The 57,671-nt window shown below is 46.4% G+C and carries 53 protein-coding genes and 8 tRNA genes (2 of these 61 cut by a window edge); 17 read left to right on the top strand and 44 right to left on the bottom strand.

Annotated elements, in window-relative coordinates; genetic code table 11:
- From rpsG to fkpA, 7 genes are all read right to left on the bottom strand, one after another.
- Positions 1 to 361 carry the 5' portion of a 30S ribosomal protein S7 gene (rpsG, locus tag NL647_RS24315; protein WP_005438390.1) on the bottom strand. Its footprint begins 110 nt before the window's first position, so only the first 361 of its 471 coding nucleotides appear in the window; its start codon is at positions 359 to 361; its stop codon lies beyond the left edge, outside the window.
- Between the two features lie 100 nt (positions 362 to 461).
- Entirely contained in the window at positions 462 to 836 is a 375-nt protein-coding gene (gene rpsL / locus NL647_RS24310; protein WP_004399892.1) for a 30S ribosomal protein S12, read from the bottom strand.
- A gap of 178 nt (positions 837 to 1,014) precedes the next feature.
- The gene (gene tusB / locus NL647_RS24305; protein ID WP_029789491.1) at positions 1,015 to 1,290 is read right to left on the bottom strand and encodes a sulfurtransferase complex subunit TusB; all 276 of its coding nucleotides are present in this window, start codon (positions 1,288 to 1,290) and stop codon (positions 1,015 to 1,017) included.
- A 7-nt stretch (positions 1,291 to 1,297) separates the two neighbouring features.
- On the bottom strand, positions 1,298 to 1,654 hold the full coding sequence (gene tusC, locus NL647_RS24300) for a sulfurtransferase complex subunit TusC (RefSeq protein WP_005451467.1): 357 nt from the start codon (positions 1,652 to 1,654) through the stop codon (positions 1,298 to 1,300).
- A complete protein-coding gene (gene tusD / locus NL647_RS24295; RefSeq protein WP_005438379.1) occupies positions 1,651 to 2,046 on the bottom strand; it encodes a sulfurtransferase complex subunit TusD in 396 nt (131 codons plus the stop codon). Before tusD ends, tusC begins: the two co-directional genes overlap by 4 nt.
- Before the next feature lie 2 nt (positions 2,047 to 2,048).
- Positions 2,049 to 2,765, bottom strand: a complete 717-nt coding sequence (locus NL647_RS24290; protein ID WP_005438378.1) for a transcriptional regulator — start codon at positions 2,763 to 2,765, stop codon at positions 2,049 to 2,051.
- 144 nt (positions 2,766 to 2,909) lie between these two features.
- The gene (gene fkpA, locus NL647_RS24285) at positions 2,910 to 3,692 is read right to left on the bottom strand and encodes an FKBP-type peptidyl-prolyl cis-trans isomerase (protein WP_005451465.1); all 783 of its coding nucleotides are present in this window, start codon (positions 3,690 to 3,692) and stop codon (positions 2,910 to 2,912) included.
- A gap of 128 nt (positions 3,693 to 3,820) precedes the next feature.
- Between fkpA and NL647_RS24280 the strand changes: the two genes are divergently transcribed.
- A complete protein-coding gene (locus tag NL647_RS24280; protein WP_253650746.1) occupies positions 3,821 to 4,807 on the top strand; it encodes a WD40 repeat domain-containing protein in 987 nt (328 codons plus the stop codon).
- Complete coding sequence (locus tag NL647_RS24275; protein WP_005451463.1) at positions 4,804 to 5,031, top strand: SlyX family protein; 228 nt, start codon at positions 4,804 to 4,806, stop codon at positions 5,029 to 5,031. Before NL647_RS24280 ends, NL647_RS24275 begins: the two co-directional genes overlap by 4 nt.
- A gap of 93 nt (positions 5,032 to 5,124) precedes the next feature.
- Here NL647_RS24275 and NL647_RS24270 read toward each other — a convergent pair whose 3' ends face one another.
- The 5 genes from NL647_RS24270 to kefG form a co-directional block, all read right to left on the bottom strand.
- On the bottom strand, positions 5,125 to 6,066 hold the full coding sequence (locus NL647_RS24270; protein WP_199451246.1) for an isoaspartyl peptidase/L-asparaginase family protein: 942 nt from the start codon (positions 6,064 to 6,066) through the stop codon (positions 5,125 to 5,127).
- Between the two features lie 130 nt (positions 6,067 to 6,196).
- Positions 6,197 to 6,772: a peptidylprolyl isomerase gene (slyD, locus tag NL647_RS24265; RefSeq protein ID WP_005432768.1), complete on the bottom strand. Its 576-nt coding sequence runs from the start codon at positions 6,770 to 6,772 to the stop codon at positions 6,197 to 6,199.
- An 88-nt stretch (positions 6,773 to 6,860) separates the two neighbouring features.
- Complete coding sequence (locus tag NL647_RS24260; RefSeq protein WP_005432753.1) at positions 6,861 to 7,061, bottom strand: YheV family putative zinc ribbon protein; 201 nt, start codon at positions 7,059 to 7,061, stop codon at positions 6,861 to 6,863.
- A gap of 35 nt (positions 7,062 to 7,096) precedes the next feature.
- Positions 7,097 to 8,893, bottom strand: a complete 1,797-nt coding sequence (gene kefB / locus NL647_RS24255; protein WP_038897874.1) for a glutathione-regulated potassium-efflux system protein KefB — start codon at positions 8,891 to 8,893, stop codon at positions 7,097 to 7,099.
- Complete coding sequence (gene kefG, locus NL647_RS24250; RefSeq protein WP_005451460.1) at positions 8,877 to 9,464, bottom strand: glutathione-regulated potassium-efflux system ancillary protein KefG; 588 nt, start codon at positions 9,462 to 9,464, stop codon at positions 8,877 to 8,879. The genes kefB and kefG overlap by 17 nt, the downstream gene beginning before the upstream one ends.
- A gap of 177 nt (positions 9,465 to 9,641) precedes the next feature.
- Here kefG and NL647_RS24245 point away from each other — a divergent pair, with 177 nt between their 5' ends.
- The 6 genes from NL647_RS24245 to crp all read left to right on the top strand — a co-directional run bounded on the left by NL647_RS24245 (position 9,642) and on the right by crp (position 15,294).
- On the top strand, positions 9,642 to 11,561 hold the full coding sequence (locus NL647_RS24245; protein ID WP_253650745.1) for an ABC transporter ATP-binding protein: 1,920 nt from the start codon (positions 9,642 to 9,644) through the stop codon (positions 11,559 to 11,561).
- Positions 11,558 to 12,037: a TIGR02444 family protein gene (locus tag NL647_RS24240; RefSeq protein WP_005451456.1), complete on the top strand. Its 480-nt coding sequence runs from the start codon at positions 11,558 to 11,560 to the stop codon at positions 12,035 to 12,037. Before NL647_RS24245 ends, NL647_RS24240 begins: the two co-directional genes overlap by 4 nt.
- Positions 12,038 to 12,137: 100 nt before the next feature.
- Positions 12,138 to 13,145 carry a hydrolase gene (locus tag NL647_RS24235; protein ID WP_005451453.1) on the top strand — a complete coding sequence of 336 codons (1,008 nt, stop codon included), beginning with the start codon at positions 12,138 to 12,140 and terminating at the stop codon, positions 13,143 to 13,145.
- A 70-nt stretch (positions 13,146 to 13,215) separates the two neighbouring features.
- Complete coding sequence (locus NL647_RS24230; RefSeq protein ID WP_005451451.1) at positions 13,216 to 13,428, top strand: YheU family protein; 213 nt, start codon at positions 13,216 to 13,218, stop codon at positions 13,426 to 13,428.
- A 124-nt stretch (positions 13,429 to 13,552) separates the two neighbouring features.
- Positions 13,553 to 14,422: a phosphoribulokinase gene (locus NL647_RS24225; protein WP_005438358.1), complete on the top strand. Its 870-nt coding sequence runs from the start codon at positions 13,553 to 13,555 to the stop codon at positions 14,420 to 14,422.
- A 239-nt stretch (positions 14,423 to 14,661) separates the two neighbouring features.
- Positions 14,662 to 15,294, top strand: coding sequence for a cAMP-activated global transcriptional regulator CRP (gene crp / locus NL647_RS24220; protein ID WP_005381432.1), 633 nt, complete (start codon positions 14,662 to 14,664; stop codon positions 15,292 to 15,294).
- 187 nt (positions 15,295 to 15,481) lie between these two features.
- On the opposite strand, the gene NL647_RS24215 is transcribed toward crp, so the two are convergent.
- The 7 genes from NL647_RS24215 to NL647_RS24185 form a co-directional block, all read right to left on the bottom strand.
- Positions 15,482 to 16,273, bottom strand: coding sequence for a DUF1338 domain-containing protein (locus NL647_RS24215; RefSeq protein WP_154203376.1), 792 nt, complete (start codon positions 16,271 to 16,273; stop codon positions 15,482 to 15,484).
- Between the two features lie 264 nt (positions 16,274 to 16,537).
- Positions 16,538 to 17,995 (bottom strand): succinylglutamate-semialdehyde dehydrogenase, encoded by a 1,458-nt coding sequence (gene astD / locus NL647_RS24210; RefSeq protein WP_253650744.1) that lies wholly within the window; start codon positions 17,993 to 17,995, stop codon positions 16,538 to 16,540.
- A gap of 28 nt (positions 17,996 to 18,023) precedes the next feature.
- Positions 18,024 to 19,043 carry an arginine N-succinyltransferase gene (astA, locus tag NL647_RS24205; RefSeq protein WP_005438349.1) on the bottom strand — a complete coding sequence of 340 codons (1,020 nt, stop codon included), beginning with the start codon at positions 19,041 to 19,043 and terminating at the stop codon, positions 18,024 to 18,026.
- Between the two features lie 108 nt (positions 19,044 to 19,151).
- Complete coding sequence (locus NL647_RS24200) at positions 19,152 to 20,363, bottom strand: aspartate aminotransferase family protein (RefSeq protein ID WP_005438347.1); 1,212 nt, start codon at positions 20,361 to 20,363, stop codon at positions 19,152 to 19,154.
- A gap of 361 nt (positions 20,364 to 20,724) precedes the next feature.
- Entirely contained in the window at positions 20,725 to 21,312 is a 588-nt protein-coding gene (locus tag NL647_RS24195) for an aminodeoxychorismate/anthranilate synthase component II (protein ID WP_050922681.1), read from the bottom strand.
- A 189-nt stretch (positions 21,313 to 21,501) separates the two neighbouring features.
- Positions 21,502 to 24,672: an ExeM/NucH family extracellular endonuclease gene (locus tag NL647_RS24190; RefSeq protein WP_253650743.1), complete on the bottom strand. Its 3,171-nt coding sequence runs from the start codon at positions 24,670 to 24,672 to the stop codon at positions 21,502 to 21,504.
- A gap of 21 nt (positions 24,673 to 24,693) precedes the next feature.
- Complete coding sequence (locus NL647_RS24185; protein ID WP_009699971.1) at positions 24,694 to 25,770, bottom strand: porin; 1,077 nt, start codon at positions 25,768 to 25,770, stop codon at positions 24,694 to 24,696.
- A gap of 624 nt (positions 25,771 to 26,394) precedes the next feature.
- Between NL647_RS24185 and NL647_RS24180 the strand changes: the two genes are divergently transcribed.
- Entirely contained in the window at positions 26,395 to 26,790 is a 396-nt protein-coding gene (locus tag NL647_RS24180) for a hypothetical protein (protein WP_005451435.1), read from the top strand.
- Between the two features lie 51 nt (positions 26,791 to 26,841).
- On the opposite strand, the gene trpS is transcribed toward NL647_RS24180, so the two are convergent.
- The 5 genes from trpS to nsrR form a co-directional block, all read right to left on the bottom strand.
- Positions 26,842 to 27,879, bottom strand: coding sequence for a tryptophan--tRNA ligase (gene trpS, locus NL647_RS24175; RefSeq protein ID WP_005432761.1), 1,038 nt, complete (start codon positions 27,877 to 27,879; stop codon positions 26,842 to 26,844).
- A gap of 116 nt (positions 27,880 to 27,995) precedes the next feature.
- Positions 27,996 to 28,682, bottom strand: coding sequence for a phosphoglycolate phosphatase (locus NL647_RS24170; protein ID WP_017190936.1), 687 nt, complete (start codon positions 28,680 to 28,682; stop codon positions 27,996 to 27,998).
- 125 nt (positions 28,683 to 28,807) lie between these two features.
- Positions 28,808 to 29,551 carry a 23S rRNA (guanosine(2251)-2'-O)-methyltransferase RlmB gene (rlmB, locus tag NL647_RS24165; protein WP_005451431.1) on the bottom strand — a complete coding sequence of 248 codons (744 nt, stop codon included), beginning with the start codon at positions 29,549 to 29,551 and terminating at the stop codon, positions 28,808 to 28,810.
- 76 nt (positions 29,552 to 29,627) lie between these two features.
- Positions 29,628 to 32,114, bottom strand: a complete 2,487-nt coding sequence (rnr, locus tag NL647_RS24160) for a ribonuclease R (protein ID WP_005451428.1) — start codon at positions 32,112 to 32,114, stop codon at positions 29,628 to 29,630.
- A 117-nt stretch (positions 32,115 to 32,231) separates the two neighbouring features.
- A complete protein-coding gene (gene nsrR / locus NL647_RS24155) occupies positions 32,232 to 32,657 on the bottom strand; it encodes a nitric oxide-sensing transcriptional repressor NsrR (protein ID WP_005451426.1) in 426 nt (141 codons plus the stop codon).
- A gap of 111 nt (positions 32,658 to 32,768) precedes the next feature.
- Here nsrR and hmpA point away from each other — a divergent pair, with 111 nt between their 5' ends.
- Positions 32,769 to 33,953, top strand: coding sequence for an NO-inducible flavohemoprotein (hmpA, locus tag NL647_RS24150; protein ID WP_005451424.1), 1,185 nt, complete (start codon positions 32,769 to 32,771; stop codon positions 33,951 to 33,953).
- A gap of 106 nt (positions 33,954 to 34,059) precedes the next feature.
- Here hmpA and NL647_RS24145 read toward each other — a convergent pair whose 3' ends face one another.
- Both NL647_RS24145 and NL647_RS24140 read right to left on the bottom strand, forming a co-directional pair.
- Positions 34,060 to 34,695, bottom strand: coding sequence for a tetratricopeptide repeat protein (locus tag NL647_RS24145; RefSeq protein WP_005451422.1), 636 nt, complete (start codon positions 34,693 to 34,695; stop codon positions 34,060 to 34,062).
- A 230-nt stretch (positions 34,696 to 34,925) separates the two neighbouring features.
- Positions 34,926 to 36,242, bottom strand: a complete 1,317-nt coding sequence (locus tag NL647_RS24140) for an adenylosuccinate synthase (RefSeq protein ID WP_005451418.1) — start codon at positions 36,240 to 36,242, stop codon at positions 34,926 to 34,928.
- Positions 36,243 to 36,415: 173 nt separating this feature from the next.
- On the opposite strand from NL647_RS24140, the gene NL647_RS24135 reads away from it, so the two are divergent.
- Positions 36,416 to 36,601: a DUF2065 domain-containing protein gene (locus NL647_RS24135; protein ID WP_005451416.1), complete on the top strand. Its 186-nt coding sequence runs from the start codon at positions 36,416 to 36,418 to the stop codon at positions 36,599 to 36,601.
- A 108-nt stretch (positions 36,602 to 36,709) separates the two neighbouring features.
- Here NL647_RS24135 and hflC read toward each other — a convergent pair whose 3' ends face one another.
- From hflC to tsaE, 8 genes are all read right to left on the bottom strand, one after another.
- Positions 36,710 to 37,690, bottom strand: coding sequence for a protease modulator HflC (hflC, locus tag NL647_RS24130; RefSeq protein WP_253650742.1), 981 nt, complete (start codon positions 37,688 to 37,690; stop codon positions 36,710 to 36,712).
- Positions 37,691 to 37,692: 2 nt separating this feature from the next.
- On the bottom strand, positions 37,693 to 38,895 hold the full coding sequence (hflK, locus tag NL647_RS24125; RefSeq protein ID WP_005451415.1) for an FtsH protease activity modulator HflK: 1,203 nt from the start codon (positions 38,893 to 38,895) through the stop codon (positions 37,693 to 37,695).
- A gap of 45 nt (positions 38,896 to 38,940) precedes the next feature.
- Positions 38,941 to 40,230: a ribosome rescue GTPase HflX gene (hflX, locus tag NL647_RS24120; RefSeq protein WP_005451407.1), complete on the bottom strand. Its 1,290-nt coding sequence runs from the start codon at positions 40,228 to 40,230 to the stop codon at positions 38,941 to 38,943.
- Positions 40,231 to 40,268: 38 nt separating this feature from the next.
- The gene (gene hfq, locus NL647_RS24115) at positions 40,269 to 40,532 is read right to left on the bottom strand and encodes an RNA chaperone Hfq (RefSeq protein ID WP_005451405.1); all 264 of its coding nucleotides are present in this window, start codon (positions 40,530 to 40,532) and stop codon (positions 40,269 to 40,271) included.
- A 194-nt stretch (positions 40,533 to 40,726) separates the two neighbouring features.
- Entirely contained in the window at positions 40,727 to 41,659 is a 933-nt protein-coding gene (miaA, locus tag NL647_RS24110) for a tRNA (adenosine(37)-N6)-dimethylallyltransferase MiaA (RefSeq protein ID WP_005451402.1), read from the bottom strand.
- The gene (mutL, locus tag NL647_RS24105; protein ID WP_253650741.1) at positions 41,656 to 43,719 is read right to left on the bottom strand and encodes a DNA mismatch repair endonuclease MutL; all 2,064 of its coding nucleotides are present in this window, start codon (positions 43,717 to 43,719) and stop codon (positions 41,656 to 41,658) included. Before mutL ends, miaA begins: the two co-directional genes overlap by 4 nt.
- Positions 43,720 to 43,737: 18 nt before the next feature.
- Positions 43,738 to 45,468 (bottom strand): LysM peptidoglycan-binding domain-containing protein, encoded by a 1,731-nt coding sequence (locus NL647_RS24100; protein WP_005451397.1) that lies wholly within the window; start codon positions 45,466 to 45,468, stop codon positions 43,738 to 43,740.
- On the bottom strand, positions 45,462 to 45,926 hold the full coding sequence (gene tsaE / locus NL647_RS24095) for a tRNA (adenosine(37)-N6)-threonylcarbamoyltransferase complex ATPase subunit type 1 TsaE (protein ID WP_005438321.1): 465 nt from the start codon (positions 45,924 to 45,926) through the stop codon (positions 45,462 to 45,464). Before tsaE ends, NL647_RS24100 begins: the two co-directional genes overlap by 7 nt.
- Before the next feature lie 297 nt (positions 45,927 to 46,223).
- Between tsaE and queG the strand changes: the two genes are divergently transcribed.
- Positions 46,224 to 47,351 (top strand): tRNA epoxyqueuosine(34) reductase QueG, encoded by a 1,128-nt coding sequence (queG, locus tag NL647_RS24090; RefSeq protein WP_005451394.1) that lies wholly within the window; start codon positions 46,224 to 46,226, stop codon positions 47,349 to 47,351.
- A 528-nt stretch (positions 47,352 to 47,879) separates the two neighbouring features.
- Here queG and NL647_RS24085 read toward each other — a convergent pair.
- The 9 genes from NL647_RS24085 to orn form a co-directional block, all read right to left on the bottom strand.
- Positions 47,880 to 47,956 (bottom strand) — tRNA-Met (locus NL647_RS24085).
- Positions 47,957 to 48,113: 157 nt separating this feature from the next.
- A tRNA-Gly gene (locus NL647_RS24080) sits at positions 48,114 to 48,189 on the bottom strand.
- Between the two features lie 35 nt (positions 48,190 to 48,224).
- Positions 48,225 to 48,300: transfer RNA gene (locus NL647_RS24075), tRNA-Gly, on the bottom strand.
- 35 nt (positions 48,301 to 48,335) lie between these two features.
- Positions 48,336 to 48,411, bottom strand: a tRNA-Gly gene (locus NL647_RS24070).
- An 18-nt stretch (positions 48,412 to 48,429) separates the two neighbouring features.
- Positions 48,430 to 48,506: transfer RNA gene (locus NL647_RS24065), tRNA-Met, on the bottom strand.
- Positions 48,507 to 48,545: 39 nt separating this feature from the next.
- A tRNA-Gly gene (locus tag NL647_RS24060) sits at positions 48,546 to 48,621 on the bottom strand.
- 18 nt (positions 48,622 to 48,639) lie between these two features.
- Positions 48,640 to 48,716, bottom strand: a tRNA-Met gene (locus NL647_RS24055).
- Positions 48,717 to 48,771: 55 nt separating this feature from the next.
- Positions 48,772 to 48,847 (bottom strand) — tRNA-Gly (locus tag NL647_RS24050).
- 156 nt (positions 48,848 to 49,003) lie between these two features.
- On the bottom strand, positions 49,004 to 49,549 hold the full coding sequence (gene orn, locus NL647_RS24045) for an oligoribonuclease (protein WP_005448335.1): 546 nt from the start codon (positions 49,547 to 49,549) through the stop codon (positions 49,004 to 49,006).
- A gap of 129 nt (positions 49,550 to 49,678) precedes the next feature.
- Here orn and rsgA point away from each other — a divergent pair, with 129 nt between their 5' ends.
- From rsgA to NL647_RS24020, 5 genes are all read left to right on the top strand, one after another.
- On the top strand, positions 49,679 to 50,743 hold the full coding sequence (gene rsgA, locus NL647_RS24040) for a small ribosomal subunit biogenesis GTPase RsgA (RefSeq protein WP_005448333.1): 1,065 nt from the start codon (positions 49,679 to 49,681) through the stop codon (positions 50,741 to 50,743).
- Between the two features lie 116 nt (positions 50,744 to 50,859).
- A complete protein-coding gene (gene asd / locus NL647_RS24035; protein WP_009698885.1) occupies positions 50,860 to 51,717 on the top strand; it encodes an archaetidylserine decarboxylase in 858 nt (285 codons plus the stop codon).
- A gap of 174 nt (positions 51,718 to 51,891) precedes the next feature.
- Entirely contained in the window at positions 51,892 to 53,307 is a 1,416-nt protein-coding gene (locus NL647_RS24030) for a DASS family sodium-coupled anion symporter (RefSeq protein ID WP_005448329.1), read from the top strand.
- A gap of 278 nt (positions 53,308 to 53,585) precedes the next feature.
- The gene (locus NL647_RS24025; protein WP_253650740.1) at positions 53,586 to 55,466 is read left to right on the top strand and encodes a methyl-accepting chemotaxis protein; all 1,881 of its coding nucleotides are present in this window, start codon (positions 53,586 to 53,588) and stop codon (positions 55,464 to 55,466) included.
- Positions 55,467 to 55,589: 123 nt separating this feature from the next.
- Positions 55,590 to 56,477: a DMT family transporter gene (locus tag NL647_RS24020; RefSeq protein WP_253650739.1), complete on the top strand. Its 888-nt coding sequence runs from the start codon at positions 55,590 to 55,592 to the stop codon at positions 56,475 to 56,477.
- A gap of 119 nt (positions 56,478 to 56,596) precedes the next feature.
- On the opposite strand, the gene gpmM is transcribed toward NL647_RS24020, so the two are convergent.
- Positions 56,597 to 57,671, bottom strand: partial view of a 2,3-bisphosphoglycerate-independent phosphoglycerate mutase gene (gpmM, locus tag NL647_RS24015; protein WP_005448323.1) — the 3' portion only. It continues 458 nt past the right edge of the window; the window shows 1,075 of its 1,533 coding nt (coding positions 459-1,533); the start codon falls outside the window, past its right edge; the stop codon is at positions 56,597 to 56,599.

Here is a 57,671-nt window from a genome sequence, read left to right as displayed (position 1 = left end):
CTAGGCGTTGAGCCATAGATTTTTCACCACGCTTACGCGCAGCTTCAACCAACCAACGCATAGCAAGTGCGTTACGGCGAACCGGACGTACTTCTACAGGTACTTGGTAAGTTGAACCACCTACACGGCGAGATTTAACTTCTACCGCTGGGCGAACATTTTCAAGAGCTTCTTCAAAAATAGCTAAGTGGTCTTTACCAGACTTTTCAGCCATAGAATCTAGTGCAGTGTAAACGATTTTTTCTGCAGTAGATTTTTTACCGTCAACCATTAGGATGTTAACGAATTTTGCCAGCAGTTCAGATTTGAACTTTGGATCTGGAAGGATCTTACGCTGACCAATGACGCGACGACGTGGCATGGATTTTCTCCGTTGTCTTCTTCAGGTTTTATCCAAAACTTTTCAGTTTTTTCAAAAAATTAAAAATAATTTAGTGTTTGGCCTTACTTAACGGAATCCATTAAGACTTAGGACGCTTCACACCGTACTTAGAACGACCTTGTTTACGGTCGTTAACGCCAGCACAGTCAAGTGCACCGCGAACAGTGTGGTAACGTACACCCGGAAGGTCTTTTACACGACCGCCACGGATTAGTACAACACTGTGCTCTTGAAGGTTGTGACCTTCACCGCCGATGTACGATGTAACTTCGAAGCCGTTTGTCAGACGTACACGACAAACTTTACGAAGTGCTGAGTTAGGTTTTTTAGGTGTAGTAGTGTAAACACGAGTACATACACCACGTTTTTGTGGGCACGCTTCTAGTGCAGGCACGTTGCTTTTAACAACTTGCTTTGCACGTGGCTTACGTACCAACTGGTTAATAGTTGCCATTAACTAGCTCCTGATTTACTTGAAAGTAAGCTTTGTGAAAAATCTATCCCTAACAGCGGTTGGCAGTTAGGGACGCAAAATTCTATGCAGCAGTGAGAGGTGTGTCAAGAAATATACGGATCTTTTTTGTTCAATTAGGGCAATTAATCCGTAAAGCTCAATCGACAGGAAAGAAGGGTTAATCCCAAGTCAGAGATTTGGCTTGTTTTGCTGTTAGTTCAACAAAGCCAGCATAGCCAATCACCTCAATAGATGGGCTGATACGATTGCTCATGCCGCGGGCTTCAATATCGCTTTGCAGCGCAAACATTGATGGACCTTTTACCTTGCTGAATGCCTTATGCTGAGGGTTCGCAGCGTACACGGCATCTTCAATCAATAAGACATCATCTTGCTCACTGTACAGTGCCATTGCATCGTCTAATGCAGCTACGGATTTGATGATATGTAACATGGCTTCCTCAGAATGACAGCAGTTTGCCCGCTTGTTGCAGTTGAGCTTTTAGTTGCTCTGTATTTAGCGCCTCTGCATCAATGACTAAATCGGCTTGAGCCAAGCCACGCTCGGCAAGCGAATCGGCACAAACAAACACTTGCTCAATGTCGTACAAGTCGAACAACTTCAACATTGGAGCGTAGTCTTTGCTTAATATGCCTTTAGGCTCTTGTCCAAGCAGTAACTGATACACACCATCCCCAACAAATAGAACGGTGATGTCTTCACAGTACGCAGACGCTGCTAACAGCGCATCCACACCTTCACGCCCTGCATTGTTACCATGAGGCGCGCTACGAAATAGGTAAGTTAACTGACTCAAAACTGCACCACTCTATCTTGCGTTAACATGGCTTCAGCTAAGCTCCCCAAACCGGCTTGCTCGAACCCTGTCGCTAGGTTGTTCTGCTCAAGACCATGTTGATTCGCCTCATCTTCGCTGATGATGCCGCGACGCAAAGCGGCTGCAACGCAGGTTTCCAGACGAACATCGTGTTGCTGTGCGAGTGATTGCCATGCTTTGGTTAGGTCAAACTCGTCGTTGGCAGGCACGCTCAAAGCCGTACCATTAGTGACGCCATCTTGGTAAAAGAACACACTCACCAGAGTATGTCCTTGTTCAATTACCGCTTGTGCGAATTGATATGCGCTGCGCGCCGATTGACTGCCGTAAACCGGCCCGTTCACTACCAGCGTGTAAGTTAATCCACTCACGCTTATTCGTCCTCAGTCTTACGCTGACGAATGTATAGGTAAACGGTGTGTTTAGAGATATTCAGGCGATCTGCGACACGGTTGATAGCGTCTTTGATATCGAAAATACCTTTGTCGTACAGTTCCATCACTATCTGACGGTTTTTGGTGTTGTTCGAGACGGATTTGTCGGCGTTGATCTCTTCAATCGTACGCTCAACCGTTTGGTCTACGAGTTCTTCAACATCACTTGCGAAGTTAACGGATGACGCCGCTTCTTTCGCTTCTTGCGTTGGCATGAAAGATTGCAGCACTTGAGAGAAAGGCGCATCAAGGTTGACGTTGATACAAAGCAAACCAATCACACGGTTTTCGCCGTTACGAATAGCAACGGTGATCGACTTCATTAATACGCCGCCTTTAGCGCGGGTGAAGTACGAACGTGAGAAGTTACGCTCAGAACCTTCGATGTCTTTCAGCATCTTAAGTGCTAAGTCAGTGATAGGAGAACCTACCTGACGACCGGTGTTCTCACCGTTAGCGATTTTGATTGCAGAGGTATTGAGGTCTTCCAGTGAGTGAAGAACGATCTCACAGAACGGACCAATAAGACTGGCAATGCCGTCCACGACCGCTTCGTAAGATCTCAAGATGATTTTATCGTGCTCGGTAAATGGCATCACGTTGACAGATTCCATTTCGAGCAACATTTCCGCATTTATTGTTTCTGTAGTTGTCATAAGCCTTCGAGCGAAAAATCAACAAATTGGTGTAAGTTTATCAGAAAATTTGAAAGGCAACCTAGCAAACTCACCAACTAGTGACCTAGAACAAAAAAGGCCCGTAAAACGGACCTTTTTTCATCGAGTTATCGCTAAGGATAATTATTGAGCAGCGTTGTCGTTCTCAATTTTTAGTAGCTCAACTTCGAATACTAGCGTTGAGTTAGCAGGAATGCTCGGTGTGTCTTGGTCACCGTATGCTAGCTCTGGCGGGATAACGAATTTGAACTTAGAACCTACAGGCATTAGCTGAACACCTTCAGTCCAACCTGGGATTACGCGGTTTAGTGGGAACGTTGCTGGTTCGCCACGATCGTAAGAGCTGTCGAATTGAGTACCGTCGATCAGAGTACCTTTGTAGTGTACTTGAACTGTGTCGGTGTCTTTTGGCTTCTCGCCTTCAGCCGGTGTTTCAACTTTGTATAGAAGACCAGATTCTGTCTTCACTACGCCTTCTTGCTTCTCGAATTCCGCACGGAAGTCATCACCAGCTTTCTTCGCTTCAGCTGCTTTCTCAGCCGCTTGCTTTTGCATAGTTTCTGCAACACGCTTGTCTAGAGATTCTAGAGCGGCACGAGTTTCTTCTTCGTTTAGCGCTGCTTTATCTTTAAATACGTCTTCGATACCTTTAAGAACTAGGTCTTTGTTTAGGTTGATGCCAATTTCGCTTGGTTTTTCAATGCTAGTGCTTAGGTAGTTAGCAAATGAAACACCGATCGCGTAAGCCGCTTTGTCATCGTCTGTTTTAAAGTGAACTGCTTTACCAGTTTCTGCTTGAACTTGTTCTGCTTGAGGTGCTGCTTCTGGTTTTGTTTCTTCTTTTTGACAACCTACCGCTAGCATTACTGTTGCAGCAAGTAGCGACACTTTTAAAACTGATTTCATTAAATTCTCCCAATAATGGCTTAGCCACTGGTTGTTGTGCACAAATCTTCTATGAGACTAGTGAAGACAATCGTTATACCAATATACTAGCTATATGTCTTAAGACACAAACCGGATTATTAGATGTGATGCAAAGAATTTCTCATTTATTCCTATATTTAATTGTCATCACCACGTTAAATGGATGCTTTTTTACCGATCGTGATGTTCAACGTTGGTCACTCGAACCACAAGGTTCCACCAGCTTTGCGCTCAGCCGAGATGGTCGATTTGCGCTGCTGTACTCCAAAGAGCACCAATTGGTTCTTTGGGATTTGGAGCAAAACAAACAACTCGCAAAGCTGGGTGAACTCGATCAAGCCGCCAACGTGGTCTCCCATATTCGCATTTCAGACAATGGTCGTTATGCAGTCACAGCAAGCCAAATGAACTTCGCTGTGTGGGATCTCGGATGGACTCAAGCTGAAGGGCTGTGGTCTATCGATGACGCGCTGATTCGAGACGTTGATATCACCAGTAACGGTGAACAGGTATTACTTGGACTGTCCAACGGTAAAGCGATTTACGTCAACTTAGTCACTGGTCGTCGGCTAGAGTTCCTTGCGCACCAAGAAAAAGTCAATTCTGTCGCTATCTCGCCCAACGGTCGCTTCGCTCTCACAGGTGGCAACGACTACAAAGCGTATCTGTGGGATACCGAAACAGGGCTGGTATTACGTACCTTTGAGCACGACCAACGCGTAGTCAGAGTCGCTTTACAGAGAGATGGCAAACTGGCCATGACCTCAGGCGGTGGCAACCAAGCCATCATCTGGAATTTAGAGACGGGTGAAGAAGTCACGCAACTGAGCAGTTGGTCTCGTCAGTTAATCTTTTCGACGGCGCGCTTCTCCGATGATGGCAGCTTGTTAGTAACTGGCACACCTTCAGGTCGTGTGATGGTGTGGGATACCCAGACCGGTAAACGCGTCGATGGATTTGAAGTTGAGCCGAAAAAAGATACTCGCCCTCCCCGCGCGGTCGTGTATGATGCAGCCTTTGATTCCAAGCAACGTGTAATTACTGCCACTTCTGCGGGCATTGCCCAAGCTTGGCAGCTAGAGAACGGATCATGACAGATAAAATCATTCAGCAATTGGAAGCACGCATCAATGACTTAGAATGTCAGCTTGCGTTCCAAGAACAGACTATTGAAGATCTGAACGGCGCCTTGTCGCAGCAACAACTGCAAATTACCAAGATGCTCGATCAGATGAAATATGTGGTAGGTAAAGTGAAAAATATGGACTCGTCGAATTTAGCCGATCCGTCAGAAGAAACCCCACCACCGCATTATTAAAATGCAGGCTCAAATAGCATAAGCCCAGAACGTGTTCTGGGCTTTGTTGTATTCGCAACTTAAAAATGTTGCTTAGGAATGAGCGGGACGAAATTATTCGTCTGCGTAGATTTTAACGATCAGCTCGCCTTGTGTATTGATGCCAGCTCGGTACATGCCAGAACTGTTCATCGCAAAGTGCAGCTCACCTTTAGCATCAATTGCAATCAAACCACCTTCGCCGCCCATTGCTTTTAAATCACCCTGAATAATGTGTTCGCACGCCGTATGAACGTCTTCTTGCAAATAACGCATGCGTGCTGCAACGTCTTCCGCAACACGTTTACGAATAAAGAACTCACCGACGCCCGTAGTGGAAACCGCGACGACACCATTCTCTGCCACCGTACCACAACCAATCAGAGCGGAGTCTCCCACTCGACCGTATTTCTTGTTGGTCACGCCACCAGTACTGGTGGCAGCGGCTAAGTTGCCTTGTTGGTCCAATGCCACTGCACCAACCGTACCGTGCTTACGATCATCTGGGTAACGAGATTCCGACAGAGCAAACAGTCCTTTCTCACGCATAGACAGCAACTGCTCATAGCGGCGATCGGTAAAGAAGTAATCCTGCTCGGTGTACTCATGACCTTGTTCAAAAGCAAACTTCTCTGCGCCCTCGCCCACCAACAATACATGGTTGCTGTTTCGCATCACGTCACGAGCGAGTTCAATGGGGTTTCTGATATGACGCACCCCAGCGACTGCCCCTGCGGCTTGATGTCGACCATCCATCACAGAGGCATCCATTTCGACCATCTCGTTATGGGTCAGTACCGAGCCTTTACCCGCATTAAAATTAGGAGAGTCTTCCAGCACTTTCACTGCCGCCACGACCGCATCTATGGCTTCACCACCTGTTGCTAGGATTTGATGCCCCGCTTTTACCGCAGCTTCTAAATCCGCCAAGATGGATTGTTGCAGTTCGTCACTCATCTGTTCACGCAAGATAGTGCCTGCACCGCCATGAATGGCAATCGAGAAAGGTTTCGTCATCGCTTTGTCCAACTGTTATTCCTTGTATGATTGGCACTACACCCCAGATAGACAAAAAGCGCAAGTTGAAACCTCAACTTGCGCTTTTTAAAGCTTTGCTAGATAGCGTTATCTAGTGAAGAGCGTGCGATTAGTGAGAACCGCAACCGCCGCCGCCACAACATTCGTGGTCGTCAGCTTTTTCTTCGCCACCGCAGCAGCCGCCTTCGTGATCGTGGTCGTGACCGCCACAACAGCCACCACCTTGGTGGATGTGACCGTGTTCGATCTCTTCAGCTGTCGCTTCACGAGTAGCCATAACTTCTACTTCGAAAGTTAGTGTTTGACCAGCTAGCATGTGGTTGCCGTCTACAACAACTTCGTCGCCGTCTACTTCAGTTACTTCTACAGGGATTGGACCTTGGTCAGTATCTGCTAGAAAACGCATGCCAACTTCGATTTGGTCAACGCCTTGGAATACGTCTGCAGGAACACGTTGCACTAGTGCATCGTTGTGGTCGCCGTACGCATCTTCAGGAGCTACTGTTACTGAGAACTTGTCGCCAGCCACTTTACCTTCTAGTTCTTTCTCAAGACCAGTGATTAGGTTGTTGTGACCGTGAAGGTAATCAAGAGGTGCTTCAGAAGTTGATTGATCAACAACAACACCGTCTTCCAACATTACTTTGTATGCAAGGCTTGCAACAACGTTCTTTTCAATTTTCATACTAACTCCAGGGAGATTAATTGACCTAACCAGAATGGGGTTAAGTACCGAGATGATAGTATTATGGGGATCAATTAACGAAGTTCAATTACTCAGGCTTAAAAATCCCGATCATTTCTTGTTCTGAGTGTTTATTTTTTTCTACAGATTGCGGTTTACGCTGCTCGGTATAATCGCAGTCGACACACTCAACCAGCTCAATGTTGTTATCAATCCACCAGCGCAGAGTATCTTGCTGACTGCATTGCGGGCAGCTTGCACCCGCGATAAAACGTTTCTTGGCTTTCACTTTTGTTCCTTTTCCCGCCTAATGCTGCGCGGGTACTACTTCCAATGATTTGGCGACTGTTGGTCGCTTTCCATTTCACGACCGAAGATTTCTTCTAGTTCTTTACGTGCTTCTTTCGAGCGTTGAGCGAGCTCTTTATCCTCATTATGCTGAGGCAATAAGTCTTTGAGCATAGCATTATCTAGCTTGCGAAAATGTGCTTCTGCCCGCTTTGCTTGATACGGGTGCATGCCTAATTCTACGAGCGCTTGGCGACCTAGATCTAATGCGCCTAAAAAGGTTTCTCGCGAGTAATTTTGCACGCCGTGGTTCATTAACTGGTAGGCTTCTACGCGGCTGCGAGCACGGGCAAGGATCTTCAACTTCGGAAAGTGCGCACGGCAAATGTCGACAATCGCCATCACCTCATCTGGTGAGTCGGTACAGATCACTAAGGCTTCTGCTTTATCCGCTCCCGCGGCGCGTAACAAATCAATCTGAGTCGCATCACCATAAAACACCTTATAACCGTATTTACGCAGCAAGTGGATTTGGCTCGCGTCACTTTCTAGTACTGTTACTTTGATCTTGTTGGCGTACATCAGGCGTCCAACAATCTGACCAAAACGACCAAAGCCTGCGATGATCACTCGTGGTCGACGATCCACCACATTGGTCGTGACGCTCTCTTCTTCTTGGTTAAGCGTGTGCGCAAACCATTTTTTCTGTCCCATGAGCAGCAGCGGCGTGGTCACCATCGACAAGCTCACCACCACCAACAAAAAGGCAACTTGCTCCTTGGTTAAGATACCTTCTTGGCTTGCCGCGGTGAAAATCACAAACGCAAACTCACCACCTTGGCTCAAAATCGCTGCCATACGACTGCGCGACTTCGCACGAACTCGAGCAGTGCGAGCCAAAACATACAGAACCAAACCTTTGACCACCACAAGAGCAATCACGGCACCAATAATTGCGAACGGCTGCAAGGCTAATAAACCAAGATTCACTGCCATACCCACAGCAATAAAGAACAAGCCAAGCAGCAGACCTTTAAACGGTTCAATCGCGATTTCTAGTTCATGACGGTATTCACTTTCTGCCAGTAACACACCCGCTAAGAAAGTACCGAGTGCCATCGACAGCCCCAGCTTTTGCATCGCAACAGAAATGCCAAGTACGACTAGGAGGGCGGCAACGGTGAAGAGTTCTCGCACACCACTCATCACCACAAAACGGAACAGAGGACGTAAGAGGAAATGACCGCCAACTAATAACGCAACCACACTGCCTAACACCCAAATAGCATCTAACCAATCACCGCCGCTTTGACCACCGGCGAGTAATGGCAGCATGGCGAGCATCGGGATGACGGCAATATCTTGGAACAGCAACACAGCAAAACCAGATTGTCCGGTTTCCGTGCCGGCTTGCCCCTGTTCTTCGATCACTTTTAGTGCAATCGCGGTGGACGAGAGTGCCAAGCCCATACCGATCACTAAGCTCACTTGCATGCTCAATCCAAACAGGCTGACGATGCTGCCTATCACCGCCGTGGTGACAATAACTTGAGCGCCACCCAGACCGAGGATTGGTCCGCGCATCTGCCATAACTTTTTAGGGTTGAGTTCCAAACCAATTAAGAACAGCAGCAACACCACCCCGAGTTCGGCGAAGTGGAGAATCGCGTCCACATCACTGATTAACCCCAGCCCCCAAGGACCAATTAGAACGCCTGCAATCAGGTAGCCAAGCACAGAGCCCAGACCAAGTCGCTGGGCAATCGGCACTGCAATAACGGCAGCAGAAAGGAATACCACACTACTTTGAAGAAACTCACTGGTTATCGCCATGGTAACCTCCTTGCTCATCCCACTCTCTCAGAGGGTTGTTCAGCCATTGACGATATTGTTCAGCATGCTGATAACGTTCGATGTCCGATACATTGCGCGACCAGTACAGCACTAAAGGCTCAATCCAATGCATCTGACATAAAGCGGCAGTCAGTTCAAACGGTTGTAGAATTTGCTCAAGTGGGTATTTGTTGTAACCCATCGGGCTGAACGCATCCTCTTTACCGCCAGTAGTGATCACACTGCGCCAGTACTTACCCGCTAATGCGCTACCATCACCGAACGCAAAACCTTTGCCCAACACACGATCCATCCATTCTTTCAACAGTGCAGGACAGGAATACATATAGAGAGGATGATGAAAAACGATCACATCATGCGACATCAGTAGATCGTGTTCGTAGTTCACATCAATAAAGAAATCAGGGTACGCACCATAAAGATCGTGCACGGTGACATGCCCCAGTGATTCGATTTTTTTAATCATCACTTGGTTGGCAATGGAGTTTTGCGGTTCTGGGTGAGCATAAATAACCAGAACCCTCGGAGGAATGGGCGTAGCAACAGCCAAATGGTCGTCCTTGTGTTGATTTCTCAGGGAAAATTATCGTTATCAGTTTGTTATACTTTTTTGTATAGCATAATGCAATTAAAGCGCAGAGATCGACTTTTCCCGCCAATACCCCTACTATTCACCGCGAGATCAACGACCAAGAAACGCGCACTGCGCAAAGTGAATTAAAACTCTATGATTACCTTCTCTGATATTCAGTTACTGCGTGGCGGTAAACCTCTTTTAGACCAAGCATCTGCAACCATTCACCCGGGCGACAAAGTGGGTCTGGTTGGTAAAAACGGCTGTGGTAAATCAACTCTGTTTGCCCTACTAAAAGATGAACTGTCGATTGATGCAGGCTCATTTAGCCAACCTCAACATTGGGAATTGGCTTGGGTTGCACAGGAAACGCCTGCACTCGACCGTAGCGCACTGGAATACGTCATTGATGGTGATCGTGAGTTCCGCGATCTTGAAGCTCAACTGGCGATCGCCGAAGAGAAAGACAACGGCACCCTAGTTGCGGAGATCCACGGCAAAATTGAAACCATTGGCGGTTACAGCATTCGCGCACGTGCTGCCGAACTGCTTGATGGTCTGGGCTTTAGCCAAGAGCAAATGAGTTGGAACCTGACTCAGTTCTCGGGTGGTTGGCGCATGCGCCTTAACTTGGCTCAAGCGCTATTGTGTCGTTCTGATCTACTGTTACTCGACGAACCAACCAACCACTTGGATTTGGACGCGGTCATGTGGCTAGAGCGCTGGTTACAAAACTACCCTGGTACACTGATTCTGATCTCGCACGACCGTGACTTCTTGGACCCGATCGTTGGTCGCATCATTCACATCGAGAACCAGCAGTTGAACGAATACACGGGTAACTACTCGTCATTCGAAAACCAACGCGCACAAAAGATGGTGCTGCAACAAGCGATGTTTGAGAAGCAACAGAAACAGATGTCGCACATGCAAAGCTACATTGACCGCTTCCGTTACAAAGCATCCAAAGCGCGCCAAGCACAAAGCCGAATTAAAGCGCTGGAGCGTATGGAGAAGGTACTGCCAGCGCAGTTCGATAACCCATTTAGTTTCCAGTTCCGCGATCCTGCAGCCCTACCAAACCCAATCATGATGATGGATGAAGTGTCGGCAGGCTACGGTGACAACCTGATCCTAGAGAAGATCCGCCTTAACCTAGTACCGGGCAGCCGCATTGGTCTACTTGGTCGTAACGGCGCGGGTAAATCAACCTTGATCAAATTGCTGTCTGGTGAGCTAAAAGCGCAAAGCGGCGATCTGACTTACTCGCAAGGCGTGAAGATCGGTTACTTCGCTCAGCACCAACTAGAAACACTACACCCAGAAGAAACACCGTTGCAGCACATGATGCAAATCGCACCGGATCAAACCGAGCAGCAGCTACGTGATTACCTAGGTAGCTTTGGTTTCCCAGGTGATAAAGCGCTTGAGAAAGTTGCACCGTTTTCAGGTGGTGAAAAAGCGCGTTTAGTATTGGCATTGATTGTGTGGCAGAAACCAAACCTATTGCTACTCGATGAGCCAACCAACCACTTGGACTTGGACATGCGCCAAGCACTAACGATGGCACTGCAAACATTCGAAGGTGCGATGGTGATTGTTTCGCACGATCGCTACCTATTGCGTGCAACCACAGATGATTTGTACCTTGTGCACGATCGCCAAGTCGCACCATTCGACGGTGACTTGAACGATTACTACAAGTGGTTGACCGAGCAACAAAAAGCCGAGCGTAAAGAAGCACAAGCTGCTCAACCAGTTAAAGATAACGCCAACAGTGCAGCGGCGAAAAAAGAGCAAAAGCGACGCGAAGCAGAATTTCGTAAGCAGACCGCACCAATTCGCAAAACGCTGACACAGTTAGAAAACAAAATGGATAAGTTAGGTGAAGCTCTAGCGAAAGCAGAAGAGCAATTAGCGGATAACTCGCTGTATGAAGCCGAAAACAAGGCTAAACTTAACGAAGTGTTGGCGCTTCAAGCTTCTAGCAAAGCAGATCTTGAAGAAGTAGAAATGGAATGGATGTCTGCCCAAGAAACACTCGAGCAGATGGAACTAGAGTTTAATCAATGACAAACGAGCACGCAGAATACACTCTTACCCTAGAACACCTTTGGCAGTTCAGTCTGCAATTTTATGGTGTGCGAGAAGTGAAGGAAGCGTGCTTATCATTGCAAAACAACTACCACGGCAACGTGAACCTATTACTGCTGCTCAGATGGCTCGATGAGCAGCAGGTAATTTTCCAAGAGCAAGACTGGCACATGGTGCAAGGCTGCCTTGGTCGAAGTGAAACCCTGCTCCACTCTTACCGTGAACTTCGTCGCCACCTCAAATCACAAGTTAATGACGCGCTTTATCGCGAAGCATTACAGTTCGAATTGCAGCTCGAAAAACAGCAACAGTCCGACCTCGTCGACTGCGTCAACTCACTCAGATTAGTCAAGAATGATGGCGAACCACTGACGCTGAGATACTGTCGCCAGTTAGGTGGAGAGCATCTGCAACAGGCATTCTCCATTCCAGTTCCAAACATTCAATATCCATAAATCAGTCATAAACCAGTAAAATATCTATACTAAAGCTATAAAGGATTATATTAATAAGTTCTTCAGCGAACATTGAAGGACCATATAAGAGCAGTTAGGTATGACACAATTTTTCGCAGCCGCCGGGATTAAGAACCCGCATCTTCAGACGCTATTGCCACGCTTTATCCGCAAGAAAGCGTTGTTTACGCCTATTTGGCAAACACTCGATACACCGGATGGTGACTTCTTAGATTTGGCGTGGTCACAACAACCAGATTCTGAAGCCGCTCACAACAAACCAATCTTCGTCCTCTTTCATGGCTTAGAAGGCTGCTTCTATAGTCCGTATGCGAACGGTTTGATGAACGCCTTCTCTAAATCGGGTTGGCTGTCAGTGATGATGCACTTTCGTGGTTGCAGCGGTAAGCCAAACAAGAAAGCCCGCGCCTATCATTCTGGCGAAGTAACGGATGCTCGTTTCTTTCTTGAGCAACTCAATCAGCAATTCCCTAACAACCCTAAAGTTGCGGTAGGCATTTCCCTTGGCGGTAACATGCTGGCGAACTACTTGGCTGAGTATAAAGACGACCCAATATTAAGTGCCGCAACCATTGTCTCTGCACCACTGGACTTGGCAGCATGTGCCAATCGTATTGAGCAGGGCTTCTCGAAAGTTTACCGACGTTACTTGCTCTCTTCACTCAAACGCAATGCACTGCAAAAGCACGACTTAATCCAAGGTGAACTCGCCTTGTCGTATAACTCGATCAAACGCGTGACTCGCTTGTATGAATTTGATGACTTGATCACCGCGCCTCTGCATGGTTTTAAAGACGCGCAAGATTATTACGATCAATGTTCAGGCTTAAGCAAGTTGCAACAGATCACCTTGCCAACCTTGATCATCCACGCCAAAGACGATCCGTTTATGACCGAAGAGGTGATCCCAAAATTCGTATTGCCAGACAACATTGATTATCGGCTTTATGAACATGGTGGACACGTTGGCTTCCTGACGGGCACGGCATTAAAACCTAAATTCTGGTTAGAAGAAGCATTACCGGCTTATTACGAAAGTATCGCCGCTGAGTACCTTTCTGCTGTATCAGTGCCACGAACACAGTAAACTATCTAGGCGCGCCAGACATCAATAACCTAAGAGGCGCGCTTAAACATCATAAAAGTTTGAGGTATTTATGATCATTCCATGGCAAGACATTTCGCCAGAGACACTAGAAAACCTGATCCGCGAATTCGTGCTACGTGAAGGCACCGACTACGGCTCAGTCGAAGTTTCACTGCAGAGTAAAATCGATCAGGTCAAAACCCAATTAGAGAAAGGCGAAGCGGTCATCGTATTTTCTGAGCTTCATGAAACGGTTGATATCCAACTAAAAGCAAAGTTTTAGACCCTTCACATTTTACCGTATCCCACTCGATGACAAGGGCTTGTTACGTGCTATAGTGGGTTATCGACCGTGCAGCATACGTGTGCTGCACTTTACAGGTAAGTAATTTTCGACAAGGTTTGTCATGTCAGCGAAACACCCAATCATTGCGGTTACTGGTTCGTCCGGTGCCGGCACTACCACCACTTCTGAAGCCTTCCGCAAGATGTTCAATATGATGAACGTCAAACCAGCGTGGGTTGAAGGTGACAGCTTCCACCGCTTTACACGTCCAGAGATGGATGTCGAAATCCGCAAAGCGCGTGAGCAAGGCAAACACATCAGCTACTTTGGTCCACAAGCCAATGACTTTCCGGGGCTAGAAGAGTTCTTCCGTAAGTTCGGTGAAGATGGCACTGGCAGCGTGCGCCGCTATCTGCACACTTTTGATGAAGCCGTTCCATACAACCAAATGCCGGGCACCTTTACGCCTTGGCAAGATCTGCCAGAAAACAGCGATGTGCTGTTCTACGAAGGTTTACACGGTGGCGTGGTAGATGGTGATGTCAATGTGGCGCGTCACGTCGACTTTCTAATTGGCATGGTGCCGATTGTGAACTTGGAATGGATTCAAAAGTTCGTTCGTGACACGCGCGATCGTGGTCATTCAAGAGAAGCGGTGATGGATTCGATCGTGCGCTCGATGGACGATTACCTGAACTACATTACCCCGCAATTTTCTCGCACACATATCAACTTCCAACGCGTACCAACCGTCGATACTTCTAACCCACTTAACGCTAAAGGCATCCCTAGCTTGGATGAAAGCTTCGTGGTGATCCGCCTGCGCGGTATCAAGAATGTCGACTTCCCGTATTTGTTGGCGATGATTGATGGCTCCTTCATGTCTCGCCATAACACCATTGTGGTTCCTGGCGGTAAGATGAGCTTTGCAATGGAGCTCATAGTGAGACCGATTCTGCAGCAACTCATCGAAACCGGAAAAATTGGCTAAAAACCTCGTTAATTGAGTGTTTACTTTTCATACCGTGATCATGTGCACAGTTTTGCTTACAAAATCTCAATCATGGCACGATTAAAATCAAGAAATCGTTTCCGAAAAAGGATACTATTTCTAACCGAAACACAAGAGAGCTTGCAGCATATAAAAAGTGCTCTTATTCTAGTAAGCCAATTCAGGCTTAGCTAAAATATGGATAGCGCAAGCGTACCCTGCAGAGGAAGTGAGATATTATGGTTCTAGGTAAACCTCAAACCGACCCAACATTAGAGTGGTTTCTTTCACACTGTCATATTCATAAGTACCCATCAAAGAGCACGCTAATTCACGCGGGCGAAAAAGCAGAGACTTTGTACTACATCGTTAAAGGTTCTGTTGCGGTTCTTATCAAAGACGAAGAAGGTAAGGAAATGATCCTTTCTTACCTAAACCAAGGCGACTTCATTGGTGAGCTTGGTCTATTCGAAGAAGACCAAGAGCGTACAGCTTGGGTTCGCGCTAAATCTCCTTGTGAAGTGGCAGAGATTTCTTTCAAGAAATTCCGTCAACTTATCCAAGTTAACCCAGACATCCTAATGCGTCTTTCGGCGCAAATGGCTCGTCGTCTACAAGTTACTAGCCAAAAAGTGGGTGACCTAGCGTTCCTAGACGTAACTGGTCGTATCGCTCAGACTCTTCTGAACCTTGCTAAACAACCAGATGCGATGACGCACCCAGACGGCATGCAAATCAAGATCACTCGTCAAGAAATCGGTCAAATTGTTGGCTGTTCTCGTGAGACAGTAGGTCGTATCTTGAAGATGCTAGAAGAGCAGAACCTAATTTCTGCGCACGGTAAGACTATCGTTGTTTACGGGACTCGTTAATCTCGATTAACGTTTAAAAAATTTAAAAGCCACCAAATGCAAGTTTGGTGGCTTTTTCTTTTTTGGGAGTTAGACATTGAGAGTCGAGAGCGCTGCACTTCACAACGGACTTCATCCTTTGAGATGGAGCCCTCTCAGATTCCAAGTAAAAACCCTCTCGAAGCGAAGCATTCTCGCCTTGTATCTATTAACCGTTGGTACTCTCGAAGATCTTATCTGCCGATGCAGCTACAAACCCTGGGTACAACTCACCGTTATCCATTGGGTAGCGCTTAGCAAACTCGTAGAAGCCTCCAGGAATCACCTCAACGCCTTCAGTGAAGGTCACTGGCACTTTGTCTGCCATGGTCGATGATTGCTCTAGTAACACCTCTGGCGTGCCTTTTACTTCACCGCCATTCTCGTTGATGATAAAGCCTACGGTGCGTAGGTGGTCGTTCACTTGCTTCACTTCTTCATGCTGATTGAGTTGATTCACACTCACCGTGAAGTGGTTCGCTCCATAACCGTGCGCAGCAAGCCAAGAAGCGTACTCACTCTCTTTCGCTAAGATTTGGAAGTCAGCATAGCTAAGGTCCCACAAACGTCCGCCGTACAAGAAGTCACTGCAGGTCAATTTAGAAGCATCAACCTGCTCTACCAGTTTATGAACGATGGCTTGTAGCTCTGGTGAGCACTCATCCACTTTCAATTCACTGATGAAGACTTTTGGCTGTTTCGGATCTGGGTGCTCAAAATGTTTTGCCACCAGCTTTTTGCTTTCAAATACGTAGTCACCACAGGCTTTGTAACCCACCGCTAGGAATGGCTTCGCTAACGTTTCAATGCCTAGGGGAGCGACATTAAACGTACGTAGCGCAATATGGTCATTAATCAGAGGCTCATCTTCTTGAAGAAGCTGATGAACTTTAGCAGCAGAAGGGCAAAGACGTTGAATGTAGTCTTGCCATAGCGATTCAAATAACACATCGGGCGTCATAACGACTCCTTGTTATGAAATGTAGAGTTAGGGGTAAGAGGAAGTTGACCGCTCGTTCACAGCCCGTGGGCTGTCCAGAATCACGAACGAGCGGTCATCAACCTGTGACGGTATGTGTGGCATAAGTGCCAGTCAGTCAACACGCTCTGGAGAGTCTTAAGCTCGCCTTTGGCGTTTGCCAGCGCGCTTACCAGAATCCTAACTTGGTAAATAGCTCCGGCAGAGAGAAGCGGCGATACTTTGTCACCACTTCGTGTTTCTCTATTACAGGCTTACACCCGGGCTCAATGTGGCAGGTAAGACCGTCTCTTGTCCTTCCATTGATGCCATTGGGTACGCACAGTAGTCTGCTGCGTAGTAAGCACTAGGGCGTAGGTTACCCGACGCACCCGGACCACCAAATGGCGCATCACCACTTGCGCCCGTCAGCTGACGGTTGCGGTTCACGATGCCAGCACGAATGTGGTCCACGAAGTATTCCCATTCTTGGTCATCGGTTGAAACCAGACCTGCAGATAGACCAAAGCGCGTATCGTTCGCCAGCTCTACTGCTTTCTCTAGCCCTTCATAGCGCACCACTTGCAGAAGTGGGCCGAAGTACTCTTCATCTGGCAACTCGGCAATGTTCGTCACATCGATGATGCCCGGAGAAACAAACGCCGCTTCGCCTGCTTTTGCTTCAATCAAGCTCTCGCCACCCAGTGATTGCAAGTTCGCTTGTGCATCGAGAATGAACTTGGCCGCCGCTACCGAAATTTGCGGTCCCATGAAAGGCGCAGGCTCTGCAAATGGTTGGTCTACACGAATATTGCGTGTCGCTTCCACCAGCTTAGTAATGACTGCATCACCCTTGTCGCCAAATGGAATGTATAGTCGACGAGCACAGGTACAGCGTTGCCCTGCACTGATGAAGGCAGATTGGATGATGGTGTAAACCGTTGCGTCTAAGTCACCGTAGTTATCCGAGATAACCATCGGGTTGTTGCCACCCATTTCAAGCGCCAGCATTTTGCCCGGCTGACCAGCAAACTGACGATGTAGAACATGACCTGTGTTTGCACTCCCAGTAAACAGCACGCCATCGATACCTTTCGCATCCGCCAGCGCAATACCGGTTTCTTTCGCGCCTTGGACTAGGTTAATCACACCTTTTGGTAGACCAACCTCTTCCCACAGCTTCATAGCGAGTTCACCCGTCCATGGCGTTTGCTCAGACGGTTTGAAGACCACGGTGTTACCAGCCAATAGTGCTGGCACGATGTGACCATTTGGCAAGTGACCTGGGAAGTTATAAGGACCAAACACCGCCATCACACCTAGTGGGCGATGACGCAATACAATTTGGTTGCCTGCGGCTTCACGTGTCGCTTCGCCCGTACGGTCGTGGTAAGCACGAATAGAAATCGCGATTTTACCTGCCATTGCAGCCGCTTCGGTGCGTGTTTCCCAGGTTGGCTTGCCGGTTTCTTTAGCAATCACTTCAGCGATTTTTTCGCTGTTCTCTTTTACTTTCTCAGCAAAAGCCAACACGATCGCTTCGCGCTCTGCAAATGGACGCTTCTTCCAATCAACAAACGCTTCACGCGCCGCAGATACCGCTTGGTTAACCTGCTCTGCTGTTGCGCCGTTGCCTTGCCAGATCACTTCTTGGTTGTAAGGCGACAGAGACGTAAATGCTTCACCCTGACCTTGTACCCATTCACCTGCAATCCAATGTGTCATTGTTTCTATCCTTAAATTCTGTCGTCAGTTACTGCGGAAGAAGGCGAACAAAATCCCCTTCCTCAACCAAGAGTGCATCCGCCAATTCTGGGGCTAGCACTACGCTTTGCGTTTCTGCGTCATACGCTGCTTTTGCTGCGGCTGCACGGAAGTTCTCGAATGACGAATTACACATCAAGAAGTCTTGTGTGCTGGTGTGCTCCGAGATTTTGACTTGCGCGCGGAATGAGTGGCGTACCGATTCGATATTTCGTAGGTCACATTCTACTGTTGGACCACCATCGAAAATGTCGACGTATCCACGATTGGTAAAGCCTTCACGTTCAAGCAGTTTCAATGCTGGACGTGTGTTGTCGTGTACTTTACCAATCACAGCTTGTGCTTCTGGGCTCAGTAGGTTGATGTAGATTGGCAACTTCGGCATCAAGTCGGCGATAAAGCCCTTCTTGCCGATACCGGTAAGGTAATCCGCAAGCGTAAAATCGATAGAGAAGAAATGCTCTTGAAGCCACTGCCAGAATGGCGAGTTACCGTTCTCGTCTGATACGCCGCGCATTTCAGCAAAGATGGTTTCTGAGAAACGTTCTGGGTGCTCTGCCATCATTAAGAAACGGCACTTGGACATCAGACGCCCGTTCAAGCCACCACGGAATTTCTCACGTAGGAACAAGGTACAGATTTCACTGTTACCCGTGTAGTTATTACCAAACGTCAGCAGCTTCACCACGTTGTTTACGCCAAGCTTTGGTGATGAGTGCACCACTTTGCTGATGTGGTAAGAATAAAAAGGCACATCCCAGCCGATCGAAGCTTCAATACCTGTGGTACCTGCCACTTCACCAGTTTCAGATTCAAAACCCACCATTAGGTAGCCTTCATCACCGGCTTCCTTAACGTCAGGTTTGCCAAAACTGTATTCTGAGTGTTTGATTCGATTGGTTAACAGTTCTTCGTTAACCGGTAGAGATGTAAATCCATGACCTGACTCAACCGCACAGGTGTGCAGCGCGTCATAATCCGACATTGCGATAGGGCGAACTACTAGCATCAATACTCCCTCCAGATGCAAGAAGATCCTAACTATATTGTAGGAACAATACCCCCATCAGAGATCCTTGATGGGGGTGTCTAGGTTGACGATAAGCGGAGATCGCGCTTAAACCAGCGTTGCGATCGCTTTATCCAGCTTCGCCAAACCTTCTTCGATTTCTTGTTGTGTGATAACGAGTGATGGTGTGAAACGTACGACATTGGCACCCGCAACCAATACCATGAGACCTTGTTTACCTGCAGCAACCAGTACATCACGCGCACGACCTTGCCACTCTTCATTCAGTGCTGCACCAAGCAGTAGACCTTTACCGCGCACTTCAGAGAAGATGTTGTATTTCGCGTTAATCTTCTCCAGACCTTCACGGAACATGGCTTCACGCTCTAATACGCCAGCCAGTACTTCTGGTTTTGTCACTTCTTCAACAACTGCTTCTGCAACTGCACACGCTAGTGGGTTACCACCGTAAGTTGAACCGTGCGTGCCCACTTTCATGTGCTCAGCCAGTTTTGCCGTCGTTAGCATGGCACCGATAGGGAAACCGCCACCCAGTGATTTCGCTGTGCTTAGAATGTCTGGCGTAATGCCTAGACCTTGGTATGCGTAAAAGTGACCCGTACGACCGTTACCAGTTTGCACTTCATCGAAGATCAACAGTGCGTTGTGCTTGTCACACAGTTCACGAACTGCTTGAGCGAACTCAGGTGTTGGTGGAATGATGCCGCCCTCACCTTGCAGAGGCTCCATCATTACGGCACAAGTGCGATCCGACATGTGTGCTTGAAGTGCTTCGATATCGTTGTAAGGAAGGTGTGTCACATCGCCAGGTTTAGGACCAAAACCGTCTGAGTAAGCCGCTTGACCGCCTACTGTTACCGTGAAGAAAGTACGACCGTGGAAACCTTGTTTGAATGCGATGATTTCAGATTTCTCTGTACCATGAACGTCTGCTGCGTAACGACGTGCTAGCTTTAGTGCCGCTTCGTTTGCTTCTGCGCCAGAGTTAGCGAAGAACACGCGCTCAGCAAAGCTGACTTCTGTTAACTTCTTCGCCAATCGCAGTGCTGGCTCGTTAGTCATAACATTACTTAGGTGCCAAAGCTTGTTACCTTGCTCAGTCAATGCGTTCACCATAACTGGGTGACAATGACCAAGACAGCTCACCGCAATACCACCAGCAAAGTCGATGTATTCATTTCCGTTCTGATCCCAAATGCGTGAACCTTCACCTTTTACAGGGATCATTTCCATCGGGTTATAGCAAGGTACCATTACCTCATCGAATAAACCGCGCTCTACTTTGTTTTCCGTTGTCATTGCACATTCCTTCTTGATACCGCATGCCTAGCAGATAAGCGAATTTAACCGGCACTCTTTGCCAGCAAATAATGTTTTGCATTTAAGCTATTGCGGCATTGTATTTACATTTAATTAACCATTTCAATAGTGATTTATTCTTTTCGCTTCCGAGCGCGACTACCCATACTCACTATCTATGATTATTTATGCACCAAGAAACGCAAATAGAGAAGCGATTTTTTATAAAAGTTATGTATAGCAAGGTTTAGAAAGAAAGGAGAAAAATGAATAGCCGCCACCAAATAGACAGAACGCATAGTTTTGCATTCCCATTCTCAGGCGAAAAACATGAAGAATTTGTTAAGAAAGGTGATCGCGATCAGATCGCTTTGCGCGCAAGAAAGTTCGCAAGCAGTTCGTGACCTTGTTCTGTCTTAATCGACTCAGGATGGAACTGTACCGCGTCAATTGGCAGGGTTTTATGCTGATAACCCATGATTTCGTCCATGGCTCCGTCAGGCAGTTCAGTCCAAGCGGTCAATTCAAACACATCAGGTAATGTGCCGTTTTTCACCACGAGAGAGTGGTAGCGGGTTACCGTAAGTGGGTTATTAAGGTTTTTAAACACACTGCGACCGTTGTGACGAATTGGTGATGTCTTGCCGTGCATCACTTGTCGAGCACGTACCACTTCCCCTCCAAACACCTGCGCAATCGCCTGATGACCAAGGCAAACGCCTAAGATTGGTAACTTACCAGCAAAGCATTCGATAGCTTGTAGAGAGATACCCGCTTCGTTAGGGGTACAGGGACCTGGAGAGATCACCAAATGAGTTGGGTTGAGCGCCTCAATGCCTTGGATGTCGATTTCATCGTTACGCACCACCTTTACGTCTGCACCAAGTTCGCAGAAGTATTGGTAAAGGTTGTAGGTAAAAGAGTCGTAGTTATCGATGATCAACAACATAAAAGGTCGGTTGCTCCAATCCGTTTTGGCAATGCTTAAGTGGTGAATCGCCACGTTCGTGACAATCAAGGGCGGTATTTTGCTATACCAAGCAAGAAAGGCAAGTTTTTGCTGAATAAAAAGGCCAGCATAGGCTGGCCTTTGGTTTTTACAGCTATTTAGGAACTGTTTGTCAGGAAATAAATTCGCTTAGCGACGACGGCGTAGGAAGCCTAGACCTAGCATCGCAAGTAGCGCGCCAAAGCCAAATGAACCACCAGAACCATCTTTTTCTGGGTGAACAGGTTTCACATTGCTTGAATCACGTTTAATAAACTCCACATCCGTCACTTTCTGGTTAACAACACCTGAAGTTTCGTTGTTCAGAGTCATCGTCAGCTCATACTTACCAACTGGTAGTTTTGCTGAATCAAACATCACCATTTGCGCACCATCTTTATCCAGTGTCACTTTTGGTAGTGCTGGAGCATCAGCCGGAACAGGAGAAATAGACAAGGTTGCTACATCACCCTTTTGAGCCGTCGCTGGAACTGCGTAACCGATATCTGCGCGACCGCTCTTCGTTGTGATTGTCACAAGTCGCTCACCAGCCTCACCGTACTTGTAGCCTAGTGTAACGAGAGCAGAATCGTGGTCAGACGAACGGTATGGGTCTTGTGAGTAGAATGGGTTTGGTTCATTCGTATCACCGCCCTTGTACTTGCTGTTGTAATCGTACAGTGACGACTCTGGCGCATTAATGTGCCAATCAACAGCATCAATTAAGCGCTTCTCTAGTGAACCAGAGATCAATAGGTGATCCAACGAGCCCACTTCATCATTGTATGAGTAACTCCAAGCCGTTTCGCCTGCAGGCATCATTCGATCAACCGCGTTGATGTAACCGTAAGTCTTAGTAATGACTTTGCCTTCTGGACCAAATTGAGGCAGTTTACCAATGAAGGTGTAACCCGCTGCAGTCAGAGTTTTACCTGTTGGGTTAGACGTTAGAACCAGCATTGGATCTTCGTGTGCGTAAGAGTTCATGTCACCAAGAACTACTTTGTCACCTTCGATCTTCGCCATCTCTTCACCTAGGTGGTAAGCCGCAGCAACACGGAAGTTCTCACAAGAACCCTGGAAGTCACCATCGCTCTTCACATTATCTTTTGAAGGATCGAATTTTTCCCATGTTTCCCAACCTTTCCAATCTTCGTAACAAGTCGAACCTTTAGATTTCAAGTGGTTTACCGAAACCGTTAGACGCTTACCTGTGTTCAAGACTTGGAAAGTAGCCGCTACCGTATTACGTTGGTAGTTATCACCGCTCTCACGGATTTCACCTTTGCTGTCTGTGATTGGAGCACCGTTTTCATCGACGATCATTGGTGCATGTTGACTTGGCATCGGGATAACTTGACCAGAGATCACAGAGACTTTTGATGGGCGGTAAATAATACCTGTAGTAATCGCATCAGAGCCGACCGTATCTTGGTCATCCAGAATGGTGTCGCCGTTTTTATCAAAACCAACGAACACGTAACGGTTGTGGATAGAGTTTGACTTATTACGGTCACCGTAATCTTCATCGTCGTACTTCGCATTGATTGCGGCAAGCAATTCATTGATTGCACCAAAGTCACCGAAACCGTTGTTCTCGATTTCCATCAAACCAACGATATCCGCATCTAGACCGTAAATTGCTTCTACAATCTTGGCTTGTTGACGATCAAAGTCCAGCTGTGATTCAGCACCACGGTTGTCACCAAAGCTGTTATCAGAACCGCCATATGGTGAGTTGAAGTAGTTCAGTACGTTTTGTGTTGCGATACGAATGTTGAATGAATCAGCCTCAGAGTACGCATCGTTTGTTTCCTTGATCGAAGGCGCTTTAGTTCGATCGGTATTGTGGATGAACGCTTTGCTATCAACCGTATTCGTTGGGATCAAACGGAACTCGTTGTACGAGTAATGCAGAACACCTTCTAAACCAACGACAGAGTCGTTGATGCGGATGTAGTTTTTCTTTGGATCAGCAAAGAAATCTGGGTAGTAAGGAATTTGACCATTTGGTGCTTTAGCATCGGTATCAACATAAACACGGAAGTCTTTGTTTTCTGCTTTTTGTGCCAGAGATTCTGCGCTGCCTGCTACATGATCTTGGTTTGGCTGTGGGTTTGGACGCTTGTATGCCAATACCATGTTGTTACGGAAGCTACCAAAATCAAAGCTGAACGAACGAGAAACACGCATGTTCTGCTCGCCATCTTCGGTTGCATCCATATCTTTCACCAATCGAACAGGCATGCCTTCTAGACGTTCCAGTGTCGAACGGAAGTTTTCATCATCGCTATCGATACGAACCATATCAACTGGCGTTGGTGGTACCTGAGAAGCGTTTTCTACTTCCCAAATGTCATTCGTTGGAATCAGTGTTGTTACACCATAGTTCTCTTTTACTTTGGCACGAACACAGATTTGTTGACCAACCATGTCTTGAGACAGCTCGCCTTTCGTCTGAACGAACACACCGTCTGATGTCTTAACATTACCATCAGCATTATTGTCGTAAAGGAAGAAACCCTTCACTAGATTCGTAGTTACCGCACTCACAACACCTGTCACTAAGTACTCGTCTGCCGACTCGTAACCAGACTCAATCAGAGGCGATGAATAACCTTCACCTTGCACTTCACCAATGGTTTTGTAAGAAAGGCTGCCTGCAGCATCAGCACATGGCGTGTTTTCTGGTGGTGTAATTGGATCGTTATTTACTGCAGTAGGATCACCAAGACCACCGAAGTCGTCTTTTGCAAACTTGTCCCACTGAGATTCATCATATGTCGTCGCTTGTGTTGAACCTGCTTTACGGCGCATGCTTCGGTCATCCCAAAGCTTATCGCCCTTGTAACCGTAAGTACCAAAGATATCCTTAATGTCCGCTTCCGCTGAGCTTGTACCCAACCACACTGCGTCATCACCGTTGAAGTTCATTGCTGAGTGTTTTACTTCATCGTAAGTACCAGCAACAACTGTCACATCCTTACCGCCCAAACGTTCAATGAACGCTCGCATTTCAGCACCCGCGTCACCATTAATAACAACGATGCTCTTACCAGGTTGTAAAGTTCTACCGTCCTTACCTTTCAGTACGTTGTTACCATCTTTATCTTTAATCTGGTTTTTGTAAGACGAGTAGTACAGCGACAGTGTACCGTCAAAGGTATGTGCTGCAGAGCCTATGTTGGTAATTTCGACGGCTTTATTTGATGCCGAGCCTTCAACATACTCAGAAATAATGATGTCGTTAATATCCGCAAATGCTGCGCCACTTAGCACACTACTAATCGCACCCGCGAGTAGGGTCATTTTTTTATTCATGGGAAATCTCTCTATCGTGGGTTAGAAGTAAACGCGCGCATAAGCGTAAGCGTCTTGAGCAGCATCACCAGCGTTCATTTCAAGCGCAATAATGCTTGAGCTGGTTGGTTTGTAGTTCACGCCTAGCGTGCCCCATGTGCGGCTTGTACCCCAGCTGTATCGCTTACCATCCCAAACATCACTGCTTGGATCCCACGCTTCATATTCTTCGTAGTTGTAAGAGCCCACTAGCTCCCACTGCTTGGTGAAAATGTATTTCGCAGAAACCAAAGCACCTTGGTTTTCTTGGGTCTGGTAATCATTGAAGATGCTTTGCTTGTTCTCTTTATCGGTGTTATCGACAACCGTTTCTTTGCGAGCAATATCTTCTTCTTCGTAGAACGCGTTGAAGCCTAAGTGAATGGTGTCGTTAACTGCGTAACGCATACCAAAACCAACCAAACGTTGTTCACCGTACTTCGACTTACCATCAGAACCACCGCGACCTTCTAAACCAACAACAGCTGAGAAGCTATCGCCAAAGTAGCCAATGTAGCCGTTCACAATGTCACCCAGCTCAGAACCAGATGAAGACTTACCACCGTAAGTGTATGAAGCACCGACTTTTACATCATCAAAGTAACGACCTTCGTATTTGATTGTTACGTCTTGGTCACCAGCTTCACCAGTTTCTACAGTTGTATCAAAAGTGAAGTCACCCCACTTATCGTAATCATCAAATGCTGTATCCGTCAGACCGGCTTCAATGTACTGGTTTTCCCACACATCGTAGCCAACAAATAATTTATCGATGGTTAGAACTAGATCGCCAGAACCGTACTTCCAGTTCTCACGTTCATAATCTAGCTCTAGACGGTAGTGCATTTTGTCTCGCTTACCTTTGACGCCTAACGTAGCGAAAGAGTCATCGATGTAGCTTTTTTCATCAGTGTAAAATTCACCGTATTCGTAGTTTGCGCCAACATGTCCGCCAACACCCACTTCGCCATACAGTTTTAGAAAGTCTCCGTTGTCATCTTCATATATGGTCGCAGCATTGACCGCTGTCGCCATAAATAGCGAAGAGATCGCTATAGCCACTGCATTTCTTTTCAGCATGCCTATTTCCTTGTTGTATTTAATTTCAAATGGAATTTCGTTCTATATGTCAAACTGGGCTCTGGCGTTTATTTAACCAATACTATTGAGTGTTTAATCGGTAAGTTTTGAGCGCGAAAAGTCTCCTGACCTATTCCTTGTGAGGAAGATCACAGTTCAACTTGATTCATTTATTAACTAGATAAATCTCTCTTTTTTATGCAAAAAGAAAAGTAAAAGGCATGCTAATTGAGAAATGTTTCACAAATATTTAGTTATTATTATGAGGTGTTTTATACATTCAACAGATTTTGTTGTTAACAGAATTAACAATAACTTTAAATATGTAAAATTAGATCAATTACTCAGTTTTATATTTCCCATAATGTTAAGCAAAATATTAATAATGGTTTTAACAAGGCTGTTTCGTATATTACTTAGGTCATTTTTCGAGCAATAAACATCAACACTTGCTAATTTAGTGGTTCATTTTCTTTATTTTATTGCGAATCATTCTCCTTTTAATGGCTGATTTTATAAATTAATCATTATTTTCGACACTAACACCTAGTCAATTTGATAATCAGGGGTTATAACAACGCAGCAGGATATCCATAAAAACTCATATTACAAACAGGACAGAAAATGAGACGATTTCAACCAGTTGCGCTAACTCTCGCTTGCTCGGTATTTCTTGCTGGATGCCAAGCCATCCCAGACGAACTCAAGACAAGCCAACCATTAAAGCCGAACACAACCCAACACTTAATTGAGAACGCTAAAGCCGAGCTTAACCAGTATGAACACTTTGATGTAAGTGATGAGGGGATGATTACTTTCACCGCTCAGTTGCCGCGATTCTCGCGTTACGCTTGGGATCCAGTTTCGATTACCGAATCAAGCTATCAAATCGCATGCGAGGATCTGCGTTACTTCACGGAACGCGGTTTTGTTATAAAAGCATGGTTTGCAGGACCACGAGGACGTGCCGAGTACTACAATATGGCACGTTGCGAGGAAGAAGCCTCTTCCAGAAAATAAGCATAAAAAAAGCTCCACTAATGGTGGAGCTTTTTTGTATTCGAATTTTATCTATGGGCGAGCGACAAAACCTACAGCTTCGTACGCTTTCTTCAACGTTTCAGCCGCACGTGCCGATGCTTTTTCAGCGCCTTGCTTCATCACTTCGTTCATGTAAGCACGGTCAGCACGAATGCGGTGGTATTCAGCCTGAATTGGCTCAAGCATAGTCACCAGCGCTTCACCAACGTCTTTCTTGAATGGACCGTACATTTCAACGCCTTGGTATTTTGCTTCAATCTCTTCAAAGCTCATACCTGTTGCCGCAGAGTACAGACCCATTAGGTTAGAGATACCTGCCTTGTTGTCCCAGTCGTGAGCGATACGCGGTGGCGTTTCTGTGTCGGTTTGCGCTTTGTTGATCTTCTTAATGATCGACTTAGGCTCTTCCAACAGCGTGATAACGTTCTTACGGTTGTCATCAGATTTAGACATCTTCTTGGTTGCGTCTTGAAGGCTCATTACACGCGCATTTACCGTCGGAATGTAAGGCTCTGGCACTTGGAAGATTGGCTGCTCTGGTGAGTAGATGTTGTTAAAGCGGTTAGCAATATCACGCGCTAGCTCTAGGTGTTGCTTCTGGTCGCTACCTACAGGCACTTGGTGTGCGCCGTACAGCAGGATGTCTGCCGCCATCAGTACTGGGTAGTCAAACAGACCAACGTTTACATCACCAAACTGGCTCGAACTGTCGTTTGAGTAACGTGCAGATTTGTCTTTAAACTGCGTCATACGACCCAGTTCACCCATTTGGGTGTAACAGTTAAGAAGCCAACCAAGTTGAGCATGCTCTGGTACGTGTGACTGAACAAATAGCGTGCTCTTCTTCGGGTCAACACCAACTGCCAGACAGATCGCCAGTGCGTCTAGAGTCGCTTCATGCAGCGCTTTAGGGTCCTGACGAACCGTAATCGCGTGAAGGTCTACCACACAGTATTGGCAATCATAATCGTCTTGCATCTGCTGCCATTGACGTAGAGCACCCAAGTAGTTACCGATACTTAGTTCACCTGAAGGTTGAACACCACTCAATACAATGGGTTTGCTCATTAGAATGATTCCTTTGACTTCTTAATCTAATTAAATGAAAAAAACCGTGCAGTAATAGGTGCACGGTTTACTCAGTGTACTCATTAACGAGTATTTTGGAAGCTCTTTTGTAGCCGTTATGCAGAAACCGCTACAACGTCCAATAATTCTGCCAAACTGTCAGCGACAAAATCTGGATTTGATGCAGAGATAGACTCACCGTGGTTGTAACCATAAGTCAGACCAAATGAGGCACAGCCTGCATTCTTTGCCGCGAGAATGTCGTTCTTCGAGTCGCCGACCATCAACATTTCACTAGGTTGGATTTGGTGTTTTTCCATCAGCCAGTTCAGTGCGACTGGGTTTGGTTTTTTCTCTGGAAATGCATCACCGCCAAGAACATCAACGAAGTATTTTGCGATGTCGTGCTTTTCTAAAACATCAGGCACAAACTTCGAAGGCTTGTTGGTTACCAATGCCATAACAAAGCCGGCTTTGTGTAACTCTTCCAGTGTTTCTTTTACCGTTGGGTAAAGGTGGCTTAATTTGTGACCGCTTTTATCATAGTAGTCATCAAACAGTACACGCGCTTTTGCACGAAGCTCTTCGCTCAGTTCAGGGTTGATAGTCAGGCTTTGGCTTAATGAGCGTCCAATCAGCACATCTGCGCCGTTGCCAACATAGTCACGAACTTGTTCTTCTGAAACCGATGGAAAGCCAAGCGCTTGTACTGCTTGGTCAGCCGCTACCGCGAGATCTGGCACGCTATCAAGCAACGTACCATCAAGATCGAAGGCAATGAATTTAATGTCTTGTTGAGTCATAACTTCCCTGAAGATTTTTATTTATAAATCGGTGAAAACGACAAAGGATGGCACCCCATCCTTTGTTTTTATCATTGTGTCTGACTTTGTAGTAACTATTTGTTTATTAGAAATTTATTTAGCAATTACTTTGCAGCAATACGCTGACGAACCGCTTCAAACAAACAAATGCCAGATGCCACAGATACGTTCAAGCTTGAAACGCTACCTGCCATTGGGATCTTAATCAAATCATCACAGGTTTCGCGAGTCAGACGACGCATGCCGTCACCTTCTGCACCCATTACGATAGCAAGAGGACCCGTTAGTTTTGCTTGGTAAATATCGTGCGTCGCTTCGCCCGCCGTACCAACAAACCAGATGCCTTGCTCTTGCAGTGTACGCATAGTACGAGCCAAGTTGGTCACTCGGATCAATGGCACGACTTCTGCTGCACCACAAGCTACTTTGCTTACAGTTGCGTTCATCGGTGCAGAGCGATCTTTCGGTACAATGATCGCTGCTACGCCAGCTGCGTCGGCATTACGTAGACAAGCCCCTAGGTTATGCGGATCCGTCACGCCATCCAACACCAATAGTAGCGGTGACTCGTGCTGCGCTAGGATGCCATCGATGTCGTTTTCGTTCAGCTGTTTCGCTGGCTTCACGCGAGCGATGATGCCTTGGTGGTTTGCGCCACGCGCTTTGTCATCCAAGGTTTTACGTGTCATTTGCTGAATCGAAACACCACATACCTGAAGGTCATTTAAAATTGGCATTAGGCGATCGTCTTGACGACCTTTTAGTACAAATGCTTCGATAAAACGCTCTGGTTCGCGCTCCAATACCGCCTTCACTGCGTGAATGCCGTAGATAAATTCGTTACTCATTGTTTAACCTGTTGTTCTGGTCATATTGCCTGCGCCAATCTACCCCTTTAAATCCAGACTAGATTGGCGATTCAGCCTACTCAGCGTCGCTCTTAGTACGCTTAGTCTTTCTCGGCTTACTGTGTGGCTTTTTCTTGCGTGCTTTCTTCGGCTTTTTAGCACCTTCAGTGTCACTGCGTTTTGCTCCATTTTTGCGAGGTTTTTCTGCTTCAGCAGATTCTGGTCGCTTGGTTGGTTCAATCGCAGGTATTGCACGAGTGCCGCCTTTGGTTGCCGCACGTTTTTTCTCTTTCGCTTTGCGTTTGGCATCCGCTGCGCGTTTCTTCGCAGTCTTACCTTTGCCGCGTAGCTTACGGCTTGTTTCGATTAATTCAAAGTCAATTTGCTTGTCATTTAAGTTAACCGCAAGCACTTTCACTTTTACCGCATCGCCTAGGCGATAGATGTTACCGAAGCTTTCGCCGATAAGTCTTTGACCAATAGGATCAAATTGGTAGTAGTCGTTCGCTAACGTTGAAATATGCACCAAACCATCGATATGCAGTTCCGTCAGACGAACAAAGAAACCAAAGCTGGTTACATTGGCAATAACACCATCCAGCTCGTCGCCAACATGGTCTTGCATGTATTCACACTTCAACCAATCTGCCACTTCACGAGTTGCGTCGTCTGCACGGCGCTCTGTCATCGAACATTGCTCACCGTAGAAGTCCATGTCGTCAAACGAGTAGTGGTAACCGCCAGTTGGTGTCCAACGATCTTGGTTGCGACCTTCTTCTTTAGCAATCAGGTACTTGATTGCGCGGTGCAGCAACAGGTCAGGGTAACGACGAATTGGCGACGTGAAGTGCGCGTAACGTTTCAGCGCTAGACCAAAGTGACCGGCATTGTCTGCGTTGTATACCGCTTGCTTCATTGAGCGCAGTAACATAGTTTGAATCAGTTCTTTGTCCTGACGTTCTGCGATTTGTTTTACCAAATCTGCATAATCGGTTGGTGATGGCTCTAAACCACCTTTCAGATCCAGACCTAGCTCACTGAGGAAATCACGGAACCCCTGCAGGCGCAGTTCACCCGGAGATTCGTGAACACGGTACAACGCTGGCTCTTTTGCTTTCTCAACGTAAGACGCTGAAGCGATGTTCGCTAAGATCATACATTCTTCGATGATCTTATGTGCGTCGTTACGAATTACCGGCTCGATGCTTTCAATCTTACGATCCGCATTGAAGATAAACTTAGCTTCAACGGTTTCGAATTCAATCGCACCACGGTTATCACGCGCTTCTTTAAGTACTTTGTACATCGCGTGCAGCTCTTCAAGGTGAGGAACGACAGCGTGATAACGCATGCGCAGCTCTTCATCCCCTTCTAGAATCGCACCCACTTTGTTGTAAGTCAGACGCGCATGCGAGTTCATCACAGCTTCGTAGTGTTTATAGCCTGATAGCTTACCGGTGTCAGAGATGGTCATCTCACATACCATACACAAGCGATCAACCTGAGGGTTAAGTGAACACAAACCGTTTGATAGCACTTCAGGTAGCATTGGCACAACTTGCGATGGGAAGTATACCGAGTTACCACGGTTGATGGCTTCTTTGTCCAGCGCAGAGTCTGTACGCACGTAGTAACTTACGTCAGCAATTGCGACCCATAGGCGCCAACCGCCACTCTTTTTCTTCTCACAGTAAACAGCATCATCAAAGTCACGAGCGTCTTCGCCATCAATGGTTACTAGCGGCAAGTCACGTAGATCGACACGGCCTTCTTTTGCTTCTTCTGGAACTTCTTCGCCCAGATTTTCGATCTGTTTATCGACGGCTGCTGGCCAATCGTGTGGAATTTGGTGGGTACGGATTGCTATTTGCGTTTCCATGCCCGGCGCCATGTTCTCACCAAGAACTTCAACCACTTTACCCATCATGCCACGTGAGCGAGAGCCGCGATCAGTAATCTCAATAACGACCACGTTACCCATACGAGCACCTGCTTTGTGCTCATTTGGGATCAGAATATCTTGGCTAATGCGAGAGTCATCTGGCACAACGTATGAGTAGCCGTATTCAAGGAAGAAACGCCCCACGATCTGCGTGTTACGCTCTTCTAAAACACGAACAAGACGACCTTCACGACGACCACGCTTGCTGTTGTCAGTTGGTTGCACCAACACGTAGTCACCGTGGATGATGTGCTTCATCTGGTGATGCGGCAGTACAATGTCATTATCCTTGCCGACACTGCCTTCTGGACGAACCCAACCATGGCCATCTTTGTGACCAATTACGTAACCTTTCACCATCTCAAGTTTTTCTGGCAACGCGTAACACTGACGGCGCGTAAATACGAGCTGACCATCACGCTCCATTGCGCGCAGTCGACGGCGTAAACCTTCGTAATGCTCTTCACCTTCAAGTTTTAGCGCTTCAAACAAATCATTGCGATTCATCGGTACGCCCGCTTCTTCTAGAAACTCAAGAATGAACTCTCGGCTTGGGATTGGATTTTCGTAATTTTTGGATTCACGATCTGCGAAAGGATCGTTTGGAATATTGTCTGACATAGGCACGCCTATCTAGCAAGGAAGGTATAGAGCTAGTATATCCGAGTCTCTCGATAAGCTACAGAAATTGCTTTAAAAAAGAGTGTCAGTGAGAAGATTTATAGAACGTTAAAAAGGCTAAGGACGGGTAAGTAAGATCAGCAGTTCAGAATTATCACTTAATAGCTCTTCAATCGTGCAGCCATCTAATTCAGCCAAAAACGCCATTTTCGCTTTCGCTAGCTTTTCTTTTAGACGACATGCCGGCGTGATATGGCAAAATTCCACAGAACAATTCACCAAATCTAATGGCTCTAAATCACGCACCACACCACCGACAGTGATTTCTTGCGGCGCTTTCATCAAACGAATACCACCATTTTTACCGCGCACCGTATGCACATAACCAAGCTGACCAAGACGGTTAATCACTTTCACCATATGGTTACGTGATACACCAAATAAATCAGTCACTTCGGTAATATTTGTCAGCTCATCTTTTGGCAATGAAGCCAAGTAAATCAAGGTTCTGAGCGCATAATCGGTAAAGCTAGTTAACTGCATGTTGCTATCCTCTGTAGTAGCAAAATTGTAATTCTTTTCTTGATCGAAAGATACATTTGAGATACAACTTTAAACATGCATTACAAATACAACTTTAAATAGGAAGCCATTATGCTCAGCAACCAAACCATTGATATCGTGAAAGCAACCGCACCACTTCTTGCTGAAACCGGTCCGAAGTTAACGGCACACTTTTACGATCGTATGTTCACCCATAACCCTGAGTTGAAAGACATTTTCAACATGAGTAATCAGCGTAATGGTGACCAACGTGAAGCTCTATTTAATGCAATCTGCGCTTACGCAACCAACATCGATAACCTACCAGCACTGCTTGGTGCAGTAGAAAAAATCGCCCATAAACACACCAGTTTTATGATCACCAAAGATCAGTACCAAATCGTTGGTACACATCTACTTGCGACGATCGACGAGTTGTTCTCTCCGGGTCAGGAAGTGATTGATGCATGGGCAGAAGCTTATGGCGTGCTGGCCAATGTATTTATTCAGCGTGAAGAGCAAATCTACCAAGAGAATGCAGCACTGCAAGGTGGCTGGCGTGGCCTGCGTGAATTTGAGTTAGTGGGCAAACAGCTTGAGAGCGAAAACATCTGTAGCTTTGTTTTCAAACCAACCGATGGTGAAGTGGTTTCTGAGTACAAACCTGGTCAATACCTAGGTATCTACATCAACAGTGATAAGTTCGAAAACCAAGAGATTCGCCAATACAGCCTATCCTCTGCGGTTCAAGAGAACACTTACCGTATCTCGGTAAAACGTGAAGAAGGCGGTAAAGTATCGAACTTCCTTCACGATGAGTTGAGCATCGGCGATAAGGTGCAACTTGCAGCACCTGCGGGTGATTTCTTTATGGATGTGGACGCGGCTACACCGGTTGTTTTGGTATCAGCGGGCGTTGGTCTAACTCCGACTCTATCAATGCTTGAGAGCCTTTCTGAGCACCAAGCACCAGTCACATGGGTACATGCTACAGAAAACGGTCAACAACACGCATTCAAACAGCACGTAAACCAGCTCGTAAATGCTAAAGAGAACATGAACTCGTTGATTTGGTACAACCAACCAACAGCAGAAGACAAGATTGGTGAAGACTTCCACTTCACCGGTTTCGTCAACTTAACTGAAATTGAAGCAGCCCTTAAGCAAGACAACGTACAAGTCTACTTCTGTGGTCCTGTTGGCTTTATGCAGCACGTCGCGAAACAATTGCTTGAGCTTGGCGTAGCGCAAGAGCAGTTCCATTACGAGTGCTTTGGTCCACACAAAGTCGTTTAATCGCCTGCAATTACGCTTCGGGAAAAACAACAAAGCCCACATGATGTGGGCTTTGTTGTATGTATTGGCAGAGCTTTATGAAGTTACTGGTGTTTTAAAAGTACACCTACCAGAAGGTGTCGCGGCGCTTAGCGCGCGCAATAATGTTTTGTGGCATGCGTTGCTCAAGGCCGTTTCTCAGCATCGCAATACGTTTGTGCTTTCTTTGATCGGCAGTCACCGAATTATAAAGCCAACGGTAGGCATCTTCGTAATCCAAAGGGCTACCGTAATCACGCAGCAATAGCTCAGCAAGATGAATACGCGCATTTAAGTTGCCCATTGCCGCCGCTTCTCGCAGGTATGGGATTGCACGTTCTTTATCTTGTTGGACTAAAGTACCGCGAGAGTAATAGCGACCTAGCTGCTCTAGTGCAGCTGGCAAGCCTTGGTGGGCTGCGTTTTCCATGTAGTACAGACCGAGCTCTACGTCTTGCTCTACACATACGCCCCACGCCAACATATCGCCATAAAGGAATTCATAAGACGGCAAGTTAATGCGCGTCGCACGTGCCACGATATCTTCCACTAGCTGGCAGTTATCAGCGCGCACGCGTTCTAAGTGCTTATTCTGCTCAATAAGCTTAATAAGCTCTGCTTCGGTGTAGATGGGGACAGGCGCCCCTACATCGGCAACATCTGCCCAAGCCGATGTCGCACTCAGCATCAATAACAGTGAAGCAGCCACTGTTCGTAACTTCATAAATGTACTCTTTAAGGTATCTAAGAAACCAAAGATCAGCCAAGGATCTCCTCTGCTTGATAACCTTATCGGCAAAGGTCAGTTAAGCTTTAGGCAATTTTTGCCTCCTACTTAAGCTTAACGGCAAATATTTGCCACGGCGAGTCGCATTTTTCGGCAGTGAACCCAACTCACAGATACAAAAAAACCGGCTATAAAAGCCGGTTTTTATAATCTCTAACGAGTATCGATTAAGCTTCGAATGGGTGAACCTTAATGATAGTTTCGTTACGGTCAGGACCTGTAGAGATGATGTCTACTGGCACGCCAGTTAGCTCTTCGATACGCTTGATGTAATCTAGAGCAGCTTGTGGTAGCTCTTCGATTGATTTCGCACCGAATGTGTTCTCAGACCAACCTGGCATTGTTTCGTAGATAGGCGTTGCTTTTTCGAATGCTTCAGCAGCCATCGGAGAAACTTCTAGCGTAGAGCCATCTTCCATCTTGTAACCAGTACAGATTTTTAGCTCTTCTAGACCATCTAGTACGTCTAGTTTAGTTAGACAGAAACCAGATACAGAGTTGATTTGGATTGCACGACGCATAGCAACAGCATCGAACCAACCAGTACGGCGTAAACGACCTGTTGTCGCACCGAACTCATGACCAACTTCACCTAGGTGTTTACCTACTGGATCTTGCTTGTCTAGACCGTCGTATAGCTCAGTCGGGAATGGACCTGCACCAACGCGAGTACAGTAAGCTTTCGCAATACCAAGGATGTAACCGATGTGACGAGGACCGAAACCAGAACCTGCAGCAACACCACCAGCAGTCGTGTTAGAAGAAGTTACGTACGGGTAAGTACCGTGGTCGATGTCAAGTAGAGTACCTTGTGCACCTTCGAACATGATCTTGTCGCCGCGCTTACGTGCTGCGTCTAGTTCGTCAGTTACGTCGATAACCATTGAAGTTAGTAGTTCAGCGTAGCCTTTCGCTTGCTCAAGTACTTCTTCGTAGCTTACTGGCTCAGCTTTGTAGAAGTTAACTAGTTGGAAGTTATGGAATTCCATTACTTCTTTTAGTTTCTCTGCAAAAGTAGCCATATCGAATAGGTCGCCAACGCGTAGACCGCGACGAGCAACTTTATCTTCGTATGCTGGACCGATACCACGACCCGTTGTACCGATAGCTTTTTTACCGCGAGCGATTTCGCGAGCTTGGTCCATTGCAACGTGGTAAGGAAGAATTAGAGGACATGCTTCAGAAATGAAAAGACGTTCGCGTACTGGAATGCCGCGCTCTTCAAGAGGTTTCATTTCTTTAATTAGAGCTTCAGGCGATAGTACAACACCGTTACCGATAACGCATTTTACGTTATCGCGAAGGATACCTGATGGAATTAAGTGAAGAACGGTTTTTTCACCGTCAATTACAAGTGTGTGACCTGCGTTGTGACCGCCTTGGTAGCGTACCACGTATTTTGCATCTTCAGTTAAAAGGTCTACGATTTTACCTTTACCTTCGTCACCCCATTGGGTGCCTAGAACGACTACGTTATTTCCCATCTTTCCAAGTCTGATTGCTAGTTAAAAATGGATTCTAGCACCGAATCACTCTTCTTGCAGTCATTTTTTGTTCACAGAGTTGATACTAGAATGCAAACTCGCCACCCCAGCTCATTTCGAAATCACTACATCGCTGATAATATTTACTTTTCAGAATTCAACTAGGAATCATGATGTCTGAGTCTATTTGGCTAGCGATAGGGCTAGTATTGATTGTTGAAGGTATTGGACCATTGGTCGCCCCAAATGGCTGGCGCAACATGGTGGCTCAGTTGAGTGAGCAGCCAGATAACCAATTACGTCGCATTGGTGGTTGCTTAGTGGTAGCAGGGGCTGTCATCGCTATCATGATGAGTTAATCACGCTTCTGACTCTATCTTGAATTTGTCTAGCAGATACCGTTAGAAACAAAAGATACAAAAAAAGGCTCCATAACGGAGCCTTTTCAATTTGCGGTAACGCTTAGGTTATTTCGCTTCTGTGCCTTTCGCGTTGTTCATGTATTGGAAGAATTCACTCTTCGGATCCAGAACAAGGATGTCACTCTTAGAGCTGAACGATTTCTCGTAAGCCTTTAGAGAACGTAGGAAGCTGAAGAACTCAGGATCTTTGTTGTACGCATCTGCGTAGATCTTCGCTGCTTCTGCATCCGCTTCACCTCGTGTTACACGAGCTGTTTTGTCTGCTTCAGCAAGAATCGTCGCTACTTCAAGCTCAGCTTGTGCGCGGATTACTTCTGCTTTCTCACGACCTTGAGAACGGTGTTTACGAGCTACCGACTCACGCTCTGCGCGCATACGACGGTAGATAGATTCACTGATCTCATCTGGTAGGTTGATCTTCTTCATACGGAAGTCGACGATACGAACACCCAAGTCTTTCATTGCGCTGTCACGCGTGTCTTTCAACACTTCAGACATGATTAGGTCACGTTCGCCATCGATTTCTAATGCTTCACGAGCCGCCTCAGTGCTCACTTCATCACTGCTTGCGTCTTCTGGAAGTACGTCGTTATTACGTGGACCAGATACGATTTGCTTGATTTCACGAGAACCGATTTCTGCACGTAGAACGTCTGTTACTTTACGCTCAAGAAGCGCTTCAGCAGTCAGCGTGTTACCACCGCCAGTTGCTAGGTAGTAACGACCGAAATCCTCAATACGCCACTTCACGTAGGTATCGATGATTACGTCTTTTTTCTCAGACGTTACAAAACGGTCAGCACGACCATCCATTGTTTGGATACGCGCATCTAGTGTTTTCACGCGGTCAAACAAAGGCATTTTGAAATGCAGGCCCGGCTCGTAAATACGAGTAACGTCGTTGTTGTCTTTCAAGACACGACCAAATCGAACCACAATACCGCGGTCGCCTTCAGGAATCACAAACAGTGACATCAGCATCAATGCCAGTGCGATGACCAGTACAGGGATCATTAACTTACGCATTCTTAGTATCTCCCTTGACGTGTACCAGTTGAACGAGACTGCGTGTTCGAAGTGTCTTCTTGCGAACGCTCAGATTCCAATTGGATGTGATCGTACGTTGAAGTCGATTTCGATTTACGTTTAGTGTCTGTTTGACCATCTTGACCAGCCAGTTTATCGATTGGAAGGTAAAGAAGGTTGCCGCTAGATTCAGAGTCAATCAACACTTTCGATGTGCTTGAGTAAACCTCTTCCATCGCGTCTAGGTACAGACGGTCACGAGTTACACCAGGTGCCGCTTGGTATTCAGGCAGTAGTTTTTCAAACTGAGCTACTTGACCAAGAGCTTCGTTGGTTACACGCTCGTTGTAACCTTGCGCTTCTTTCTTCAAACGCTCTGCGCGACCTGTTGCTTTCGGCAAGATTTCGTTCTTGTAAGCTTCTGCTTCACGGATGAAACGCTCTTCATCCTCACGCGCAGCGATTGCATCATCAAACGCATCTTTAACTTGCTCTGGCGGACGCGCAGACTGGAAGTTCACATCAACAATCACGATACCCATATCATAGCTATCGATGATTTGATTTAGCGTTTCTTGTGTCGTTTGACGGATTTGCTGACGACCACTTGTTAGGATGCTATCCATCAGTGAATCACCAATTACCGCACGTAGCGCCGAATCTGTTGCTTGACGCAAGCTGTCGTCTGCATTGGTTACGCGGTATAGATATTTGTATGGGTCAGCAACACGGTATTGAACGTCCATTGCTACTGTTACTACGTTTTCATCTTTTGTCAGCATTAGACCAGATGCACGTAGCGAACGAATCGCTTGCACGTTAACCGCTTCGTATTCGTCGATAAAACGAGGACGCCAGTTCAGACCTGGGTCTACGATACGGTCGTATTTACCTAAACGCAGCACAACACCACGTTCTGCTTCACCGATGGTGTAAAAACCAGCGAAGAACCACACCGCAATAGCAATAACCGCAATTACGCCGAAGCCAATTGCACCACCGCCACCGCCGATAGAAGAACCACCGCCGCCTTTTTTACCAAACTTGCCACCCAGCTTTTGACTCAGTTTGCTGAACACTTCATCTAAATCTGGCGGACCTTGATCTCGGCCACCAGGACGCTGGCCACCACGATTATTATTACCCCAAGGGTCATTATCGCGGCCATTGTTGCCGTTGTTATTTCCAGGCTCATTCCACGCCATTAGAAAGCTCCATCATTTGATATGACGTTATACTGTAGCAGTCCTTTAAGTGACTATAAAGTCGACTAAAACTGCCCCTTCTCTTTTTTCAAGTCTAGACCAATCTACCTGTTGCATTCGAATATCGATCAACAAGTTACCTTCCTGGTCATATTCCTCACGTTGAATACACTTCATTTGGAAGAATGTACTACGGAATCGTCCTTGATACTGTGGAGGAATTCGCAACTGATGCTCAACCATTTGCGATGCTAAACGCTCGGTCAGCGCGTCAAACAGAAGATCAATGCCTAGTCCATCCATTGCAGAAACCCAGACCGCGCGAGGCACGCCTTCCTCATCTCGTTCTATACGTGGTTTCTGCTCTTCTAGATTGTCAATCTTGTTCATTACTACGAGCGTCGGCACTTCATGTGCATCGATCTCTTCTAAGACTTCATGAACAGCTTGAATATTCTCACGAAAACGCTCGTCACTGGCATCAACAACATGTAACAAAATGTCAGCTTCTTGCGTTTCCTGCAAGGTTGCTTTGAAGGCAGCAACCAAATCGTGAGGCAGGTGTCGGATAAAACCAACAGTATCTGCAAGTATTGCAGGTCCTACATCTGCTAACTCTATCTTACGTAAAGTTGGGTCAAGAGTAGCAAACAGTTGATCTGCCGCGTAAACGCCAGCTTCTGTAATACGGTTGAAGAGTGTCGACTTACCCGCGTTGGTGTAGCCCACGAGAGAAATGGTTGGTATTTCAGCTCGGTTTCGGGCACGGCGTCCTTGTTCACGCTGCTTGGCCACTTTTTCAAGTCGACGCAAGATAGCTTTGATTCTGTCACGCAATAAACGACGGTCGGTTTCTAACTGGGTTTCACCTGGACCACGTAGACCGATACCGCCTTTCTGCCTTTCAAGGTGCGTCCAACCGCGAATCAAACGAGTAGAAATATGGCGAAGTTGGGCTAGCTCAACTTGTAGCTTACCTTCGTGTGTTCGTGCTCGTTGAGCAAAGATATCGAGGATGAGACCGGTGCGGTCGAGAACTCGACATTTGCACAGTGCTTCGAGGTTACGTTCTTGGGCAGGAGAGAGGGAGTGATTAAAAATCACAATTTCAGCACCAGTTAATTGCACCGCAGTAGCAATTTCTTGTGCCTTACCCTCTCCGACATAGTATTTCGGGTGTGGGGATTGACGACTACCAGTCACAACTTGTAGCGTCTCTACCCCAGCGGAAGAAACCAGCATTTCGAATTCAGCTAGATCTTCCCATTCACCTTCTTGCGTGAAGTTGATATGAACAAGTACGGCTCGCTCACCGGATTCATAACGGTCAAACAAGCAATCAACTCCTTATTGTAAAAATACTAAATGAAGAATTAATCTTCAGATTTCTCTTGTGGACGATCACCTTGAGCACGATCACCGCTGTGGTGGCTTACTGGACGAGCCGGCACAACTGTAGAGATTGCGTGCTTGTACACCATTTGGTTAACAGTGTTCTTCAATAGGATCACGAATTGATCGAAAGATTCGATCTGACCTTGCAGTTTGATACCGTTCACAAGGTAGATAGATACCGGGATACGCTCACGACGTAGCGCATTTAGGAATGGGTCTTGTAGAGATTGCCCCTTAGCCATTTTATTTTCCTTATTTAATTTGTAGTTGTAATTATTTAGCTAGTGGTGCAATGCAAAAGGTACTGCTTTTTGCATCTGAGCTAAACGAATCAAAAATGCACCCTAAGTAATTAGCAGCATAGTATAAAAACCGCCAATAACAGATCCTTTGAGAGTGCGTTCACGCAAAAACGATCACATTATACACAGCTATCTCAATCAGATGCTATTGCTTCTGACATGGTTTCAAGTGCCTGTTCAATGTTATCGCTATCCAACCAAGTTAAATCATTCCAGCTGCGTAACCAGGTGATTTGACGCTTGGCCAATTGACGAGTTGCACAAATGCCACGAAAAACGGCTTCGTCGCGTGTGCAGTCCCCATCTAAGTACTCCCACATCTGTCTGTAGCCAACGCAACGGATAGAAGGAAGATCAGGGTGAAGATCCTTGCGCGCATACAACGCTTTCATTTCCTCTTCAAAACCCGCTTCCATCATCTTATCGAAACGCAGTTCAATTCGACGGTGAAGTTCTGCCCTGTCCTTGGGAGCTATTGCAAACTGTTTGACTCGATAAGGCAAGCTGTCACCTTTAGTTTGAGTCAACTCAGTAAGAGTTTTACCTGAAATACGGAAGACTTCCAACGCTCTCGATAAACGTTGAGGATCGTTTGGATGAATTCTCGCAGCTGATACAGGATCAATCTCTTTCAGCTCATCGTGCAACACCGACCAACCTTTAGTCAATGCCTCTTGCTCAATTTGCTGACGAATTTCAGGATTTGCAGCAGGAAGAGGTGATAAGCCTTCAAGTAACGCTTTGTAATACAACATTGTACCGCCAACTAAGAGCGGAATTTTTCCTTCTGCAACAATGTCATCCATTGCTTGTAGTGCATCACGACGGAAGTCCGCCGCAGAGTACGATTCGCTCGGGTCAAGAATATCGATGAGACGATGCGGCGCTAGACTCAGCTCGCGCTCATCAGGTTTCGCCGTACCAATGTTCATGTCTTTGTAGATCAACGCCGAATCCACGCTGATGATCTCAACCGGATATTTCTGGCGAAGACGAATCGCTAGCTCTGTTTTACCTGATGCAGTTGGCCCCATTAAAAATAGCGCCAAAGGTAGTTTGTCTGTCATGGTCTTAATTTGGCAATCGTGGCAGAGAAATCAACAGCAGACACAAATTTCGTGTCTTCTAATGGCAATTGACCATGTCTTAGCTGTTCAAGTTCCGCAATAATTTGGATGGCTTCGGAAAGAGTATAGTGGCTCTTAACTGTGGTGACCTGCAAAGCAAGCCAATCTATCAGCTCAGATAATAACTGAGCCGTTGCCACTTCCCTCGTCACGCGAGTTTGCGCGTAAGATAACAGATCTGGTATCAAATTTTGTAAGTTTTGTTGACGCAATGGTGAAGGTACGCCCATGACCATCAAGGCTTTATCATTTCGAGCTTTTAGCTGAATGCCTAACTGAGCAAAATCTTGTTGGTAATCCTGCGCAAGTTGAACCAACTCCGGTTCCAATTTCACCGATAATGGTACCAGTAGTGGTTGCGCTTTTAATGCACCATCACTTGGTGTGAGTTGCCCTTTGGTTCGATAGAACTCAGCTCTTGGTAACGCAACCAAAGCCACACCACTGTCGCTGCTCATTAATACGTACTGCTCATCGACCACAGCTAAAGCTTTGCTCAGCGCCATCACTGGGGTTAAAGCTGTCTCTGCTTGATTAGTGATCGCAGCCGCACTGGTTTCGCTTCGAGGTTCAAAATCAGGTGTCTGTAGCAATTCATGATACGCACGCACCTCTTGTTTGCTTGGTGCTGGCTCAGCATGACGCTGTTCTTTGTGTGCACTCGGTTTAGGCGCAGGTTTTGATTCAATCCAATCTGTTCTCTTGAACGAGTCCGCTACGCGCGCTTCCCGCACAGAGGAATCGCTTGGCATACGATCGCGAGGTTTCGTTTCGTAGTCTGAGCGCCCCGGATAGGCTGGAGTATTATCAATCGCTTGATACACGCGTTCTGGCACTGGGGAAGCGATATGCTCTGGAGCACCAGTTACTTCTGGAGTGCTAGTTGCCTCTGGCGAACTTTCTGGTTCAGGGAGAGACGTCATTGCCTCAAGTGACTCTGCTACCTCAACAGGATCTGCGTGGTGGAATGCAGATTCATTCACATGTGGCTTATCAATCACTGAACTTTGCGCAAGGGCATCTGCCAACGCTTGATAGATGAAATCATGCACCAGACGTGCTTGATGGAAACGCACTTCATGCTTTGCAGGGTGCACGTTAACATCCACTTGGTGCGGATCGAGCTCAATAAACAATACATACGCCGCGAATTGATCAGGTTTGAGGCTGGTTTCGTAACTTTGACGAATCGCGTGATTGATCAATTTGTCACGCATCATGCGACCATTCACGTAGCAATATTGTAGATCACTTTGCTGCCTAGCCCCTTCTGGCGTTGTAATCCAACCATGAAGCTTGAGCCCTTGATGTTCCAGTTCAATGCGCAGCATATTACGCACAAAAGCATTACCACATACCGCAGCAATGCGCTTTTCTGTTTGAAGCTGATTTTTTGCGGCGCGGTATTGGCGAATCATTTTGCCGTTGTGGCGAACATTGATAGTGACATCAAAGCGACTTAACGCAATACGCTTTAGCAGCTCATCGATGTGAGCAAATTCGGTTTTTTCCGTGCGGAGGAATTTACGGCGCGCAGGCGTATTAAAGAACAGGTCTAAGACTTCAACTGAGGTACCAATTGGATGCGCCGTCGGTTGGAGTTTGACCTTCATGTCACGCCCTTCAGAATAGGCACTCCACGCTTGTTCCTGTGCGGCTGGACGAGAAGTCATGGTCAAGCGCGACACCGAGCTAATACTCGCTAACGCCTCACCGCGGAACCCCAAACTCATGATGGCTTCGAGATCGTCCAATGTATGGATCTTAGACGTAGCATGGCGACTTAGCGCCAAACCTAACTCATCTTTCACAATCCCTTTGCCGTTATCGCGCACACGAATTAGCTTAGCGCCACCTTTCTCGATATCAATATCGATACGGGTTGCACCAGAGTCGAGACTGTTTTCTACCAGTTCTTTCACGACAGAGGCAGGTCTTTCAACTACCTCCCCTGCCGCGATTTGGTTTGCCAATCGTGCTGGCAAAATCTTAATGGTCATGATGAGTTATCAGTTCACTTACTTGTTTGGAATAATCAGTACCTGCCCGACGGCAAGCTCATCAGAGCGCAAGTTGTTCGCTTTGCGAATGCTAGAGACACTGACACCATATTTCGACGCAATCTTGCCTAGGTATTCTCCACGAGCAACCTTGTGTTTGCGAATTGGTTTGTCTTTCACCGCAACGGTGATCTTCAACTTCTGACCGACCCAAAGCGTATCTGATTTCAAATTATTTTCACGGCGGATATCAGCAATCCTCACTTTGTAGTGGCTTGCGATCTTACCGAGGAACTCGCCAGATTTAACAGTGTGCGTAATTGTCTCAGTTTCTACCGTGTTAGGTTTATTCGGGATGGATACTGAAACGGCACCTGTACCCGGGATTTTCAGCTTCTGACCGACGGCTAAACCGCTTGATTTGAGCTTGTTCGCACTCATGATCGCTTTGGTCGACGAGCCATATTTCTGTGCAATCACAGAAAGCGATTCACCACGCTTCACGGTATGAACAACAGGTTTCGCAGAAGACGAGAACACCGTGCCTTCTGGAGGATTATCTTTCAAGTACTGTACGACAGCTTTAGTAATCGCACGCGCTAGCTTATCTTGGTGAGAGCGTTGGAATAGTAACTTCTCTTCCGTTGGGTTCGAGATAAAGCCCGTTTCAACCAAAACAGAAGGAATCTGCGGAGAACGCAAAACTGCCAAGCTAGTATTGATTGGTTTCGAGTTATGCAGGCGAGCAACTTTGCCCATCTCACCTAAAATGTTTGTCGCTAACTTATAACCTTCTTTTTGCGAATGGCTGAACTGAAGATCTAACAAAGTTTGGTTGACGTTACGGTCATTTGAATTGCTCACAAATGCCGTTCCAGAGCCACCAAGTAGCTCAGATTGTTTCTCGTGATTCTCTACCCAACGTGCAATTTCGGTATTGGCACGACGAGTATTTAACACGAACACCGAACCACCACGAGGTTTAGGAGAGGTAAACGCATCGGCGTGAATCGAAATTAATAAGTGTGCGTCATGTTCACGAGCAATCGCAACACGGCGATTCAAGTTGACGAAGTAGTCACCAGTACGAGTCATGCGAGTTTTGATGCCAGGTACTGCATTTAGCTGGGCTGAAAGCTTACGAGAGATGCTCAATACCGCGTCTTTTTCATACTTTCGACGTGATGGACCAATTGAACCAGGATCTTCACCACCGTGACCTGGGTCGATCACGATCAGAATCTCTTGTGCACGTTGGACCGTACTCATGTCTTTGCTTGGTTTTGCCGGTTTGCTCGGCTTAGAAGTATTACTCGCCGCCGCTGATGTTTTCGCCCCATGTGGCAAATCAATCACCAAACGATGACCATACTGACCACCTGGCGTTGGTTTTAGCGTAAACAGTTCAGCTTTGACGCTCTTCTTCAACTCAAAAACCAAACGGTATGTGCTTTTGTTTGGCGGAGAGCTTTTACGAACACGCTTCAACACAGGACTGTCCGTTACCGTAACAGGCAACTTAGCTTGCATAGACGTGTTTTTAATATCCACGACTAAGCGATCCGGTCCAGATAAAGAGAAATAGGAATAGTCAGCTTCCGCGCTTAAATCGATGACAACACGAGTCTCATCTGGTGAAGGCCAAACTCGGAAACTTTTAACGACGTTAGCAAATGCTAAATTGGGGATGATAAGGAGAAAAGTGGCGACAAATGCCGCCACTACTCTAAATTTTGAAAGACTCAACATAGCTCCAATCGACTGAGTAACTGCACACCATATTCATTATTTGCCGTAAGTTCGGCTACGCGCTGCTCGCCTTGGTAGCGAATATCCACATCAAGATCCGGTTGTGGCAGCATTCCTTGCCCTTTTTCTGGCCATTCAACCAAACAAATCGCATCATCCGTGAAGTAATCGCGAATCCCCATGAATTCTAACTCTTCAGGATCTGCCAGTCGGTATAGATCAAAGTGGTAAACTTGCCACTTATCCAGCTGATAAGGTTCAACCAAAGTATAGGTCGGGCTTTTTACGTTTCCTTGATGGCCAAGAGCACGGACAAAACCACGACTAAAGGTTGTTTTACCCGCACCCAGATCGCCATGCAGATAAATAGTGGTTTGTTGGGAACAAAGTTGAGCCAACGCGGTACCTAGTGCTACCGTTTCATGCTCATCTTTCAGGTTAAATTGTTTCGTGCTCATTGATGTTTCTCTAACTAATGATCGTTGACTATATAAAAATCAAAAGAACAGGAATAGTAAACTGTGTTGGTTTTGAGAGACAAGCTTTCAAATGTCATATGTGCGAAAAAAGTAGCCAATAAGGCAAAACCTAATTACCTGATTCTATTGAATGCATAAACAAAATTGCTCATGCCTGCGTCAACTTTTGATGACTTTGTTTCAAAATCTATTTCTCGACTTTATGTCTAGACTTTCTGGTAGCACCAATTCATAAGATCCGGTAAGATCCGCCCCCCTTTATCTCGGTGATAAAACATGAACTTCGAACAACTCGCTCAACAAATCAAAATTTGGGGTAAAGAGCTCGGCTTTCAGAAAGTCGGTATCTGCGATGTTGATCTTAGTGAACATGAAGCGGCTCTGCAAAAATGGCTTGATCAAGGCTACCACGGTTCAATGGACTGGATGGCTCGTCACGGCATGATGCGCGCCAGACCAAATGAACTTTTGCCGGGAACCGTGCGAGTGATTAGCGTACGTATGGATTACTTGCCACCCGAAGCAAAGTTTGCTTCCAATCTGGCAAACAAAAACCACGCTTATATCAGCCGTTACGCGCTCGGGCGTGACTATCACAAATTGGTGAGAAAACAGCTTAATAAACTTGGCAAACTTATTGAGCAAGAAGTCGGACAATTTGGCTATCGCCCTTTTGTCGACTCAGCCCCGATCCTTGAACGTCCATTGGCGCAAAAAGCCGGATTAGGCTGGACTGGCAAACACTCTCTGATTTTGGATAAAGATTGCGGCTCTTGGTTTTTCCTTGGTGAGCTGCTTATCGACTTACCTTTGCCTGTTGATGAACCAAGCGTTGATCAATGTGACAAATGTAAAGCTTGCATCACATCTTGTCCGACACAAGCGATTGTCGATGAAAAAGTCGTGGATGCGAGACGCTGTATCTCATATCTCACGATTGAGTTTGATGGTGTGATCCCAGAAGAGTTCCGCAAACCGATGGGAAACCGTATCTATGGATGCGACGATTGCCAATTAGTTTGCCCTTGGAACCGATATGCAGAAATCACTGAGCAAGAGGATTTTCATCGCCGCGAGAGTTTTGAAGACCCAGATCTCGTTACCATGTTCAATTGGGATGAGGCAACCTTCCTAAAACAAATGGAAGGGTCAGCAATTCGTAGAATTGGACACCTGCAATGGCTACGTAATATTTCTGTCGCACTTGGCAATGCAGAATACAGCCAGAGAACAATTGATGCCCTAGAAGCAAGACGCGGTGAAAGTGAACTGCTCGATGAACACATTGAATGGGCTCTTGCACAACAATTCAACCAACTTCCAGCAAATGAATCGGATTCTATTGAGACCAAGAAAAAGCGTTTAATCAGAATCGTAGAAAAAGGACTTCCAAGAGACGCATAATGCGTAGCTCATATGCAAGAGATTGAAAACTCTTTTTGCACGATCAATTCATGACCTTGTTCTCAATTCTGTAATGTGGAAAAAAATTATAGAGTCGAAGGAATTCAGGGAAGATAAAAAAGTTAAACACAACCTGAAGAAATGACTAGGATCAAAAAAACACAAATTAATGATCCTAATTTAACGCATCCGATCCGCAATAAAAGCAAGTTTTACTATATAAAACAAGCAGTTACGCAGTTACAGAAAACTTTTATTGTGCCCTCACAAAGAAAAGATCTTTCTTTACAGTCCTTCAAATTGAAGCTGAGAACACTTTATCAACCAACTTATCCACAGAATGACATATGTGGATAACTCTGTTAATTAAAGAGCAGAAAGGGACCCGAACACCAGATTATTCGCTGTTCAGACAAGTCGTCTCATGTTTAAAACACAAACGAAATCGTCCGACATCGAGTGATGCGGATTAAATATTGTTTTTCAGGGGTTCATGCTTCGCAGCATTATGAAAAGAGCGATGTGAATTGGTTGCGGGAGCCGGATTTGAACCGACGACCTTCGGGTTATGAGCCCGACGAGCTACCAAGCTGCTCCATCCCGCGTCCATGTATCACTGCTTTTGCAGTAATAAGAATTGGAGCGACACACGAGGTTGCCCTATCTATAACAGAAAGGCGTGACCTCAACCTTGACAAGTTTTTACTCTATAAACGAGCGAGTGTCGCAATTCATTGTTAAGCACAATGAAAGCTATAAAGCTGGAGCGACACACGAGGTTCGAACTCGTGACCTCAACCTTGGCAAGGTTGCGCTCTACCAACTGAGCTAGTGTCGCAATGTCACTGTTAAGCACAATGAGGGCTATCAAATTGGAGCGACACACGAGGTTCGAACTCGTGACCTCAACCTTGGCAAGGTTGCGCTCTACCAACTGAGCTAGTGTCGCAATGTCATTGTTAAGCACAATGAAGGCTATCAAATTGGAGCGACACACGAGGTTCGAACTCGTGACCTCAACCTTGGCAAGGTTGCGCTCTACCAACTGAGCTAGTGTCGCATATTCTCAGAAGAGAATTGGTTGCGGGGGCCGGATTTGAACCGACGACCTTCGGGTTATGAGCCCGACGAGCTACCAAGCTGCTCCACCCCGCGTCCGTATTTCATTGTTAAGCACAATGAGAGCTATAAAATTGGAGCGACACACGAGGTTCGAACTCGTGACCTCAACCTTGGCAAGGTTGCGCTCTACCAACTGAGCTAGTGTCGCATATTCTCAAAAGAGAATTGGTTGCGGGAGCCGGATTTGAACCGACGACCTTCGGGTTATGAGCCCGACGAGCTACCAAGCTGCTCCATCCCGCGTCCATAGTTCACCATTTAAGGCATGATGAAAGCCTTTCTTTCCACTTAAGAAAAGTGGAGCGACACACGAGGTTCGAACTCGTGACCTCAACCTTGGCAAGGTTGCGCTCTACCAACTGAGCTAGTGTCGCATCAACAACGTTTCCGCTGTTCAGGGCTGCGAATTATAAGAGCATTTTTTTGTGATGCAAGTCCTTCGTTCAAAAAAACTTTATTTTTTTACTGACAGGTGAAAAAGCAAGCAAAACGCTCATTAATTACAACAATTTGGATCGCAGCCTTAACAGTTAGATCTTAAAGATCGTTTCGCGGTAGTACTTTAGCTCAGCAATCGACTCACGGATATCATCCAATGCCAGATGCGTGCCCTGCTTCGAAAAACCGTCTAACACTTCTGGTTTCCAACGGCGAGTCAGTTCTTTTAACGTACTCACGTCCAAATAACGGTAGTGGAAGTATTCTTCCAACTCAGGCATATGCTTGTACAAGAATCGACGGTCCTGACCAATACTGTTACCACAAATTGGAGAAACGCCTTTTGGTACCCATTTCTCAAGGAACTCGATGGTCTGCGCAACGGCATCTTGTTCAGAGACGTCACTGTTGCGAACGCGATCAACCAAACCACTTGCAGTGTGCGTATTGGTACACCAGTCATCCATCTTCGCCAACTCTTCTTCTGGCTGATGAACGGCTAAAACTGGACCTTCAGCTAAAATATTTAACTCACTATCCGTGACGATAGAAGCAATTTCGATGATTTTGTGCGTTTCAGGATCGAGACCTGTCATCTCTAAATCCACCCAAATCAGGTTTTGATCGCTAAAGGACATGGTTACGCCGCCTATTTGTTTATCGATAAAAGAGGTACTATACCTGAAAATACTTGAAACACGATACTCACGAGTTTGAGCCGAAAGCGTGCTCAATCAGTTGAGTTAACTCACATTAAGTACAAGATTGTGGCAAAAAAGAAAAAGTTAACCAAAGGTCAGGTGCGCCGCGTACGCAGCAACCAACAAAAACGCCTAAAGAAGCAAGAAGAGTCTATCCAGTGGGATGAGAACATGCTGGGCGCAAGTAAACAGGGTCTCGTTATCACTCGTTTCGGTCAGCACGCTGACATCGAAGATCTAGAAACCGGTGAGGTGCAGCGCTGTAACCTTCGTCGTGGTATCGAATCACTGGTGTCTGGTGATCGCGTGCTTTGGCGTGAAGGGCTTGAGTCAATGGCAGGTATCTCTGGCGTGGTTGAAGCCGTAGAACCTCGCACATCAATGCTAACTCGCCCTGACTACTACGATGGCTTGAAACCTGTCGCCGCTAACATCGACCAAATGGTGATCGTGTCTTCGGTTTTGCCTGAGCTTTCGCTCAATATCATTGACCGTTACTTGGTGGCGTCAGAAACCCTGAACATCGCACCGCTACTAGTACTCAACAAAATAGACCTACTTGCTGATGAAGATCGAGCGATGTACGAAGAGTGGCTAGAAGAATACAAACGCATTGGCTACAAAGTACTGTTTGTGAGCAAGCAATCAGGTGAAGGCATTGCCGAACTTGAAGAGCAATTGCGTGATCGTATCAATATCTTCGTTGGTCAATCTGGCGTAGGTAAATCGAGCCTAGTAAACGCACTGATGCCTGAACTTGAGCAGGAAGTGGAAGAAGGCGAGATCTCAGAGAACTCAGGTTTGGGTCAGCATACAACCACAGCAGCTCGCTTGTATCACATCCCTACTGGTGGCGATTTGATTGACTCTCCAGGAGTACGCGAGTTCGGTCTGTGGCACTTAGAAGCAGAGGAAGTGACCAAAGCATTTGTTGAATTCCGTCCTTATCTTGGCGGTTGTAAGTTCCGCGACTGTAAGCACAATGACGATCCTGGCTGTATCTTGCGAGAGGCCGTGGAAAAAGGCGAAGTGAGTGAAGTCCGTTTTGAGAACTACCATCGCATCCTAGAAAGCATGGTGGAAAACAAAGCCAACCGTCAGTATTCACGCAGCAAGAAAGCTGATCTGTAGCCGAGATAACGCTGCAACTGTGTAAGAAATCATCACCTAATACTGACAAGCAGATGAAATTTCAGTAACATCACGCGCCCTAAAGCGAGAATCTAACAGAAGTATCGGAATTAAAGATGGACAAGATTAAAGTTGGACTGCAGTACTGGATCCCACAACACGGACTAACGCGCCTAGTGGGTAAACTGGCTTCAGCTGAGGCTGGCGGTCTAACAACAGCAATCATTCGCTGGTTTATCAAACAATACAATGTGAACATGGATGAGGCGAAGCACTCCGATCCTAAGCACTTCAAAACCTTCAATGAATTCTTTGTACGTGAGCTAAAAGAAGGCGCTCGTCCAATTACGGAAGGTGAAAAGGTGATCACTCACCCTGCGGACGCGTGCGTAAGCCAATTTGGTCCGATTGAAGATGGTCAGCTTATCCAAGCTAAAGGTCATAACTTCTCAGCACAAGAGCTACTAGGTGGTGACGCAAAACTGGCTGAAGAGTTCCAAGACGGCTCTTTTGCTACTTTGTACCTATCGCCTCGTGACTACCACCGCGTACACATGCCATGTGACGGTACGCTGCGTCAGATGATTTACGTACCTGGTGACCTATTTTCAGTTAACCCACTAACCGCAGAGAACGTGCCAAACCTATTTGCACGTAACGAGCGTGTAGTGTGTATCTTCGATACTGAGTTTGGTCCAATGGCACAAGTATTGGTTGGTGCAACTATCGTAGGTAGCATCGAGCAAGTATGGGCAGGCACTATCACGCCACCACGCGGTAACTCGGTTTACAAATGGGACTACCCTGCTGAAGGCGATAAAGCGGTTATCTTGAAGAAAGGCGAAGAAATGGGGCGCTTCAAGCTTGGCTCAACCGTTATCAACCTTTTTGCAAAAGATGCTATCGCATTCGATGAAAGCATGGAAAATGGTAAGCCAACCGTAATGGGTACACCTTACGCTCATCAGCAGTAAGACTCCTACTCAAACTGACTTTGAAGCCTCCGTTTACGGGGGCTTTTTTATTGACGAAAAGCAAAACTCTGTTCGAAATTTCGCCTCTCTTTTTCAAACTCGTACTTGCCTCTAAGTACCTAAAAGCGCAATCAATTATTCTGCGTTGAGGGATGATGATAAAAGGGGCTGCCAATGCCAAAGATGAGTGCGGACACACTGGTCAAATTACTGGTGTGTTTTTTGATTCCACTCGGTGTCTTAATGATGCCGATCGATGCCATTCCAATTGACGATCTCACTTTAATTCAACATCGTCTATTGGCTATTTTCCTTCTTGCTGCACTACTTTGGGTTTTAGAACCCGTCCCCGTATTTGCTACGTCCATTCTTATCATTGCTCTTGAATTGATTATGATATCGGACAAAGGCTTACATCTCTTTCGTACCCCTCCTCCGGGGCATGATTTGGGAGATTTGATTGCTTATACGGATATATTTTCTGCGTTCTCTTCTCCTATTATCATCCTTTTCATGGGTGGCTTTGCGCTCGCTATTGCCGCTTCTAAATACGAACTTGATAACAACCTCGCCCGTGTTCTTCTTAAACCGTTTGGCACTCAACCTAAGTTCATTATGTTGGGTTTAATGCTGATCACTGCCGTGTTCTCGATGTTTATGTCAAACACTGCGACTACCGTTATGATGCTTGCATTATTGGGTCCTATCGTGGCATCTGCACCAAAAGGCGATTTGGGGATAAAAGCGCTAGTTCTCTGTATTCCAATTGCGGCTAATACAGGTGGTATCGCGACACCAATCGGTACCCCGCCTAACGCGATTGCCTTGCAATATTTAACCGGAGAAAACAGCATCGATTTCCTATCTTGGATGATGATGGGCTTGCCTTTTGTCTTAGTGCAACTGACGCTAGCTTGGTTCTTATTGCAAAAACTCTTCCCTTCTAGTGAACCAGAAATGAAACTGCGCTTGGATGGTAAATTTAAGAAAAGCTGGCGTGCCATAGTGGTCTACGTGACCTTCGCTATGACCATCCTGCTATGGATGACAACTAAAGTGCATGGCATGAATACCTATGTAGTCGCTATCATTCCACTCGCGGTGTTTACCTTAACGGGCATCATGGGCAAAGAAGAGCTCAAGCTTATCAACTGGGATGTGCTATGGCTGGTAGCTGGTGGTATCGCCATTGGTATTGCGTTAGATAAAACTGGCTTGGCTGAAGCACTCGCACACGCAATTGATTATGAGTCCCTATCACCATTCGCTGTCGTTGTTGCCCTATCGATCGTGTGCTGGCTAATGGCAAACTTTATGTCGAATACCGCCACAGCGAACTTGTTGATGCCGATTGCAGCGGCGATTGGTGCTTCTATGCCAAGTCTGGTTGCTATCGGTGGCTTACAAGGATTGCTGGTTGTCGTCGCTTTCTCGGCTTCGCTAGGTATGATCTTACCAGTATCAACACCACCAAACTCCCTTGCGTACTCGACGGGATTAATTGAAAGTAAAGACATGGCGAAGGTCGGTTTGATTATCGGCTTGGTCGGTCTGTTCATTGTCTATGGTGCGGTAATTATTCTGTTTTAGTCCATCGCTCTGCGGTAACAAAAGGTTGCCGCAGAGCTTTATCACCCATATACCTATCTGGTTTTGCGTCACTCCCTCTGTTTTTATCTCAAATTTGATTCACTTAGCTAATCAATAAGTTGAATAAAAATCACACTATTCGACTCAAGTTTATCGAATATAGGTCGATAAATTTTGTACAGCCTTTCATGTAACTTTCAGTGCTTGAATCGTCTCATACCCTTTGGAGTCACAACTCGTGACGTTGATCTTTTTGTCTGTTTTATGAAGGTAAGACAATGAGAAATACCATCAAATTAAAAATACAGATTGCGATTGCAGTCATTATCGCCATTGTTAGTGGCGTTCAGGCTTGGGTTTCCGTCAATCAACTACGCGAAGAAACCACTTCTACCCTTAATCGAGAAATTCAAAACATCTCTCAATCGACCAACCGCTACATCAGTGACTGGCTTGCGATTCGTAGCGATATGATGCTCGCGAATGAAAACATCATCGCTGGCAGTGACGATGCCGATCGCGAGATGCTACTGACAAAGCGAGCCGGTAAGTTTCTATCGGTTTATGCTGGCTTCTCTGATGGCTCAATTGCCTACGGTGATAAATCTGAATCTTGGCCTTCTGACTACGATCCTCGCACTCGCCCTTGGTACCAAGATGCGATGGCGAAATCTGGTTTGATCATCACAGAGCCATACCAAGATTTCGATGGCAGCATTGTGGTTAGCTTTGCTAAGGCATTCAATCAAGGTAAGAAAGGTGTGCTTGCCGCTGACTTAGCGGTAACTGACATCATCAAAGAAGTCCTTAATATTCAGCTTGATAATGACGGTTTCGCATTCCTAGTTGATGGCAACAATAACTTGGTAGCTTACAAAGATGAAAAGCTTAGCCAAAAACCGTTGACAGAACTCAATCAAGCCTTAACTCATAGTACGATGATGACACTTGCAGGCGAAGCAAGGCTAGACACGATTCAATGGCCCAGCCAAGGCGATAAGCTGATTTACGTAGCTAAAGTGCCGAACACCGACTGGTCTTTAGGTATTGTGCAAGACAAACAAATGGCATTTGCGTCTGTCTCTGAGCAAGTGACATTTACGGCTATTGCTTCTATCGTGCTGTACCTGATTATTGCGGCAATCAGTACTTACATCATCACTCGCTTGCTACAACCTCTCCAAACGCTGTCTGATGCGCTTTCAGAGCTATCACAGGGCGAAGGCGATCTTACGCAACGCATCAAGATCGAGCGCATGGATGAAATTGGCGAACTCGCAACCCACGTGAACCAGTTCCTTGCGCAAATGCAAACCATGTTAAAAAGCATTGTCGAGAACAGTGAACAGCTTTCAGAACAAGCGAATCAAGCAAATGAGCTATCTGCGATGGCTGCGGGTCGCGTTGAGCATCAACAAAACGACGTTAACCAAATTGCAACCGCCATTCATGAGATGTCAGCAACCGCTGCTGAGGTAGCAAGTCATGCAGAGCTGACGGCAAGCGCTTCACAAAACTCAGCGTCTGCTTGTATGGAAGGACAAAACGTCATCCAGAAGAATCGTGAAGCGATCGTAGAGCTTGCAGAGCAAGTTAGCGATGCCGCCAGCGTAATTTCGGAGCTAGAAGCAAACACGCAAAGCATCAACCAAATCCTATCGACGATCCAAGGTATTGCCGAACAAACTAACTTGTTGGCACTTAATGCTGCCATTGAAGCGGCTCGTGCTGGTGAGCAAGGTCGCGGCTTTGCCGTGGTTGCCGATGAAGTACGCGTACTTAGCCAACGCACCCATGGTTCGACGGAAGAAATCCGCACCATGATCGAAACGTTGCAAAACAACACCAAACTGGCAGTAAATAGCATGCAAACCAGTACCAGTTTGGCAGATACTAGCGTGGATTATGCTCAGCAAGCACACGACAGCTTAACCAGCATTACTAACTCGATCACTGAGATCAACGACATGGCAATGCAAATCGCAAGCGCAGCAGAAGAGCAACGCGCGGTAAGCGAAGACATCAGCCGTAACACGCAAGGCATTAAAGACGATGCCGATATGATTGCCGAGCAATCACTTAAGAGCAGTGAAGGTTCACGTCAGATGTACGATACCGCCAATACGATGCGTGAAAACATCAGTCGCTTTAAAGTGTAATCCTCCCCATCAAAAGCAGCTCAACGAGCTGCTTTTTTATTGGCATAAATATGCGCTTTTAGATCTTTATAAATTCATGCATATTAAAGCCTCTCCCCTGCTCTACAAGGATGTCTCGCAATCATGGGTTATGAATGGCTGGCGCTGTGCGCTGCTTTCTTATGGGCTGTTTCTAGCTTAATTTCTGTTGTTCCCGCTCAACATCTCGGGGCGTTTGCTTATAGTCGATGGCGTATGGGCTGTACCGCGGTCATCCTCTCCACGATGGCGTGGTTCACGGGGGGCTGGCTAAGTGTCTCCACCGAACATATTACGCCAATGATGGCGTCCGGTTTAATCGGCATCTTTATTGGCGATACCGCGTTGTTCGGCTGTTTGAATCGCATGGGGCCACGCCAAGCAGGCTTGTTGTTTTCTTGCCATGCGGTGTTCTCTGCCATCTTGGGTTACTTCCTATTTAGCGAAAGCATGACTGGCACGGAGTTGATTGGTGCAACCTTAGTCTTCAGCGGTGTCGTAATGGCGATTTTCTATGGTCGACGCGGGCAAGCTAGCAACGCGCTAGAAGAGATCAAAGGCAACGTTTGGATTGGTATCGGGCTCGGGTTAACCGCCGCTATGTGTCAGGCTCTGGGTGGCATCATCGCTAAACCTGTCATGCAAACCACTGTTGACCCTGTCGCCGCCTCTGCCATTCGTATGATCAGTGCTTTCGTCGCACATTGTGCACTTTGGTTAATTGGCGCCAAAGTCGCTCGCGCGACTCAAACCATCACATGGAAAGTCTTTGGCATTACAGCATTAAATGGCTTTTTGGCTATGGCGATTGGTATGACATTGATTCTTTACGCCCTGCGTGAGGGTAACGTGGGAATGGTAGCGCTGCTTTCTTCAACAACACCTATCATGTTGTTGCCACTACTGTGGATTTATACCAAGAAACGCCCAAATCGATTTGCTTGGTTAGGCGCTGCACTAGCGGTTATTGGTACGGGCATCCTAGTGCAATAGTTCAGGTTCAATTAGGGTCTATTGACCTTAATAACTCTTCGCCTTACTCAACACAGGATCTCAGACACAAAAAAGCCCGAGTCAAACTCGGGCTTTTATCATTCTGAATCGTCAGTTAATTACTTAACTAGCACTTCACCAGACATTTCTGCAGGGATTTCTAGACCTGCTAGAGAAAGCATTGTTGGCGCAAGGTCAGACAGTTTACCGCCTTCTTTGAACTCAACCGCTTTGTCACCTACGTAGATTAGAGGTACTGGTAGGTTAGTGTGAGCAGTGTGGATGCCGCCAGTTTCAGGGTCGATCATCATTTCTGCGTTACCGTGGTCTGCCGTGATCAACAGTTGACCGCCAACTTCTTTGATCGCTTCAACCACTTTACCAACGCTTTCATCTAGAGCTTCGATTGCTTTCTCTGCAGCTTCGTAAACGCCAGTGTGACCAACCATATCTGCGTTCGGGTAGTTACAGATGATAGTATCGAACTTACCAGACTTGATAGCAGCAACCATCTTCTCTGTTAGCTCTGGAGAGCTCATTTCTGGCTGCATGTCGTAAGTTGCTACTTTTGGAGAAGCAACAAGTTGACGCTCTTCACCTTCAAATTCGTTCTCAACACCACCGTTGAAGAAGAAAGTCACGTGTGCGTATTTCTCTGTTTCAGAGATACGTAGCTGAGTTTGACCTTGCTTAGATAGCCACTCACCGTAAGTGTTTTCTAGAGACGCAGGTGGGAATGCGATTGCTAGAGGGATATCAGCCGCGTATTGAGTCAGCATTACAAAATTGATTGCTGGGAATGCAGCACGCTCGAAGCCGTCAAATGCAGGAACGAATGCACGCGTGATTTGACGCGCACGGTCAGCACGGTAGTTCATGAAGATAACTGCATCGCCATCTTGCATGATTGCGTCTTCTTGACCTTCCGCTTTAATAGCTGTTGCTTTAACGAACTCATCGTTTTCGTCACGAGCGTAAGCCGCTTCTAGACCAGCAACCGCTGTTTCTGCAGTGAACTCAGCTTTCGCTTGAGTTAGAAGATCGTAAGCAACTTGAACACGATCCCAGTTGTTGTCACGGTCCATTGCATAGTAACGACCAACTAGAGAAGCAACACGACCTTTACCTAGTTTCGCAAATAGATCTTGGAAACGTTGTAGTGAGTTTTCGGCACTACGTGGTGGCGTATCACGA

This window comes from Vibrio sp. Y29_XK_CS5, from assembly GCF_024181835.1.
Lineage (GTDB): Bacteria > Pseudomonadota > Gammaproteobacteria > Enterobacterales > Vibrionaceae > Vibrio > Vibrio harveyi.
Note: the sequence above shows the minus strand (reverse complement) of the source record. Positions and strands in the feature narration are given on the sequence as shown.

Coding starts and splice junctions, on each gene's coding strand:
- NL647_RS24195 (WP_050922681.1), bottom strand. CDS start 21,312: ATGTTGTTGATCATCGATAACTACGACTCTTTTACCTACAACCTTTAC.
- NL647_RS24240 (WP_005451456.1), top strand. CDS start 11,558: ATGACAAACGAGCACGCAGAATACACTCTTACCCTAGAACACCTTTGG.
- tusB (WP_029789491.1), bottom strand. CDS start 1,290: ATGTTACATATCATCAAATCCGTAGCTGCATTAGACGATGCAATGGCA.
- NL647_RS24200 (WP_005438347.1), bottom strand. CDS start 20,363: ATGACAACGGAAAACAAAGTAGAGCGCGGTTTATTCGATGAGGTAATG.
- astD (WP_253650744.1), bottom strand. CDS start 17,995: ATGACACATTGGATTGCAGGTGAATGGGTACAAGGTCAGGGTGAAGCA.
- mutL (WP_253650741.1), bottom strand. CDS start 43,719: ATGACCATTAAGATTTTGCCAGCACGATTGGCAAACCAAATCGCGGCA.
- hfq (WP_005451405.1), bottom strand. CDS start 40,532: ATGGCTAAGGGGCAATCTCTACAAGACCCATTCCTAAATGCGCTACGT.
- NL647_RS24140 (WP_005451418.1), bottom strand. CDS start 36,242: ATGGGAAATAACGTAGTCGTTCTAGGCACCCAATGGGGTGACGAAGGT.
- NL647_RS24275 (WP_005451463.1), top strand. CDS start 4,804: ATGACAGATAAAATCATTCAGCAATTGGAAGCACGCATCAATGACTTA.
- queG (WP_005451394.1), top strand. CDS start 46,224: ATGAACTTCGAACAACTCGCTCAACAAATCAAAATTTGGGGTAAAGAG.
- astA (WP_005438349.1), bottom strand. CDS start 19,043: ATGCTAGTAGTTCGCCCTATCGCAATGTCGGATTATGACGCGCTGCAC.
- NL647_RS24145 (WP_005451422.1), bottom strand. CDS start 34,695: ATGAAGTTACGAACAGTGGCTGCTTCACTGTTATTGATGCTGAGTGCG.
- tsaE (WP_005438321.1), bottom strand. CDS start 45,926: ATGAGCACGAAACAATTTAACCTGAAAGATGAGCATGAAACGGTAGCA.
- rpsL (WP_004399892.1), bottom strand. CDS start 836: ATGGCAACTATTAACCAGTTGGTACGTAAGCCACGTGCAAAGCAAGTT.
- NL647_RS24290 (WP_005438378.1), bottom strand. CDS start 2,765: ATGACAACTACAGAAACAATAAATGCGGAAATGTTGCTCGAAATGGAA.
- NL647_RS24245 (WP_253650745.1), top strand. CDS start 9,642: ATGATTACCTTCTCTGATATTCAGTTACTGCGTGGCGGTAAACCTCTT.
- NL647_RS24225 (WP_005438358.1), top strand. CDS start 13,553: ATGTCAGCGAAACACCCAATCATTGCGGTTACTGGTTCGTCCGGTGCC.
- NL647_RS24230 (WP_005451451.1), top strand. CDS start 13,216: ATGATCATTCCATGGCAAGACATTTCGCCAGAGACACTAGAAAACCTG.
- hmpA (WP_005451424.1), top strand. CDS start 32,769: ATGCTCAGCAACCAAACCATTGATATCGTGAAAGCAACCGCACCACTT.
- NL647_RS24185 (WP_009699971.1), bottom strand. CDS start 25,770: ATGCTGAAAAGAAATGCAGTGGCTATAGCGATCTCTTCGCTATTTATG.
- orn (WP_005448335.1), bottom strand. CDS start 49,549: ATGTCCTTTAGCGATCAAAACCTGATTTGGGTGGATTTAGAGATGACA.
- rlmB (WP_005451431.1), bottom strand. CDS start 29,551: ATGAGTAACGAATTTATCTACGGCATTCACGCAGTGAAGGCGGTATTG.
- NL647_RS24135 (WP_005451416.1), top strand. CDS start 36,416: ATGTCTGAGTCTATTTGGCTAGCGATAGGGCTAGTATTGATTGTTGAA.
- NL647_RS24170 (WP_017190936.1), bottom strand. CDS start 28,682: ATGACTCAACAAGACATTAAATTCATTGCCTTCGATCTTGATGGTACG.
- kefB (WP_038897874.1), bottom strand. CDS start 8,893: ATGGCGATAACCAGTGAGTTTCTTCAAAGTAGTGTGGTATTCCTTTCT.
- crp (WP_005381432.1), top strand. CDS start 14,662: ATGGTTCTAGGTAAACCTCAAACCGACCCAACATTAGAGTGGTTTCTT.
- rnr (WP_005451428.1), bottom strand. CDS start 32,114: ATGTCAGACAATATTCCAAACGATCCTTTCGCAGATCGTGAATCCAAA.
- NL647_RS24100 (WP_005451397.1), bottom strand. CDS start 45,468: ATGTTGAGTCTTTCAAAATTTAGAGTAGTGGCGGCATTTGTCGCCACT.
- NL647_RS24030 (WP_005448329.1), top strand. CDS start 51,892: ATGCCAAAGATGAGTGCGGACACACTGGTCAAATTACTGGTGTGTTTT.
- NL647_RS24280 (WP_253650746.1), top strand. CDS start 3,821: ATGCAAAGAATTTCTCATTTATTCCTATATTTAATTGTCATCACCACG.
- slyD (WP_005432768.1), bottom strand. CDS start 6,772: ATGAAAATTGAAAAGAACGTTGTTGCAAGCCTTGCATACAAAGTAATG.
- nsrR (WP_005451426.1), bottom strand. CDS start 32,657: ATGCAGTTAACTAGCTTTACCGATTATGCGCTCAGAACCTTGATTTAC.
- NL647_RS24180 (WP_005451435.1), top strand. CDS start 26,395: ATGAGACGATTTCAACCAGTTGCGCTAACTCTCGCTTGCTCGGTATTT.
- fkpA (WP_005451465.1), bottom strand. CDS start 3,692: ATGAAATCAGTTTTAAAAGTGTCGCTACTTGCTGCAACAGTAATGCTA.
- NL647_RS24215 (WP_154203376.1), bottom strand. CDS start 16,273: ATGACGCCCGATGTGTTATTTGAATCGCTATGGCAAGACTACATTCAA.
- NL647_RS24190 (WP_253650743.1), bottom strand. CDS start 24,672: ATGAATAAAAAAATGACCCTACTCGCGGGTGCGATTAGTAGTGTGCTA.
- hflK (WP_005451415.1), bottom strand. CDS start 38,895: ATGGCGTGGAATGAGCCTGGAAATAACAACGGCAACAATGGCCGCGAT.
- NL647_RS24270 (WP_199451246.1), bottom strand. CDS start 6,066: ATGACGAAACCTTTCTCGATTGCCATTCATGGCGGTGCAGGCACTATC.
- trpS (WP_005432761.1), bottom strand. CDS start 27,879: ATGAGCAAACCCATTGTATTGAGTGGTGTTCAACCTTCAGGTGAACTA.
- NL647_RS24025 (WP_253650740.1), top strand. CDS start 53,586: ATGAGAAATACCATCAAATTAAAAATACAGATTGCGATTGCAGTCATT.
- miaA (WP_005451402.1), bottom strand. CDS start 41,659: ATGACAGACAAACTACCTTTGGCGCTATTTTTAATGGGGCCAACTGCA.
- NL647_RS24020 (WP_253650739.1), top strand. CDS start 55,590: ATGGGTTATGAATGGCTGGCGCTGTGCGCTGCTTTCTTATGGGCTGTT.
- hflC (WP_253650742.1), bottom strand. CDS start 37,690: ATGCGTAAGTTAATGATCCCTGTACTGGTCATCGCACTGGCATTGATG.
- asd (WP_009698885.1), top strand. CDS start 50,860: ATGGACAAGATTAAAGTTGGACTGCAGTACTGGATCCCACAACACGGA.
- NL647_RS24235 (WP_005451453.1), top strand. CDS start 12,138: ATGACACAATTTTTCGCAGCCGCCGGGATTAAGAACCCGCATCTTCAG.